At 44.0% G+C, this 57,478-nt stretch carries 57 protein-coding genes, 1 pseudogene and 1 riboswitch (1 of these 59 only partly in view); of the genes and pseudogenes, 30 read left to right on the top strand and 28 right to left on the bottom strand.

The genetic code is table 11. From position 1 onward, the window contains the following. Together HQQ92_RS11970 and HQQ92_RS11965 are read left to right on the top strand one after the other, a co-directional pair. A protein-coding gene (locus HQQ92_RS11970; RefSeq protein ID WP_173245577.1) for an SbcC/MukB-like Walker B domain-containing protein crosses the window boundary here: on the top strand, positions 1-3,036 show its 3' portion. It extends 21 nt beyond the left edge of the window; 3,036 of the gene's 3,057 nt are visible here — the last part of the coding sequence; its start codon lies off the left edge, out of view; the stop codon is at positions 3,034-3,036. A gap of 264 nt (positions 3,037-3,300) precedes the next feature. Beyond that, entirely contained in the window at positions 3,301-4,602 is a 1,302-nt protein-coding gene (locus HQQ92_RS11965; RefSeq protein ID WP_113938827.1) for a peptidoglycan DD-metalloendopeptidase family protein, read from the top strand. Between the two features lie 372 nt (positions 4,603-4,974). Here HQQ92_RS11965 and HQQ92_RS11960 read toward each other — a convergent pair whose 3' ends face one another. From HQQ92_RS11960 to HQQ92_RS11945, 4 genes are all read right to left on the bottom strand, one after another. Continuing rightward, complete coding sequence (locus HQQ92_RS11960; RefSeq protein ID WP_173248655.1) at positions 4,975-5,430, bottom strand: hypothetical protein; 456 nt, start codon at positions 5,428-5,430, stop codon at positions 4,975-4,977. A gap of 90 nt (positions 5,431-5,520) precedes the next feature. Further along, on the bottom strand, positions 5,521-6,045 hold the full coding sequence (locus HQQ92_RS11955) for a M48 family metallopeptidase (protein ID WP_028760423.1): 525 nt from the start codon (positions 6,043-6,045) through the stop codon (positions 5,521-5,523). A 48-nt stretch (positions 6,046-6,093) separates the two neighbouring features. Then, positions 6,094-6,531 carry a DUF3010 family protein gene (locus HQQ92_RS11950; RefSeq protein ID WP_028760422.1) on the bottom strand — a complete coding sequence of 146 codons (438 nt, stop codon included), beginning with the start codon at positions 6,529-6,531 and terminating at the stop codon, positions 6,094-6,096. A 203-nt stretch (positions 6,532-6,734) separates the two neighbouring features. After that, positions 6,735-8,090, bottom strand: coding sequence for a DEAD/DEAH box helicase (locus tag HQQ92_RS11945; protein ID WP_173245574.1), 1,356 nt, complete (start codon positions 8,088-8,090; stop codon positions 6,735-6,737). A gap of 250 nt (positions 8,091-8,340) precedes the next feature. Between HQQ92_RS11945 and rssA the strand changes: the two genes are divergently transcribed. Beyond that, positions 8,341-9,288, top strand: a complete 948-nt coding sequence (gene rssA / locus HQQ92_RS11940; RefSeq protein ID WP_105252908.1) for a patatin-like phospholipase RssA — start codon at positions 8,341-8,343, stop codon at positions 9,286-9,288. Positions 9,289-9,423: 135 nt separating this feature from the next. Here rssA and HQQ92_RS11935 read toward each other — a convergent pair whose 3' ends face one another. Beyond that, complete coding sequence (locus HQQ92_RS11935) at positions 9,424-10,434, bottom strand: NADP-dependent oxidoreductase (RefSeq protein WP_173245571.1); 1,011 nt, start codon at positions 10,432-10,434, stop codon at positions 9,424-9,426. A 146-nt stretch (positions 10,435-10,580) separates the two neighbouring features. Between HQQ92_RS11935 and HQQ92_RS11930 the strand changes: the two genes are divergently transcribed. From HQQ92_RS11930 to HQQ92_RS11900, 7 genes are all read left to right on the top strand, one after another. Beyond that, positions 10,581-11,069 (top strand): MarR family winged helix-turn-helix transcriptional regulator, encoded by a 489-nt coding sequence (locus HQQ92_RS11930; protein WP_173245568.1) that lies wholly within the window; start codon positions 10,581-10,583, stop codon positions 11,067-11,069. A 119-nt stretch (positions 11,070-11,188) separates the two neighbouring features. After that, positions 11,189-11,878, top strand: a complete 690-nt coding sequence (locus tag HQQ92_RS11925) for a hypothetical protein (protein WP_173245565.1) — start codon at positions 11,189-11,191, stop codon at positions 11,876-11,878. A gap of 261 nt (positions 11,879-12,139) precedes the next feature. Continuing rightward, positions 12,140-14,257 carry an anaerobic ribonucleoside-triphosphate reductase gene (gene nrdD, locus HQQ92_RS11920; RefSeq protein ID WP_173245562.1) on the top strand — a complete coding sequence of 706 codons (2,118 nt, stop codon included), beginning with the start codon at positions 12,140-12,142 and terminating at the stop codon, positions 14,255-14,257. 103 nt (positions 14,258-14,360) lie between these two features. Beyond that, complete coding sequence (gene nrdG / locus HQQ92_RS11915) at positions 14,361-14,822, top strand: anaerobic ribonucleoside-triphosphate reductase-activating protein (protein ID WP_173245559.1); 462 nt, start codon at positions 14,361-14,363, stop codon at positions 14,820-14,822. Positions 14,823-14,936: 114 nt separating this feature from the next. Further along, positions 14,937-15,293, top strand: coding sequence for a YibL family ribosome-associated protein (locus HQQ92_RS11910; protein WP_028760414.1), 357 nt, complete (start codon positions 14,937-14,939; stop codon positions 15,291-15,293). 273 nt (positions 15,294-15,566) lie between these two features. Beyond that, positions 15,567-16,181 (top strand): GTP cyclohydrolase II, encoded by a 615-nt coding sequence (gene ribA, locus HQQ92_RS11905; protein ID WP_173245556.1) that lies wholly within the window; start codon positions 15,567-15,569, stop codon positions 16,179-16,181. A gap of 57 nt (positions 16,182-16,238) precedes the next feature. After that, positions 16,239-17,186, top strand: coding sequence for a hypothetical protein (locus HQQ92_RS11900; RefSeq protein WP_173245553.1), 948 nt, complete (start codon positions 16,239-16,241; stop codon positions 17,184-17,186). 52 nt (positions 17,187-17,238) lie between these two features. Here HQQ92_RS11900 and HQQ92_RS11895 read toward each other — a convergent pair whose 3' ends face one another. From HQQ92_RS11895 to HQQ92_RS11875, 5 genes are all read right to left on the bottom strand, one after another. After that, the gene (locus HQQ92_RS11895) at positions 17,239-17,694 is read right to left on the bottom strand and encodes a FlxA-like family protein (protein WP_173245551.1); all 456 of its coding nucleotides are present in this window, start codon (positions 17,692-17,694) and stop codon (positions 17,239-17,241) included. 169 nt (positions 17,695-17,863) lie between these two features. Next, positions 17,864-18,247, bottom strand: coding sequence for a VF530 family DNA-binding protein (locus HQQ92_RS11890; protein WP_173245547.1), 384 nt, complete (start codon positions 18,245-18,247; stop codon positions 17,864-17,866). 182 nt (positions 18,248-18,429) lie between these two features. Beyond that, positions 18,430-19,890: a carbon starvation protein A gene (locus HQQ92_RS11885; protein WP_173245544.1), complete on the bottom strand. Its 1,461-nt coding sequence runs from the start codon at positions 19,888-19,890 to the stop codon at positions 18,430-18,432. Between the two features lie 199 nt (positions 19,891-20,089). Then, positions 20,090-20,800 carry a two-component system response regulator BtsR gene (gene btsR / locus HQQ92_RS11880; RefSeq protein WP_028760409.1) on the bottom strand — a complete coding sequence of 237 codons (711 nt, stop codon included), beginning with the start codon at positions 20,798-20,800 and terminating at the stop codon, positions 20,090-20,092. Next, positions 20,797-22,494 carry a sensor histidine kinase gene (locus HQQ92_RS11875; protein ID WP_028760408.1) on the bottom strand — a complete coding sequence of 566 codons (1,698 nt, stop codon included), beginning with the start codon at positions 22,492-22,494 and terminating at the stop codon, positions 20,797-20,799. The genes btsR and HQQ92_RS11875 overlap by 4 nt, the downstream gene beginning before the upstream one ends. A 128-nt stretch (positions 22,495-22,622) precedes the next feature. Between HQQ92_RS11875 and HQQ92_RS11870 the strand changes: the two genes are divergently transcribed. Then, positions 22,623-22,865, top strand: a complete 243-nt coding sequence (locus HQQ92_RS11870; RefSeq protein WP_028760407.1) for a YecH family metal-binding protein — start codon at positions 22,623-22,625, stop codon at positions 22,863-22,865. On the opposite strand, the pseudogene HQQ92_RS23740 reads toward HQQ92_RS11870, so the two are convergent. The 6 genes and pseudogenes from HQQ92_RS23740 to HQQ92_RS11845 all read right to left on the bottom strand — a co-directional run bounded on the left by HQQ92_RS23740 (position 22,792) and on the right by HQQ92_RS11845 (position 25,937). Further along, positions 22,792-22,991, bottom strand: a pseudogene (locus HQQ92_RS23740) (hypothetical protein). The gene HQQ92_RS11870 and the pseudogene HQQ92_RS23740 sit on opposite strands and share 74 nt — an antisense overlap. 237 nt (positions 22,992-23,228) lie before the next feature. Beyond that, complete coding sequence (locus tag HQQ92_RS11865; protein ID WP_173245541.1) at positions 23,229-23,573, bottom strand: replication protein RepA; 345 nt, start codon at positions 23,571-23,573, stop codon at positions 23,229-23,231. Continuing rightward, the gene (locus tag HQQ92_RS11860) at positions 23,560-24,228 is read right to left on the bottom strand and encodes an AAA family ATPase (protein ID WP_028760405.1); all 669 of its coding nucleotides are present in this window, start codon (positions 24,226-24,228) and stop codon (positions 23,560-23,562) included. Before HQQ92_RS11860 ends, HQQ92_RS11865 begins: the two co-directional genes overlap by 14 nt. A gap of 76 nt (positions 24,229-24,304) precedes the next feature. Then, positions 24,305-24,607: a PilZ domain-containing protein gene (locus tag HQQ92_RS11855; protein ID WP_173245538.1), complete on the bottom strand. Its 303-nt coding sequence runs from the start codon at positions 24,605-24,607 to the stop codon at positions 24,305-24,307. A 158-nt stretch (positions 24,608-24,765) separates the two neighbouring features. Beyond that, positions 24,766-25,170: a phosphate-starvation-inducible protein PsiE gene (locus HQQ92_RS11850; RefSeq protein ID WP_028760403.1), complete on the bottom strand. Its 405-nt coding sequence runs from the start codon at positions 25,168-25,170 to the stop codon at positions 24,766-24,768. A gap of 257 nt (positions 25,171-25,427) precedes the next feature. After that, positions 25,428-25,937, bottom strand: a complete 510-nt coding sequence (locus tag HQQ92_RS11845; protein WP_028760402.1) for a DUF2062 domain-containing protein — start codon at positions 25,935-25,937, stop codon at positions 25,428-25,430. Positions 25,938-25,969: 32 nt separating this feature from the next. Here HQQ92_RS11845 and HQQ92_RS11840 point away from each other — a divergent pair, with 32 nt between their 5' ends. The 4 genes from HQQ92_RS11840 to HQQ92_RS11825 are packed head-to-tail and all read left to right on the top strand — an operon-like array spanning position 25,970 to position 31,315. Then, positions 25,970-28,288, top strand: a complete 2,319-nt coding sequence (locus HQQ92_RS11840; protein ID WP_173245535.1) for a DNA internalization-related competence protein ComEC/Rec2 — start codon at positions 25,970-25,972, stop codon at positions 28,286-28,288. A 32-nt stretch (positions 28,289-28,320) separates the two neighbouring features. Continuing rightward, on the top strand, positions 28,321-30,129 hold the full coding sequence (gene msbA / locus HQQ92_RS11835) for a lipid A export permease/ATP-binding protein MsbA (RefSeq protein WP_105252892.1): 1,809 nt from the start codon (positions 28,321-28,323) through the stop codon (positions 30,127-30,129). Beyond that, entirely contained in the window at positions 30,130-31,125 is a 996-nt protein-coding gene (gene lpxK, locus HQQ92_RS11830; protein ID WP_173245532.1) for a tetraacyldisaccharide 4'-kinase, read from the top strand. It begins immediately after the preceding gene. 10 nt (positions 31,126-31,135) lie between these two features. Then, complete coding sequence (locus tag HQQ92_RS11825; RefSeq protein ID WP_006081200.1) at positions 31,136-31,315, top strand: Trm112 family protein; 180 nt, start codon at positions 31,136-31,138, stop codon at positions 31,313-31,315. Between the two features lie 137 nt (positions 31,316-31,452). On the opposite strand, the gene HQQ92_RS11820 is transcribed toward HQQ92_RS11825, so the two are convergent. Then, entirely contained in the window at positions 31,453-31,914 is a 462-nt protein-coding gene (locus HQQ92_RS11820; RefSeq protein ID WP_028760398.1) for a hypothetical protein, read from the bottom strand. A gap of 131 nt (positions 31,915-32,045) precedes the next feature. On the opposite strand from HQQ92_RS11820, the gene HQQ92_RS11815 reads away from it, so the two are divergent. Continuing rightward, positions 32,046-32,735 carry an energy-coupling factor ABC transporter permease gene (locus HQQ92_RS11815; protein ID WP_173245529.1) on the top strand — a complete coding sequence of 230 codons (690 nt, stop codon included), beginning with the start codon at positions 32,046-32,048 and terminating at the stop codon, positions 32,733-32,735. Positions 32,736-32,882: 147 nt separating this feature from the next. Here HQQ92_RS11815 and HQQ92_RS11810 read toward each other — a convergent pair whose 3' ends face one another. The 3 genes from HQQ92_RS11810 to HQQ92_RS11800 all read right to left on the bottom strand — a co-directional run bounded on the left by HQQ92_RS11810 (position 32,883) and on the right by HQQ92_RS11800 (position 37,558). Further along, the gene (locus HQQ92_RS11810; protein WP_173245526.1) at positions 32,883-33,239 is read right to left on the bottom strand and encodes a glutathione S-transferase N-terminal domain-containing protein; all 357 of its coding nucleotides are present in this window, start codon (positions 33,237-33,239) and stop codon (positions 32,883-32,885) included. 302 nt (positions 33,240-33,541) lie between these two features. After that, the gene (locus tag HQQ92_RS11805; RefSeq protein ID WP_173245523.1) at positions 33,542-36,922 is read right to left on the bottom strand and encodes a DUF748 domain-containing protein; all 3,381 of its coding nucleotides are present in this window, start codon (positions 36,920-36,922) and stop codon (positions 33,542-33,544) included. 255 nt (positions 36,923-37,177) lie between these two features. Next, complete coding sequence (locus HQQ92_RS11800) at positions 37,178-37,558, bottom strand: VOC family protein (protein ID WP_105252888.1); 381 nt, start codon at positions 37,556-37,558, stop codon at positions 37,178-37,180. Between the two features lie 435 nt (positions 37,559-37,993). Between HQQ92_RS11800 and HQQ92_RS11795 the strand changes: the two genes are divergently transcribed. The 3 genes from HQQ92_RS11795 (at position 37,994) to HQQ92_RS11785 (ending at position 39,359) form a co-directional block, all read left to right on the top strand. Then, positions 37,994-38,698, top strand: coding sequence for a DUF445 domain-containing protein (locus HQQ92_RS11795; protein WP_173245520.1), 705 nt, complete (start codon positions 37,994-37,996; stop codon positions 38,696-38,698). Between the two features lie 102 nt (positions 38,699-38,800). Next, a complete protein-coding gene (locus tag HQQ92_RS11790) occupies positions 38,801-39,151 on the top strand; it encodes a VOC family protein (protein WP_105252887.1) in 351 nt (116 codons plus the stop codon). Then, positions 39,126-39,359 carry a DUF1289 domain-containing protein gene (locus tag HQQ92_RS11785; protein WP_028760391.1) on the top strand — a complete coding sequence of 78 codons (234 nt, stop codon included), beginning with the start codon at positions 39,126-39,128 and terminating at the stop codon, positions 39,357-39,359. The genes HQQ92_RS11790 and HQQ92_RS11785 overlap by 26 nt, the downstream gene beginning before the upstream one ends. Before the next feature lie 125 nt (positions 39,360-39,484). Here HQQ92_RS11785 and cdd read toward each other — a convergent pair whose 3' ends face one another. Continuing rightward, complete coding sequence (cdd, locus tag HQQ92_RS11780; protein WP_173245517.1) at positions 39,485-40,375, bottom strand: cytidine deaminase; 891 nt, start codon at positions 40,373-40,375, stop codon at positions 39,485-39,487. Between the two features lie 211 nt (positions 40,376-40,586). After that, positions 40,587-42,005, bottom strand: coding sequence for an exodeoxyribonuclease I (gene sbcB, locus HQQ92_RS11775; protein WP_173245515.1), 1,419 nt, complete (start codon positions 42,003-42,005; stop codon positions 40,587-40,589). 176 nt (positions 42,006-42,181) lie between these two features. Between sbcB and HQQ92_RS11770 the strand changes: the two genes are divergently transcribed. The 4 genes from HQQ92_RS11770 (at position 42,182) to HQQ92_RS11755 (ending at position 44,673) form a co-directional block, all read left to right on the top strand. After that, positions 42,182-43,057, top strand: a complete 876-nt coding sequence (locus HQQ92_RS11770; RefSeq protein WP_173245512.1) for an integrase family protein — start codon at positions 42,182-42,184, stop codon at positions 43,055-43,057. A 172-nt stretch (positions 43,058-43,229) separates the two neighbouring features. Then, a complete protein-coding gene (locus tag HQQ92_RS23735) occupies positions 43,230-43,394 on the top strand; it encodes a hypothetical protein (RefSeq protein ID WP_158683102.1) in 165 nt (54 codons plus the stop codon). Between the two features lie 227 nt (positions 43,395-43,621). Beyond that, a complete protein-coding gene (locus HQQ92_RS11760) occupies positions 43,622-44,236 on the top strand; it encodes a hypothetical protein (RefSeq protein WP_173245509.1) in 615 nt (204 codons plus the stop codon). 197 nt (positions 44,237-44,433) lie between these two features. Beyond that, positions 44,434-44,673: a hypothetical protein gene (locus HQQ92_RS11755; RefSeq protein WP_173245506.1), complete on the top strand. Its 240-nt coding sequence runs from the start codon at positions 44,434-44,436 to the stop codon at positions 44,671-44,673. 70 nt (positions 44,674-44,743) lie between these two features. Here HQQ92_RS11755 and HQQ92_RS11750 read toward each other — a convergent pair whose 3' ends face one another. After that, positions 44,744-44,959 carry an AlpA family transcriptional regulator gene (locus tag HQQ92_RS11750; RefSeq protein WP_173245503.1) on the bottom strand — a complete coding sequence of 72 codons (216 nt, stop codon included), beginning with the start codon at positions 44,957-44,959 and terminating at the stop codon, positions 44,744-44,746. A 306-nt stretch (positions 44,960-45,265) separates the two neighbouring features. Here HQQ92_RS11750 and HQQ92_RS11745 point away from each other — a divergent pair, with 306 nt between their 5' ends. Genes HQQ92_RS11745 through HQQ92_RS11735 form a run of 3 tightly spaced genes read left to right on the top strand, consistent with a single transcriptional unit; the run spans position 45,266 to position 46,079 of the window. After that, positions 45,266-45,460, top strand: coding sequence for a hypothetical protein (locus HQQ92_RS11745; RefSeq protein ID WP_242068345.1), 195 nt, complete (start codon positions 45,266-45,268; stop codon positions 45,458-45,460). 54 nt (positions 45,461-45,514) lie between these two features. Then, positions 45,515-45,730, top strand: a complete 216-nt coding sequence (locus HQQ92_RS11740) for a helix-turn-helix transcriptional regulator (RefSeq protein WP_168823718.1) — start codon at positions 45,515-45,517, stop codon at positions 45,728-45,730. Further along, positions 45,720-46,079, top strand: a complete 360-nt coding sequence (locus HQQ92_RS11735) for a hypothetical protein (protein ID WP_173245500.1) — start codon at positions 45,720-45,722, stop codon at positions 46,077-46,079. Before HQQ92_RS11740 ends, HQQ92_RS11735 begins: the two co-directional genes overlap by 11 nt. A gap of 196 nt (positions 46,080-46,275) precedes the next feature. Here the strand turns inward: HQQ92_RS11735 and HQQ92_RS11730 are convergent, their stop codons facing one another. The 3 genes from HQQ92_RS11730 to HQQ92_RS11720 form a co-directional block, all read right to left on the bottom strand. Then, a complete protein-coding gene (locus HQQ92_RS11730) occupies positions 46,276-47,997 on the bottom strand; it encodes a potassium/proton antiporter (RefSeq protein WP_131524348.1) in 1,722 nt (573 codons plus the stop codon). Positions 47,998-48,239: 242 nt separating this feature from the next. After that, complete coding sequence (locus HQQ92_RS11725) at positions 48,240-48,632, bottom strand: diguanylate cyclase domain-containing protein (protein ID WP_173245497.1); 393 nt, start codon at positions 48,630-48,632, stop codon at positions 48,240-48,242. Positions 48,633-48,724: 92 nt separating this feature from the next. Further along, the gene (locus tag HQQ92_RS11720) at positions 48,725-49,378 is read right to left on the bottom strand and encodes a sodium:calcium antiporter (protein WP_254306325.1); all 654 of its coding nucleotides are present in this window, start codon (positions 49,376-49,378) and stop codon (positions 48,725-48,727) included. After that, positions 49,374-49,561, bottom strand: a riboswitch (yybP-ykoY riboswitch). (Overlaps the previous gene by 5 nt.) Positions 49,562-50,112: 551 nt before the next feature. Here HQQ92_RS11720 and HQQ92_RS11715 point away from each other — a divergent pair. Next, the gene (locus HQQ92_RS11715; protein WP_173245491.1) at positions 50,113-50,853 is read left to right on the top strand and encodes a carbonic anhydrase; all 741 of its coding nucleotides are present in this window, start codon (positions 50,113-50,115) and stop codon (positions 50,851-50,853) included. Between the two features lie 956 nt (positions 50,854-51,809). Then, the gene (locus HQQ92_RS11710) at positions 51,810-52,028 is read left to right on the top strand and encodes an Arm DNA-binding domain-containing protein (RefSeq protein WP_173245488.1); all 219 of its coding nucleotides are present in this window, start codon (positions 51,810-51,812) and stop codon (positions 52,026-52,028) included. A 335-nt stretch (positions 52,029-52,363) separates the two neighbouring features. On the opposite strand, the gene HQQ92_RS11705 is transcribed toward HQQ92_RS11710, so the two are convergent. Next, on the bottom strand, positions 52,364-52,825 hold the full coding sequence (locus HQQ92_RS11705) for a Fur family transcriptional regulator (protein WP_049821724.1): 462 nt from the start codon (positions 52,823-52,825) through the stop codon (positions 52,364-52,366). A gap of 231 nt (positions 52,826-53,056) precedes the next feature. Here HQQ92_RS11705 and HQQ92_RS11700 point away from each other — a divergent pair, with 231 nt between their 5' ends. Continuing rightward, on the top strand, positions 53,057-55,303 hold the full coding sequence (locus HQQ92_RS11700; protein WP_173245485.1) for a TonB-dependent receptor: 2,247 nt from the start codon (positions 53,057-53,059) through the stop codon (positions 55,301-55,303). 173 nt (positions 55,304-55,476) lie between these two features. On the opposite strand, the gene HQQ92_RS11695 is transcribed toward HQQ92_RS11700, so the two are convergent. Next, positions 55,477-56,400, bottom strand: coding sequence for a hypothetical protein (locus HQQ92_RS11695; protein ID WP_173245482.1), 924 nt, complete (start codon positions 56,398-56,400; stop codon positions 55,477-55,479). A gap of 451 nt (positions 56,401-56,851) precedes the next feature. Here HQQ92_RS11695 and HQQ92_RS11690 point away from each other — a divergent pair, with 451 nt between their 5' ends. Further along, positions 56,852-57,259: a DUF1398 family protein gene (locus tag HQQ92_RS11690; RefSeq protein WP_173245479.1), complete on the top strand. Its 408-nt coding sequence runs from the start codon at positions 56,852-56,854 to the stop codon at positions 57,257-57,259. Positions 57,260-57,478 lie beyond the last annotated feature (219 nt).

The raw sequence follows: 57,478 nt of genomic DNA, 5'->3' as shown, positions 1-57,478 counted from the left end.
ATGTCAGCCTTTGGCCCCTTTGCATCGACTCAAGAACTTGATTTTACGGCCTTAGGGACTAATCCGTTGTTTTTGATTAATGGACCCACTGGTGCGGGTAAGACGACCTTGCTCGATGGTATTTGCTTTGCCCTCTATGGCAAAACCACTGGTAATGAGCGTGAAGGCAGCCAGATGCGCTGCGATATGGCCGATGATAGTCTGCTAACAGAAGTCACTTTTAGTTTTCAGTTGGGTAATAGCAGTTATCGTATTCGCCGTGTGCCAGAACAAGACAGGGTTAAAAAAAGCGGTGACGGCTCAACGGTGCAGAAGCCCGAAGCACAGTTATATAAGATAGACGCCGCGGGTAATGAAAGTTTGCTTGTAGCGAGCAAAGTCTCTGAGGCAACCGCTGAGATTGAAGCCTTAACTGGCCTCGATGTGGAGCAGTTTCGCCAAGTGATGGTGTTGCCGCAGGGGAAATTTCGCGAATTGTTAATGGCAGACTCCAAAGCAAGAGAACTGATATTTAGTCAGCTATTTCAAACGCATATATACCGACGTATTGAAGATTCCTTAAAAAGTAAGGCTGCAGATATCCGCGCCTTAGTGAAAGATCAACGCAGCCGCCGTGATGGCATTTTACAAAGTGCGGGTTTAGCATCCGATGACGAGCTTAGCTGTGAATTAGCCAAGCTTACGCCAGAACTTGAAACAGCCCAAAGTGCGAAAGAACATGCATTACAGCAGCAACAATGGGTGATAAAAACCAGCGATGCCGCCCAGCATTTATTGGCCGAATTTGTGCAGTTTGATGCCTTAACTCAAACGGTTGCTGCGCTTGATGCACAGCAAGAAAACATGGCTGCGCAAACCTACAAACTGAATTTGGCTAAACAGGCGCAGCACTTGGCACCCATGCTTGAGGTGTTTGTGGCCCGTGAGCAGGAAGCCAAGGCGGCAAGTCTTTCCCTTGAACATGCGAAAACAGCATTAATCAATGCTAAAAAAGTCTTCGATAATGCAGAGCTTAAGGCCGCTGATTTGCCCGTGTTGGAAGCGTCGTTACTCGAACAGGAACAGGTTAAACAGCAACTGAATGCCTTAGGGCCGCAGCTCAGGGAATTGGATAGGCTTAATAAAACCCTTGAACAAGAGCAAACGCAGCTAATTAGCGCGAAAACACAACTTCAGAATAGCAAACATGAGTTAGCCACCGTAGTCCAAAAACGCCGTGAATTGGAATCCGATCTGCCGCAACTACAGGCCAACAGCGAAACTCGCCTCTCATTGCAACAAGCGCATCAGCAGCAACAGCAGTTATTGTCTACCTATCAGCAATGGCAACAAGTGGCGGCAAGGGTATCGTCGACACAGGCAAAACTTGTTGAGGCTAAAGTCAAAGGGCGACAACTCAGTGCTCAGCATCAGCAAGCACAGGTTGCATATAAAGCCTTATTGTTGACTTGGCACCAAGGGCAGGCCGCTATTTTAGCGCGGCAATTACAGCAAGATGAACCTTGCCCCGTTTGTGGCAGCCAAACACATCCACAGCCAGCACAAAGCCAAGAGCCACTCCCAAGTGATGAAGCGCTGCAATTAGCACTAGAGGTTGAAACGAATGCTCAAGAAATCCTGAGCAAAGCCAGAGCGGAATATCGTGGGCTACAAACGCAGTTAGAAACCTTGCAACAGCAAGCACAAGATCTCGCGGTCCAATTGGGCACTGCGGTTGATATTCCTTTAGACGAACATATACATACCTTGTCGCAATTCGCTTTCTCACTCACTCAAGCGGAGCAAGCCCATCAGCAGTTACAGCTGTTACAGCAAGAGATTGCATTGTTGCACGCACAGGAAACGCATTTACAACAAAAGTTAGAGCAAGGACAAACACACGACAGTGCACTGCAATCTAAAGTGGATCTATTGCAGGGGCAGTTAGCGCACATGCAGCAAAGTGTTCCATCTGCGCTTGCAACGCTTGAGGCCTTAACTGCAGCAATCGCGCAAAATCAGCAAAGTATCAGCCAAATTAAGCAACAGATCACTAGTGTTAGGGATCTTCAACAACAGACTGGCCAATCTTTTGTTGCGGCTAAAGCGGCACTTAATGGTGCTGAAAATGCTGCTGAGGCGGCATTAGCCCAGCAAACGCGTGCACAGCAGCAACTCAATCAGCAATTAGTCGCAGTAGGTTTTGCCGATCAACAGGCCTTATTTGAGGCCATGCTGGATGAAGAACAACAGCGTGCATTAGCCAGCGAGATTGAGGCTTACCAGCAGCGCAGTGCTTTGACCAAGGCACAGTGCGAGCAGTTAGCACTTAAGCTTAAGGATAAAGTGCTACCCGATAGCATTAAGCTGGCTGCTGAGCTTGAGTTCGCGCAGCAAGCATTACACGCTGCCGAGGAGGCATGGCAGTTGCTTCACACTCGCACAGTATTACTGATGCAAACCCAAACCCAGCTGAGTATTGCCGATGCAAAAGCTAAGGTTTTGGAAGATGAATATGCGGTTATCGGCACCCTTGCAGATGTCGCTAATGGAAATACAGGTAATAAGATCAGTCTGCAACGTTTTGTGTTAAGCGTACTGCTTGACGATGTGTTGTTAGAGGCAAGCCACAGGCTACACCTGATGAGCAAAGGGCGTTATCGTTTACTACGTAAGGAAGATAGGGCCAAGGGCAACAAAGCTTCTGGGCTCGAATTAGAAGTAGAAGATGCTTATACCTCCAAAGTGCGTCCTGTGGCCACCTTAAGCGGTGGTGAAAGTTTTATGGCTGCATTATCTATGGCGTTAGGCCTATCTGATGTAGTGCAAGCCTATGCAGGTGGTATTAAACTCGATACTTTATTTATCGATGAAGGCTTTGGCAGTTTAGATCAAGATTCTTTAGAGCTGGCCATTCGGACCCTGATGGATTTGCAATCCTCTGGCCGCATGATAGGGGTGATCTCGCACGTGTCGGAAATGAAAGAGCAGATAAATACCCGCATCGACATCAATAAAACCTCACATGGGAGCGAAATGACGATAGTTTTGCCTTAGTTGCTCATTCTCACAGAGTGTGATAAATAACAAATTGTTTTATAAGTGTTATTTATTGTATCTCCTGTGTGTTTAACATTCGGATAATACACACAAAGTGAGTTGGAAATGCCAACTAGCGCATGTTTTTCATTAATGGTGCAACAAAAGAGTGAAATAGCGTTTGTCATAATCGGTTTTTTGATATAAGTTGGAAAAAATTCGGGCTTCCCTCAAAGGGACTGGTCAAAAATAGAACGCAAAGTTAACGAAAGGTGAAAAGCGTTGCAAACAGGCAAACCCAACTTTATCAACTTATCGCAAACCCGTTTGCAGAACTTATCATCGACCCAAAAGAACATTCTATTAATGGGTAGTTTGTTGATGGGTGCTGCGATGTTGATGCCGAATAATAACCATGTTACGCCAACTGCTCAGCGTATCCCTGTTGTTCTCGATATTGAAAATATTCTCCCTCAAGTTTCTGAACCTGAAGTCCTAGATCAAGCTGCACTCATTAATAATGCTCCCCAGTTTGAGCGAATTATCGTTTCCGGTGATACCTTAAGTGGGTTATTTTCCAAGGCGGGTGTTGATCAGCAGACTATGTATAAGGTTTTAGAAGCTGATTTAAACATTTTGGCACTTGATACCTTGTTACCAGGTAACAGAATGCAATTTTGGCTTGATAGTGAAGGTCAGTTACAAAAATTAGAACTTTATTTTAACGCTGCCCGCCAAGTGGTTTTTACGCGTTATGAAGACGGTAGTTTTAATGTTGAAGAAGTGAACGTTGAAGGTGTTTGGCAAAATCGAATTTTGACTGGCGATATTAAAGGTTCTTTCTACGTTTCAGCCCAAAAAATGGGCTTAGCCGCTGCAGATATTCAGCGAATTGAAGATTTACTCAAAGAAAAATTGAATTTTGCCCGTGATTTACGAGCTGGCGACAAATTCTCAGTTTTGGTAAATGATCAATATGTTGAAGGTGAACCGACGGGAAGTAGCCAAATTTTAGGCGTCAGTATTAAAAGTGGCCGTTCTGAAATTAGTGCATATCAATATTCTGATGGTAGTTATTATGATGCTAAAGGTCAGAGTTTAGTTCGGGCATTCCAACGTTATCCGTTAGCTAAACAACCGCGTATGAGTTCACGTTTTAACAGCCATCGCAAACACCCAATCACAGGGCGTATTTCTCCCCATAATGGAACAGATTTTTCCGTGCCAATCGGGACTAAAGTTATTGCACCTGGTGATGGAATTGTCAGTTTAGTGACGGATCATCAGTTTGCTGGTAAGTATATTGTGATTGAACATGGTGGTAAGTACCGTACCCGTTACCTACATTTGTCTAAGGCGTTAGTGCGTAAAGGTCAACGTGTAACTCGCGGTCAAGTGATTGCTTTATCTGGTAATACAGGTCGTTCGACTGGTCCACATTTGCATTATGAATTCCATATCAATGGTAAACCTGTTGATCCGTTGAAAGCCGATATTCCTATGTCGAGCAAGTTAGCGAATCAAGATTTACGCACATTCACTAATATGGTGAAGAGTCGTGAAGCTATAATGAACTTAGGTTAGCCAAACCTAAGCTAATAGAATTTATAGTATCAAAGTTTTAATAAACAATAGCACTGACTTTCTAGAAGAGTTTATCAATGCCGATGAAATGAAAATTTCATCGGCATTTTTGTTTCCAAAATGCTTATTGTGGCAGACATTTTCCTGCTATCACGAGTACTGTTCAAGTTGTATAAAAGCTTAAAATTTGTTCGATTCGAAGTCGTGGCGATAAAACATAAGGGGATAAAATAGGTAGGATCTTCAGTTAGAAGTGTTATAGCGAGTCATTCAAAAGGTTGTGAAGAGGAAAATTGTGCGGCTGAAGAGCTTATAACGTTTTTTATTAAGGACTGAACAGAGAACCAAATATGCAGTGCTAAATAGTGCCTATCAGCTTGCGTGGCGCCTTTGCATCACTTTTAATGCGCACTTGCACAATTTACCTTTTAATGCGGGACAGCCACCGCAGGGGGATTTTTTAAAGGGGCGTAATGCAAAGCTGTGTTCTGTGGGTAAAGGAGAAAGTCGAGTAATAATAGTCGATGAAAACGTCGCATCATTTGCGGCAATAAACTTAGCTTTTGCGAGTTTTAATTGTTTTTTGAGTGTTGATTTATTGCTAAGGGCAAATTCTTGCTGAGCAATATGCTTAGAGAGTAATTGGGTGAGGTGCTTTCGTTGAGCCTTTTTATTCGTCAAAGATTTATCAGTCAGGGTGTTCAGACGAGATAAGGATGGAATAGCTTTTCCTGAACTTGAAACAGATTTCGCCTGTGTTTTGAGTAACTTTTTAGCTTGCTTTTTACACCACTTGCTTAAGAGTTTGTCGATATTCTGTTTCGTCATTGTCATTACAGTATTCTGCAGCACTAGATACTACAACATTCTAAATGAAAACTATTATCAGTCAAGTTTTGGGCGAAAAATATACGAAGGTCAGGTGTCGACTTTATCTGCAGAATAAGGGGATATGTTAGCGTCGATGCAAGTCAATAATAAGCGCAAATCAAATTCAAACTGGTGATAATCCGGCTCCATGTGGGTACACAAATTATAGAAAGCTTTGTTGTGATCTTTTTCTTTTAAATGGGCTAATTCATGTACGACGACCATACGCAACAAAGGTTCTGGCACACGCTTTAAACGCGAAGAAATGCGAATTTCGTTCTTCGCTTTGATTTTATTGCCTTGAACTCGTGCTACGTAGGAATGCAAGCCAAGTGCATGATGGCTAATATTAATTTTGTCATCAAATATCACTTTTGAGAGCGGGGAGGACTGGCGTAAAAATTGATTTTTAATCGTCTGAGTATAGTCGTACAGCGCTTTATCGCTACGAACGCTATGTATCACAGGATGACGTTTCAGCAATAGCTTGGGTAATGTGCCAGCATCGAGATGTTGCTGTACCTGCTGCTGAATATCAAGGCTGTAACCGTTTAAGTACTTTAATGGATTCATAGAGGATTTAGCTCCGAATGACTTCGGAGCCTGAGTTCATCACATTACTTAGACTTTGCCAAAAATTCGGCGATTTTGATGGGCATAAGCGGCTTCGAAAGCTAACTGCTGTACTTTTTTAAGATCTAAACTATCGAAATCAACTTGGGGTGGATTGCGCTTGTTTTGCTCTTTGATAGTGACAGGAGACAATAGACTGACAGGTAATTCCCCTAATTGAATGGCTGCTTCAAGTTTAAAGCTTGTCGCTGAACCCGCGAGTTTACCTTTTTGCTCACGTTCTATGATGACAACTTCATCAACACGATAATCTTGCATAAGCTTATGAAAAGCGAAGTGAAACTCACGAATAGCTTCTGTGGTAGCAGATTGGGAAACGGTGAAAGACACCTTACGGCATTCTGGCACATTGAAGGTTTCACCTTCATAGCTCAATAAACTGATAATGGCTTCGCCACCTTTTAATTCAACACCACAAACTCTCATGTTACACCTTCAAAATATCGATAATAGCGCTATTGTAGCTGGAAATGACATGAGGATCAGTGTTTACCATGCGCTTTTGATTCGCTTGGCGACAGACTGATAATTTTAGTATGTCAATTTCCAGTATTAGATCATGCCTATGTGATTTGTATCAGAGATAATATCTGATGTTAAATCCACCGGCCTTTATGCATAAATTAGTTTTAAACTTCTTCAGTATCATTATCTTGTAGTAATTGTGCCGCAGCAGGTTTTCTACGCATAGGAGCATCGCCGACATCCACGCCCGTGATGAAACGCTTATCCCGCGACGGAGCTGGTGTGGTTGCTTTGGTTCTTTTGCTCTTACCTTTAGCAAGCTCCGCTTTAGCAACACGTTTTACTGGCGTTTGTTTAGCTTTGCTTTTTAGACCACTAAATTTAGCTTCTAGGCCTGGAATTGTGCTGATCTCAAAGGTTTTTCTGAGGAAGACTTGGACTTTCTTAAAGTTGTCCCAATCTTTTGGCCCGACGAGCGATATCGCATCACCTTTTGCGCCTGCACGACCAGTACGGCCGATACGATGCACGTATTCTTCGGCAAATTTAGGCATGTCGAAGTTAACGACCAAGGACACATTGAGCAAATCCAGGCCGCGAGAGGCGACATCGGTTGTCACTAGTACTTGTTGTTGGCCACGGGCAAATTGGTCCATGATTTGGTTTCGTGCGGCCTGCTTTAAATCACCGCTGAGTGCGGCGGTTGCAAAACCTTGCGTGGTTAATTTAGCGGCTAAGCGCTCAGTATCTGGACGCGTCGCGGTAAAAATAATCACTTGTTTATGGGTTTCATCTTTGAGCAAACGGGCTAATAACGCTTCTTTATGGTCTAAGTGGTCACATAAAAAGATACGTTGATGAATATCGTTATGCTCAGAGTGAGCTGCGCCAATCGCCACGTGCGCTGGATTTTTTAGTAATGTTGTTGCGATATCATTGATTTCATCGTGATCTAACGTGGCCGAAAACATCAGAGTTTGACGACGTTTATGATCGGCTGCATCGTTGATCGCTTTTAGCTGCGGTGCAAAGCCTAAATCCAACATGCGGTCGGCTTCATCGAGGACTAATAACTCTAAGCCATTGAGAAAAAGATGCTTCTGTTCTAAATGATCGGCGATACGGCCTGGAGTCGCGACAATGAAATGCGGTTCTTTCGCTAGAGCTTTGGCTTGGTCATTAAAGTTTTCCCCGCCCAGTACGCTGATGGCCTTGTATTGGGTGTTGGCGACAAGCAGGCGAAGCTGACTATAAACCTGATGCGCTAGTTCGCGGGTCGGTAATAAAATCAAGACTCTAGGATCACGTTTCGACAGTGAGCGGGTAGAAATGACTCTTTGCAATGCGGGTAACAAAAACGCTAAGGTTTTACCTGAGCCCGTTTTTGATGACGCCATTAAATCTTTACCTGCCAATGCGATAGGCAGTGCTTGTTCCTGGATGGCGGTGGGTTCTGTGATCCCCATATGTTTTATGCTTTGAAGCAGACGCTGGTCCAGAGAAAAATCGGTAAATTGCAAAGGTATATCCCCTAAATCTTAGTAAGGGCAGATTATAGCCTTAATCATCCTTGCTCAGCTATCCACATCGGTGATTATCTCTGCTTCATGCACGGATTGATGTAGAAAGAGTGCCATTTATGCTCTGTTGATTGTATTTATTTACATTGGTATTACAACCTCTTAATTGTGTCGTTTTTACCGATTGACAGTGGATATGGCAGGATTTTACGTTATCGTGTACTGCATTGAGTTACAGGAGAAATGATTTATGGCTAACGGAACAACCCCTTCGGTAGGTATTGCCTTGGGTAGTGGGGCGGCGAAAGGTTGGGCACATATAGGTGTATTGAATGGTTTAGCTGCCATGGGTATTAAGCCCGATAAAGTGGCTGGATGTTCGGTAGGGGCTTTAGTGGGGGCCGCTTACGCCCATGATCATTTACCCGAGTTAGAAAAATGGGTGCGCGGTTTTTCTAGTTGGGACGTGCTTGGCTTGATGGATATTCGATGGCGTAAGGGCGGGCTTATCGGCGGAGACAAAGTGTTCGATGTGCTGCATGCACGTATAGGAGATGTGAATATTGAAAATCTCAATCGTCCCTTTGCAGCCGTCGCGACTGACTTATACTCTGGTCAGGAAATTTGGTTTACTGAAGGGGATTTACGGCAAGCGGTACGGGCCTCTTGCTCCATGCCGGGGATTTTAGCCCCTGTCAGACAAGGAGAACGCTGGTTAGTCGATGGTGCTGTGGTGAATCCTGTTCCTGTTTCGGTCAGCCGTGCCATGGGCGTTGATGTAGTGATTGCAGTGGATTTATATGGCTATCATTCTGGGCGTATCCAAGTGTTACCCGTGAATATGACCAGCCAAAGGACTGTCCAAGCTGAAATGGATATGCCAGCGCGACAAGAAACGGGCTTTATGGATTTATTCGCCCGTGGCCGAGATTATGTCAGTAACCTAACCGATAAGTTTTCGCTCGGCACTAAATCGAATCCGGGGATGATTGCTGTGATGTCGCAATCTATGGGTATTTTAGAGCAAAGACATAAGCGGGCGCGGTTGATGGGCGATCCACCAGATATTTGTATTGTGCCAGAGGTGGGAAATATCGGCACTATGGAGTTTCACCGTGCTGATGAGGCGATTGCCGCCGGCGAAGCGGCGGTGGAGAAAGTCGCCCACTTGATTGAAGCTGCGCTCTGGAAAGGCTGATGATGCAAAATGTAGAGTCAAAAGCTTTCATATAGATAGCGTTTGATTGCAAGATAAACAAAAGTCGGTATCACTTTCGCGATACCGACTATTTGCTATCTCATATTGAGATGTTTATACCGCTTTGTTGGTGACTTAGGCTAGTTTTACCAACATTTTACCGCGATTCTTACCTTCAAATAGACCGATAAAAGCATCAGGTGCTTGTTCAAGCCCTTGATAAATTGTTTGTTCTGCTTTGACTTTGCCTTCCGCTAACCATTGAGCCATTTTTGCGGTGAACTCAGGATAATGCGCCCAATGTTCGGATACGATAAAACCTTCTAACTTGAGTTTTCGCATTACAATTAGGGCTAAGTTGTCAGGGCCAGGTGTTGGAGTTGTGTTGTTATATTGCGAAATCATACCGCAAACAGCGATACGTCCATGATCTTTCATATTGCTTAGTGCTGCGGCTAAATGCTCGCCACCGACGTTCTCAAAATACACGTCAACCCCTTCTGGCGCAGCTTTTGTCAACGCTTGGGTAAGATTGCCACAAGTCTTGTAATTGATGACCGCATCAACACCATAACTTTTTAATAATTCAGCTTTTTCATCTGAACCGACAGAGGCTATAACACGGGCTCCTATTAGTTTGCCAATTTGGCAAGCCACACTACCTACTGCGCCAGAGGCGGCGGAAACAAACAATGTCTCACCCGCTTTTAAATCTGTAATGCGAGTCAGTCCTGTCCAAGCTGTCATGCCTGGCATTCCGAGTACGCCGAGGAAATGTGAATTATCAAGCGTAGTTTGTGGTAAAGTTGTCAGTCCTGCGGTATCTGTGACTGCGTGTTCACGCCAACCTAGCATGCTGCTGACTTTAGTACCAACTGGGAACTCGGTGTTTTTTGACGCGATAACTTCACCAATTGCACCGCCTTCTAAGACTTGATTTAAGGCGAAGGGCGGAACATAACTTTTGCGATCAACCATGCGCCCGCGCATGTAAGGGTCAACCGATATCCATAGATTTTTAATCAGCACTTGTCCATCAGTGAGCGGTGCTAACGCTTTATTTACTAAAGTAAAGTTCTGTGCTGTAGGCATGCCTTCTGGGCGACTAGCTAGATGGATTTCACGGGTTTCAGTCATACTCTTCATAAAAACTCACTTTTTGTTTGTGCGCAAACTAATGATGTTAACTCTACGTGGCTTTAAGATTGAATGCAAATAGTTTGCGCGCAAACTAGATGAGGTGGGATAGATCGGATAAGATAGCGTTATGTTTAAATGACAGGCGCTTAAACGTGCAGAATTGCTTACCTCAACCTGAGCTAGACGCTACAATACAGACTCATAGCCAAGCTTCTAGCGAGCCACTCTGTTTATCCGATAATGTTTGTTTCGCGTTATATTCTGCGAGCAATGCATTAGTGCGTGCTTATCGGCCTCTACTCGAGGCATACGAGTTAACTTTCCCTCAATATTTAGTGATGCAAACCCTGTGGCGTCAAAACGGCTGTAGCCAAACCCAGCTATCAATGGCGACTAAACTCGATATGGGAACCTTAACGCCCATCGTCAAGCGGTTAGAGTTGAAGGGGTTGATTACGCGATTAGCCTGCGTTGAAGATGAGCGGAAAAAGCTGATCACTCTGACAAGTCAAGGAGAGGGTATCAGGCACGAAGCTCTTGCCTTGAAGCAAACCTTGCTTGATAAAGTGCAGATGGACGCTGAGGCACTCGATTTACTAAGGCGGCAATGTCTTGCCTTGATCGAAGATATACAGTCCTAGATATAAGTTGGTTTATGCATAGTGATGCTATTAACTCAGGGGTTGCACTGATTAATACTTGATTGGCTTAGTTTTTGCTTTAAAACCGTCATTGAGTCTTAGACGCCGAATTTTTGACGATGAATTCTATTTTAAATGCCTTTAATCTTAATCGCAGCAGTGCCAGTATCGCCGATGCCTATGGTGCCAATAGCCAAAAGACGAGCACGGCTAAAACCGATACTACGACAGAAACGAATAAAACGCAGACGGATGCTACCAAACCCGATAAAGGTAAAACCGATGAGATAGCGCTGTCGCCACGGGCGCAACGCGCACAGAAAATTCAATCGATGGCGAAGGATTTTTTTGCCGATGGTCAATTTGGCGTCGCCGATATTCCCGCATTGGTGTCGCGCTTACAAAAAGATGGCATTTTATCGGATGTGCAACTCGAGCGTTTATCGAAAAACGGTATTACAGTGCCGAGCACAACAACGCCGACTAAACAATCGTTGCAAGATTTTTTAGATGATGAAATCAAGTCATTAGCTAAAAAATCACCTAATAATCCTCTTATCAATACCTTAGTAGATGCTAAGAACGTCTTAACCAATATGGATGATGCTCAGTCGCCGGTGCTAGCCCAGAAGGCCACGAAAGTCCTTAGCCAATTGACGGATTATTTGAATTCTGAACCTCCGCTTACGGATGCTCAAAAGCAGCAGTGGCAGGGGCTAAAATCTATGATGCAACTTGCTTCATCTATGGGGGCACATCAATCTGCATCGGGCCAACTCAGTAGTTATCTTGCGCTTGCTAAACGTTAATTCACATCCATAGTGCGTGATAAACACAAATTGTCACGCATTCAACTAGCTGGGTTTAACCAGCAGGTCAAGGCGCAATTTTCAGATAATTGGGCCTAGCTGCAGTTCTTGTTTGTTCTTTTATTTCATCCTAAAAACTATGATCTGGATCATGGACTCCTTACCGTCATTGTAGCCTAATGCTCTACATATTGTGCTTTATGCTTTTAAAATCACTAGATGTAGTATTAATTTTTAGGCAAGATGGAGAGGAACTGAACAATGCCAGTCGTAATTAAGCGTGATGGTTGCCGCACACCTTTTGATGAAACAAGGATAAGGGATGCAGTGAATGCCGCTGCAAACTCAGTTGGAATAGAGGATGGCGACTATGCAGCGACAGTGGCAGCGTGTATCAGTCAAAGCGTCGCGCCATTAGCTGAAGTTGATATCCACCATCTACAAGATGCGGTTGAGAATTTACTGATGGAAGGGCCGTACAAGTCCCTGGCGCGGGTGTATATCGAATACCGCCACGACAGAGATGTGTGCCGTGAAGCGACCAGTAAACTCAACCTCGAAATCCGTGGTTTAGTTGAGCAAAGCAATGCGGCTTTACTCAATGAAAATGCTAATAAAGATTCAAAAGTCATTCCTACTCAGCGGGACTTACTCGCGGGCATAGTCGCCAAACATTACGCCAAGAGTCATATTTTGCCAAAGGATGTAGTCGCTGCCCATGAAGCGGGCGAGATCCATTACCACGACCTAGATTACTCTCCGTTTTTCCCGATGTTTAACTGCATGTTGATTGATTTAGCTGGCATGTTGACCCACGGCTTTAAAATGGGTAATGCCGAAATTGAAACCCCTAAGTCTATTTCAACAGCGACAGCGGTGACCGCGCAGATCATTGCCCAAGTGGCGAGTCATATCTATGGCGGAACTACTATCAACCGTATCGATGAAGTGTTAGCGCCATTTGTCGCTAAGAGCTACGACAAGCATTACCAAATTGCCCTGAATTGGAAGATTACCGACGCCAAAGCCTTTGCCACGGCGCAAACTGAAAAAGAATGTCACGATGCATTCCAGTCTTTGGAATATGAGGTCAATACCTTACACACTGCCAATGGCCAAACACCGTTCGTGACCTTTGGGTTTGGTTTAGGTACGTCGTGGGAATCACGCTTAATTCAGCAATCTATGCTCAAAGTGCGGATGGCGGGATTGGGTAAAAATCGCAAGACTGCAGTATTCCCTAAGCTAGTGTTTGCGATTCGCGATGGTATTAATCATAAAGCGGGCGATTGCAATTACGATGTAAAACAGATGGCGCTCAAATGCGCAACAATGCGCATGTATCCCGACATCCTCAACTACGAGCAAGTCGAGAAAGTTACCGGTTCATTTAAAACCCCAATGGGCTGCCGTAGCTTTTTAGGCACCTATGAAGAAAATGGCGAGCTTGTGCATGAAGGGCGCAATAATTTGGGAGTGGTCAGTTTAAACCTGCCGCGGATTGCCTTAGAAGCCAATGGCGATGAGACTGAGTTTTATCGCATTTTAGATGACAGATTAGTATTAGCCCGTAAAGCGCTGGATACCCGTATTGAGCGACTGAACGGTGTTAAAGCTCGCGTGGCACCTATCCTCTATATGGAAGGCGCCTGTGGTGTACGTTTACGGGCAGATGATGATGTGGCGCAAATCTTTAAAAATGGCCGCGCGTCGATTTCACTCGGTTACATTGGACTGCATGAAACCATGAATGCACTCTATGGCACCCAAACTCATGTCTTTGATGATGCACAATTAAGGGAAAAAGCCGTTGCTATTGTAGCTTATCTTAAAGCGGCTACCGATGCGTGGAAGGCCGAAACAGGTTATGGCTTTAGTCTGTATAGCACGCCAAGTGAGAGTCTTTGCAGCCGTTTTTGTAAACTGGATGCGAAGCAATTTGGGCTAGTCACAGGGGTGACAGATAAGGGCTATTACACCAATAGTTTTCACCTCGATGTGGAAAAAAGTGTTAACCCTTACGATAAAATTGATTTTGAACAGCCATATCCCGCTATCGCGAACGGCGGCTTTATTTGTTATGGCGAATATCCCAATATGCAGCATAACCTCGAAGCGCTGGAAAACGTCTGGGATTATAGCTACAGCCGCGTGCCTTACTATGGCACTAACACACCAATTGATGAATGCTATGACTGTGGCTTTACCGGCGAATTTAGTTGTACCAGTAAAGGGTTCACTTGCCCTAAGTGTGGCAATCATGAACCTAGTCGGGTTTCTGTGACGCGCCGTGTGTGCGGTTACTTAGGCAGTCCTGATGCGCGGCCTTTTAATTATGGCAAGCAAGAAGAAGTAAAACGCAGGATCAAACACTTGTAACACTATTACCTTATTCTGCCTGTTAGACTTATTCCGTGGCATCAATGGTGCCATGGGATAAGTACCAATGTTAAAAGATGAAATGCACTGTGAGTAACCATCAATGAATTACCATCAGTATTTCCCTAACGATGTGGTCAATGGCCCAGGTACGCGTGCGACCTTATTTGTCTCTGGCTGTGAGCACCAGTGCCGCGGTTGTTACAATCAAAGTACTTGGGATCCCCGTTCTGGGCATGTGTTTGATAGGACGATGGAAGATAGGATTATTGCCGATCTTAATGATCAGCGGATTGTGCGCCGTGGTTTATCGCTTTCGGGCGGCGATCCTTTATTGCCTGTTAATCTCAGTGCCATTTTGACGCTCGTCAAACGAGTCAAGGCTGAGTGTAAGGGGAAGGATATTTGGCTTTGGACAGGTTATGTGCTCGATGAGTTGAGTGATGAACAGCGCGCCGTGTTGGCCTATATTGATGTGCTGGTGGACGGAAAATTTGAACAAAGTCTTGCCGATCCGAGTCTTGTCTTTCGCGGTAGCAGCAATCAGATCATTCGTTTGTTATAAAAGCGGTAACGAGGATCTGTAACTTGCTGCTATAATCTCAGACCTTGACACAGACGCTAGCATAATCAGGCTAAGATTTTACTGTGGCTAACTTAGGTAATTTAAGGTAACAGAATGAATTTAAAGCAAGAACTGCAGCAGCTTAACGATAAATTAGATAAATTTCGTCGTAAACTTGCTGCGGCTGAACAAAGAGGCGATGACGTCATTATTGCCCAGTTCAAACGCGAAATCGCTGCGGTCACTAAGCAAATCGGCAGTGTGAAAGGGCAACAAACCCGCTTATTGAATAAGCAAGGGTCAGATATCAAAGGTTTGCCTTTCCATCGTGCTTTGACAAAAGCGGAACAAGCGGACATGGGCAAACTGAAAAAGTCTGTCAAAGGGCTTGTGGTAATCCACCCTATGACGGCTATCGGCCGTGAAATGGGGCTAACGGAAGTGACTGGATACGCTCCCGCAAAATTTTAATGTGGGATAGGATGTCACTGGCACGGGATCGAGTGTCGATCGCGTGTTTGTGCTCCTTGTATTTAATGCACTGCTTCGTTTTAATCCATTCCTTCGTGCTGCCCATCGAAAAGACATTCATGTTTGGTTTAGTTGATTAAAACACTAAAGTATTTCTGGATTGTTCGAAAACACTTTAGAATAGTGCGCTTAGTTGGCTAAGTGCCTAATCCTCGTTTTGTTTCTAGGGATCTTATTCGTCTCATGGAATGAGAGTTGTCGTTAAGGTTAAGTATGTCGATAAAATATGTCGCGACGTCAAAGTTACCCACTCCTTGGGGCGTGTTTGCCATGCATGGTTTTGAAGATACCGAATCAGGTAAAGAGCATGTTGCGCTCACATTCGGTACACTCAGTGCGGATGAACCTGTGTTGGGCCGTATTCATTCCGAGTGTTTAACCGGCGATGCTTTATTTAGCTTGCGTTGTGACTGTGGTTTTCAGTTACAAGCTGCCATGCAAAATATTGCGGAAACGGGCAGTGGCTTTATCCTCTATTTACGCCAAGAAGGCCGTGGCATTGGTTTGCTGAATAAAATTCGCGCCTATGAGCTGCAAGATAAAGGCGCCAACACGGTTGAAGCCAATGAGCAACTCGGTTTCGAAGCGGATATGCGTAAATACGACATGATCAAGCCTATGCTGGAACAGATAAGGGTGAAGCATGTGCGTTTGATGACCAATAATCCGCGTAAAGTGAAAGCGATGAAGGAGTTTGGCATCGAAGTGGTTGAGCGCGTACCGCTGCAAGTTGGTAAAAATCGTTATAACGAAGCGTACTTAAAAACTAAATCCACTGAGCTTGGACACATGATGTCTGAATATCATTTTATGGATGAAAATAAGTAGTTTTGTCATCATGATGAGTCGACCGATTGAGTTAAAAATGAGGAAGGTTTAAGTCAATTGAGCCATTGTTTCAGTCGGTTGCTATTAAGCTTGTCGCTAATGTGCTTGGCATTACTGAGCGTTATTTCTACCACCTTTGCCGATAGTATTTCCGCTACAAATACATTCATATCTGCATCTCAAGCGGATGATTCCGGCTTTTCTATCAATCATGCATCTAATAGTAATGCTAATGGTAGTAATCTGATAGAAACTAGTGCTAATCCAAATTCTGTTTACGCCTTTGGTAGTTATCTTGGCACTGGCGTTTACCGCGCTGCAAACCAAAATGCGACCGTCGTTAGTATTCCGTTAACTTTTGATTTGAAGAAAGATAGCGGTAGCCAAACTTGGTTACGTTTACCTATCTCCTTTGGCTTTTTTGATTATTTAGCCAAAGATATCACTGAAGGCGAGTTACCGTCGTCGATAGGTACTATGACGGTTACCCCAGGTTTTGAGCATCATTGGCAGGCGAGCGAAAATACTCGAATGGAAGGGTATTTAGATATCGGTTTTGGCACTAACTTCGATAAAAACGATAACGTTGCTATTATCGCCTCAGGGATCAGTAGCTTGTATGACTTTACCTTAGCAGGGCAGGATGCTGTGTGGGTATCGAGATTACGCTTTGCTGGGTACAGCGAGCACTATGGTAGGTTTTCGGATCAATTTGCAGTACTACAAACAGGTGTTGATTTAGGGTTAGCACCACGCTGGCAATGGTGGGATCTGCAGGTGCAACCAAGGATCTTTGCTGTAGGCTATTGGTATTTCAATGAACTTAGATTTATTAGCGAGATAGAGCAAGATACTATTGTTTCTGGCAGCTATGAGGCAGGCTTCTCCCTTGCCTTTTCTAAGCCGTTAGGCGGTGAATTATTGAGTGTTGATCGCATCGGATTCAGTTATCGTCGTGGCGATGGGCTCAATGTTTGGCGTTTAATGTTTAGCTTTCCTATCTAGGTTATCATCCATTACGGGCTGTATTACAAAGACTATTGGTAAGTTATCTTGTCTAAGCTGACTTTTGCGCGTCGCGCATCTTCTTATCAGTTAAGGTCGCTATTTGACTACTTAGCTGCATTATTTGTTCTTGGATTAACTTACGCTGTTGCTCCGCAACCTCAGAGTCATCTCCTTTAAGTTTGGCCAGCATTTTTTGTAGTGCTTTGATCTGCTCTTTTATTTTCTGGATTTGTTGGTCGATTAACGTCATGGGCTCTTCTGACGCATCATTTTCTGTTCCATCTTTTTTGGCTGCAGCATTGTCTCTTAAAGGGGCACCTACATCTGCGGACAATGCGGCGCGGCCGGCTGAAGAAATGGAGACTGTGTCTTGAGTATCCTGCGCATCTGCTGTCGATTCATTAGTCGCCGTTTTTGTTGTGGCAGGAGTTGCTGCGATATATGCGCCCGATACCGGAGTGAAAGTTGAGCCGATTGTGGCACTGTTTATTCCATTAATGCTCATTCCATACTCCATTAGATGCAAACTGTGTTGATACTCAAATCGCTATCGGCCATTAATTGGAAAACTGAAGCTAATTTTTGGCTTATTTGGCAAAAAGCGCGATATTGCTGATGACAATACAGCCCTCAAGTGAGGACTGTTCACGTTTTATGGCTGCAGAGGGCGAAGATTAACTGTTACCCCAAATATGGCTATTTACTTTGTCATCTGTGTTAGGTTTATCGCTTTTAGCTGACTTGTCAGGGGGAGTTTGATTGGTTTTCTTCGTCGCAATTTTTGCCGCAGGCTTCTTAGCGGTTTGACTCGCTTCCGCTTTAGGTGGAGGCAAGGGTAATTTGTTGGCTCTTAAATAAAGATATTCGACTTTATCCCGCGCCCACTCTGTTTTTCTCAAAAAACGTAAACAGGATTTGATGCTGGGATCGTGGGTAAAACAGCGGATATTAATTCTTTCCCCTAATTCTTCCCAGCCGTATTTCTCGACTAAATAAGTGATGATCGTTTCCAGTTTAATGCCGTGGAGCGGGTTATTCGATTGATTCATATTATGCATGTTGCAATGTGCTATGGCGGGAGTATAGCAGTTTTGTATGCCTGATACAGTGTGGAATGGTATCGAGTCAAGCTTGAATACCTTGCTAGCTTAAACCTGTGATAGCTGTTATTGGTGGAGCAGTATGATCAAAACAGGCGCAATAAAGCGCCTGTTTTAGGTTGGTCATTTGGACTGTTTGACTAGTCTTTGACTGGCTCTTTAAGCTCAGTTTCAACCGGTAAATCAATTTCGCCTTTACCTTTGGTTTTCACAATCAAGAGTGCTGTAATCACTAAGGTTGTGACTATGCCCGCTATGGTTGATACCGTCATAGGTAAACCTGCGCCTAAGGTTGACGAGTTCAGTAGGAAGGTGATTACCACAGTGGTCATAAACATCGCTGGAATTGTCGCAATCCAATGTAGTTTGTTATGTCGTAGCAGGTAAGCCGAAGCCGTCCACAGCATTAATACTGCAGTGGCTTGGTTTGCTACACCGAAGTAGCGCCAAATCACACCAAAGTCCACTTGGGTCAATATGCCGCCGATAACAAACAGTGGGAGAGCTAACACTAAGCGCTTTGGTAGTGAGATTTGTGGCATCTTGAAAAATTCAGCCAGAATCAAACGTGCAGAGCGGAAAGCCGTATCGCCTGAGGTAATCGGCAGAATAATCACCCCTAGGATAGCCATAAAGCCACCGATAGCGCCTAACAGACCGGTAGAGGCCTCATAGACGACGTTGGCAGGGTTACCTGACATACCCGCACTCAACCCTTCTACTCCGCCAAAGTAAGACAACGCGATGGCACACCAAAGCAATGCGATTATGCCTTCGCCTATCATGGCGCCAAAGAAGACGAAGCGACCATTCGTCTCGTTTTCAACGCAGCGGGCCATTAACGGTGATTGAGTAGCATGGAAACCCGATACCGCGCCACAGGCAATAGTGATGAATAGGGCAGGCCAAAGTGGCATGTCGTTCGGATTTAAGTTTTGGAAGAAATCGCCCGCTTGTACGTTAGGCAGTAAGGTATGCTCGCTTGATAGCATAATTGCGAAAGCTAAACCAAACGACATGAAGAACAATAAAGCGCCAAAGAAGGGGTACAGACGACCGATAATTTTATCGACAGGTACCACAGTTGCAATCAGGTAATAGACGAAGATTATACCAACGAAGATACTGACATCCCAACCGGTAAGCTTGCCAAGTAAGCCAGCAGGCGCAGAGATAAAGACCACACCGACTAGCAGTAACAGCACAATAGCAAACACGTTCATGAAGTGTTTGGCGCTCTTACCTAAATACTTACCCGCAAGGTTTGGCACGGATTGACCGCCATTGCGCACTGACAACATACCGGAGAAGTAGTCATGTACTGCACCTGCAAAGATACAGCCAACCACAATCCACAACATGGCTGCAGGACCATAGAGTGCACCTAAGATAGGACCAAAGATTGGGCCTACGCCTGCAATGTTTAATAATTGAATTAGATAGACTTTGCCTTTAGACATAGGCACAAAGTCGACGCCATCAGTTTGACTGAAAGCGGGTGTTTGACGATTAGCGTTAATGCCGAAGACTTTCTCGACAAAGGCGCCGTAGATAAAGTAGCCGCCGATCAGTAGACCGACACAGAGTAGGAACCACATCATTTTTGTTATCTCCCCATTTGAGTTCTGGCGAGTGTAAACAAGTTGTTGATATAAAACTTTGTAATCTCAATGAGTGGTCGAAAATGCAGTGTGAGCGGCAATAGGCGAGCTTAAGTGGTTACCATTTTATGTTAACGGTGAGTGTTGTTGGCTATCTTATGGCTAAAAATACATCGCTAAGATGACTTTTGGATTGTGTTTATTGAAAGCCAAATAGCTGTTTAAGGCTTTTAAGATAGCGGCGTGATACGGGGACTTTATCGCCTAAATGAGTGGTGACTTCAGCCCCAGTATCTAACAGCTCAATTTCAGCAATCGCCTTAGGTGAAATTAAATACTGCCGATGGCAGCGCACCAGTGGGGTTTTTTCTTCGAACACTTTCAAGGTCAACTGGGTATGGACTTTGCCTTTCGTGCTGGCCACATGGATGCCGCTTAAGTCACTGAACACATATTCCACATCTTGGATTGCAATGACTTTGAGTTTATTGCCGCTGTAGCAGGGAATATGTTCAAGACTCTTTGGGGTAATGGAGTCCATAGCCTGAGGCGTTAGATTTTTACGCACACGAGTGAGGGTTTTACTGAGTCTGTCGGCATCTATGGGTTTGAGTAAATAATCGAAGGCATGATTGTCGAAGGCTTTGACGGCAAACTCGTCGTATGCGGTGACAAACACGATTTTCGGCATGTCATCGGGGTCGAGCATTGCAATAAGTTCCATGCCCGAAATGCGTGGCATTTGGATATCAAGAAAGATTAACTGAGGTTTTTCTTTGGTTATGCTCTGTAATGCCTCAATAGCATTGGCGCATTGACCGACGATTTGGATGTCGTGTTCTTGCCCTAAAAGGTCAGCTAATTCTTCACGAGCAAACAGCTCATCATCGACAATTAAACAAGTGATCACGTGCGGTTATCCATATTTGATGTTTCAGGGCTTTCTATGGGCAATCTTATGGTGACACGAGTCAATTGATCGGGCTCGCACTCCACTGTCACGCCGTATTGTTCGCCAAAAATATTTTGAATTCGCTTATGCACTAAGTTCATCCCTAGACCTTCTGAGCCCTCAATGGGCTGATACAACCCGGCATTGTCTGTGACTTCTAGCTCCAGCACATCATTTTCGAGCTTGCCAGTCACTTTAATCTGCCCTTGCTCAATCATGTGCGAAGTGCCGTGCTTTACGGCATTCTCAATAATTGGCTGCAGGGTAAAGGCGGGGACTTTACAGTGGTAGAGTGATTCAGGTATCGCGATACTGACTTGTAATTTATCAATAAAACGCGCTTTTTCAATGGTGAGATAGGACGCTATGTGATCTAGCTCATCCCCAAGCGTCACTAAGCCTGTCGTTCGCTTTAAATTGATCCGTAAAAATTGTGATAACTGCTGCAGTAGCTGCTTAGACATATCAGGATCACGTTTGATAATCGCGCTAATGGTATTCAGTGCATTAAATAAAAAGTGCGGATTGACCTGAGCCTGCAGCAATTTAAGTTCGGCTTGAGTTAGTAGATTTTGCTGTTGCTCAAAACGCCCATAAAGAATTTGGTTTGATAATAGGCGGGCAATACCTTCACCTAAAGTACGGTTGATATTCAAAAAAAGTTTATTCTTAGGCTCATAGAGTTTAATCGTGCCAATGACTTCAGTATCACTGCGCAGCGGGATCACTAGACTTGACCCTAGACGGCAATGAGAAGAAATAGAGCATGCATAGGGCGTTTCAACGCCATCGGCGAACATGACCTTATTTTGATTGATGGCTTCTAAGGTGATTTTGGACGAAATCGGTGTACCTGGGAGATGGTGATCGGCGCCTATGCCAATAAAGGCTAACAGTTTTTCCCTGTCCGTGATGGCCACTGCACCCACATTGGTTTCTTCGATGACGATTTGGGCGACGTGACTACTACTTTCTTCGTTAAATCCTTTGGATAGTAATCCGACACTGCGTTCGGCAATTTTTAATGCTTTAGTCGAAAAGCTCGATGAGAGTTTATCAAACATGGTTTTTTGGTCACGGATCATGCTCATAAAGAGTGCCGCTCCCACGGAATTGACTAATAACATGGGCGGCGCGATTTGACGTACTAATTCCCATGCATCATCGAAGGGGCGTGCGACCAAAAGTATGATGCTCATTTGCATCATTTCAGCATAAAAAGTCACTAGGCAAACGAGTAATGGATTGTAGATGAGCTCACTTTTATCTGCGCGTCTTAAGTAGAAGCTTATCATCCCTGCGGATAAGCCTTCTAAGGTGGTAGAGATGGCGCAGGCTATATCAGTAAAGCCGCCCATACTGTAGCGGTGTAGCCCACCAGTCAGCCCCACCAGAAAACCAGTAACCGGTCCTCCTAATAATCCGCCTAAAACTGCGCCCATAGCACGAGTGTTGGCAATCGCTCCCGAGGTTTGCTCACCAAAATAAGTGGCCATGATGCAGAAACTCGAAAAAATCAGATACATAAAAATCTTATGTGGCAGACGAGGAGACGTTTCGGCAAACAGTTTAAACAGCGGTGTTTTACTGACTAAGTAAACGATCACTAAGTACAGCGACATCTGTTGGGTCAGTAATAGGATCAAAGACATAATGGCTCACATTATCGTCACAGATGTCGGCGCAGTCGTCCCCATTTGAAAGTTTGTGCGCGAGATCAGGGTTCGAATTTAACCGTTAGGATATAAAGAACAATAATATTGCATCTTTAGGAGGACATATGTCCAATTCTGTTCACGGTCATGATGTTATGGCGCTGATGGTAGCTCAAGGGGCCGCTATTATAAAGCCTGAATTAATTTCCATGATGGAGCAAAAGTTTGGCTCGGCGGCTCGATACCATACTTGTAGTGCAACTGATTTGAGTGCCGAAGCGTTAATTGAGTTACTTATAGGTAAAGGTAAGTTTTACGAAACGTCCCAAGGTATTCAACTTGTGGCTGGGCGAAAGTGTGAACATTAATACCCATCGTATTAAATATCTGTTCATTCAGCGGGAGCTCAAGGCGCTTTAGACAAGGCGAAGGCTTGAAGGCATAGTGGTGCTCTCTGTCGAAAGTCTTAAACGCAGTATAAAGCGCGATGCCATTAACATCAGCCGCCCTTCGGGAGCCACAGGCATTCCACTCCGGTGTTGCATGACTTAAAAGGGAATGACCATTTCTGCGTCAATGCGTCTTGGATTGATATGCCAGTGAGGCTCTGAACTGACTAACTATTTAATATGATTGGTATAATACACAGTGCCATAGCGTACTCATTTTATTTTGTTGTATTTTATTGATTATTTTTCAGTCACTTAGACGTGTAATCGTTTTGTTGAAGCTCAGGTTTCATCGTGGCGCTTATTTGCAATTTGCTCCTGCTGTGCGGGAGTGAGTAGGGTAAACTCATTGATCAAAATACGCAGTAATCGAGATTTTGCAATATGGGTGGATTTCGATAGGGCGTCAAGCTGAGAAATACTGTTTTCAGTGAGGGTAAAGGTCGCGTGGCGATAAATCTTAGTCGATTTTTTATCTAAGCCCTTAACTATGGTGTGTGTGGTGGGCGCAGCTAATAAACTCGCCTTACCTAAGGCGTAGTTATTGGCATCTTCAATGAAATCATCGACAGAAACCGGCTTGATGATTTGCTTAGGTTTCTTACGTTTAAGATCAGTTAAGCTCATAGCTATTTTCTGGTGGCATTGCGAATAACTCATCCGCTATGGCGCGGATCTCATCAGCTGCTTTTCCATCGGGTTCTATTTCGACGACTGAAGAGCCTCTTTCTTCACTGTCATCATAAATATTTCGGCAAAATGTAACTGAATTTAGCACTCTTAGTCCAAAGGATTGCACCACATCTTTGGCTTCTAAAATGCGTTTAAACTGTGTGGGAAGCGCTGGGCATTGGGTGAGCACTATAGTCGCGATCATTTTAGGATTCACCATCTTACAAGTACTTAGCATGTCTTCCATGTGGGGTAATGTTTTGAGATCGCGTCTTTTGGGTCTGAGGGGGATCACAACATAAGTCGCTACCGACATAGCTGCGCGCATGGCTAAGTTATCTTGGCCACCACAATCTACAATTACGTAGTCAAAACGCTCATTGAGGCTGAGTAAATCATTACGAATTTTGCCGTAAAGTTGGATGCAATTAATACTTGGGAGGCTTGGATCATTATTTCTTGCTTGGATCCAATCTGAAGTCGTGCGCTGGGGATCACAATCGACCATGAGGACGTTTGCCTGAAATTTTTGCTTAATATAAACGGCAAGATTTTGAGCGAGACAACTTTTTCCGCTACCACCTTTTTCACCACCTACCAGCAAGATCATACAGACGCCCCTTAATGAATTGTTCAATTCATTAAGTGTAGAACAGAGCCATTAAAGCTGCGAAATTTAAGTTAAATTAAAGCAGTTGCATAGCAATATGGTAGCTTTGGTCATGGCATCTCGCGCAACGGCAGACTTGTCCTTTAACAGTATTTTGTTGGGTTGAATTGGGATTAAAGGTCACTTCGATGAGTTCGCCCAGTGCAAACGGATTTTTATAATCGAATAAAATGCCGCGTCTTGCTAAGTCGATACATACACCTTCATCAGTTTGCCTCATGCCTTGAGTGTCGATCCAATTCAAGACCACGCGCTCTGCTTCCATGTCGACTCGCAGTGATGTGCGTTTTTCTTCAAAACCAGTAGTATGGTCACCCATAACTCAATTGCCCCGTAAATTATTGATCTCAGTAAAACTAGCATAATTGCTTTTTGGCAGAATACCAATGTGAAAGCTAGGTCTTTGATAATAGTTTTAAAACGAGAACAGCAGGTGCCATTGATTTAGGTTTCAATAGCACCAACTCAGGTATTTGATTAATTGTCGTATTCTTGATTTTTTGGATAAGGCATTTTTAATTGGCCCCAACGAATCACAATCACGGTTGCCGCTAAAATTAGCGTCGATAATGATATTGCTGCGATACGCCAGTCTTCCATGCTCTTCATATCTAAGATTAGGTAACGGGCCAAGGCGACAATCGCAATATAAAGCGGCATACGTACTGGTAACTTACCGGATTCATAGTAGTTAGCCACCATGGCTAATACTTCTAAGAAAATAAATAACAAGAGTAAATCAGCCAGTGCGACCATACGTACAGAGATGATATGCACAATTTCTTGGCCTATTGCGACAACGGTGGCAATGGCAATAATAAATAGGACTAAGTGTTCAACGGCTTTAAGGCTTTTAGAACCATATTGATGATAAAAAGGCATGGATATTCCCTACTTGATGTTTTTATAAATAGTAACAGCAAAAATCTATTTTTAGGGAAAAGCTAGGCGCCGCTGTGTGATTTAATTCACAGATATGTACGATCTTAAATTCGGCGCAAAGTGGAGTTAACGTGCTTGTATGTAGAAGGTGATTCACATGATGAACAAAAGGGAAGCGAGAGCGAATGTGTTAATCCGCTTATGCTGTTATCTCGACTCAATCGTTGTACCAACATAAGCGGTTTGAATATAAGAGATTATTTATTCTTGCGTTTCTGCCACTTAAACATAATTGAATATTTCCACAGATTATTAATCAGCAAATAACCAACAGCGGAAAAAACCACTCCTAGCACGAGACACCCGAGTAAGAATGCCGGACCTATGGTCGCAAGCGATGCTTCAATCCATTGCCAACTTGCTTCGAAGGCAAAATCTTGCGGAGCATGGCCGAGTATTTTAGCACCGAGTAAATACGCACCATAAAACATCACTGGCATAGTTAAGGGATTGGTTATCCATACTAATGCAACTGAAACAGGAATATTAACGTTAAATAGAATGGCAAAAGCCGCTGCAACAACCATCTGAAATGGCATGGGGATCCAAGCGACAAATAACCCTACGGCAAATGCGCCTGGGGCGGATTTTCGATTAAGTGCCCATAGATTGGGATTATGTAACAAGCGTCCGAACATGCGTAAGTGTTTATGCTCACGCAAGGTTTCAGGCTTAGGCATAAATCTTTTAATTAATTTTTTTGGCATATGCTGAAATTGCTGTCTTAACTTAATTCACTATGAATCGATTCATGTTTGGCTTTAGTGCCATCTTATTATCAGCGATGTTATGGCCTTCGCTGCCGCCAGTCAGTTACATACCCTACCTTGTTGTTGGGGCGTTAATCTTACACCGAAAAATCCCTGTCTGTGCAGGAGGGCTCTTTGCGGTAGCATGGCTAACTGGTTTTTGCTTAGGATTATCTAGGCAGGATTTGCCAGTGTTACAACAACCTATACAGGTAAGGGGCGAAATCATATCACTAGTTAGTCGAAACAGCGACTGGCTAAGTTTGGATATATCGCTCATTAAACCAAATTTAATCTTAGGGCCAAACGCAAAATTGCGACTCACGTGGAAAGATCCGCCAGAAGTCGATGTGGGTCAGGTTTGGCTGTTTACCTTGACACCTAAGAGCATTGCTAGCGTGCTAAATCAAGGCGGCTACAACGAACAAAAACAATTAATCAGTCAACATGTGGTCGGTAAAGGGCGAGTGATTGAGGCGCAGTTACTTGCGGTTTCGCCTTCATTGCGTAATGACCTCATAAGCGCATTGACACCTGAATTAGCCTCTTTACCTCAAGGTGACATTTTACTCGCCTTGCTTTTGGGGGATAAGCATTTGATCTCACAAGCTCGTTGGCAAGCACTAAGGCAGACTGGCACTGGCCATTTAGTGGCGATTTCCGGTTTGCACCTCTCCGTTGTCGCGGCATGGGTATACGCTTGCCTTTTGTTTGGATTGAGTCGTTTGGTGTCACATCAGAGTCGACGTAATATGACTTTTGCGTTAGTCGCGGCAGGTATAGGCGCAGCATTTTATGCCTATCTTGCAGGTTTTGGTGTATCGACTCAGCGTGCACTCGTGATGATTTTACTGTTAATGCTACTGAGTTTATTAAAGCGATTTTCTACTGCGTGGGAGCGCTTGCTGTTTGCATTGTTTGTCGTATTGTTACTCGACCCGCTTGCTTGTTTAAGTGCGGGATTTTGGCTGTCGTTTTGTGCTTTAGGGGTGATTTTATATACCTTAGTCATCCAGCCCAAAGAGTTTACGGCTGTGTCGACTCGAAGGACGCGTGTAGGCGCGGGGCTTTTACAATTTTGGGCCATCCAGTGGCGCTTGAGCCTTGGGCTTGGATTACTGCAAGGAGCACTCTTTGGTGGTGTGAGTTTACACAGCTTGTGGATGAATATCCTAGCTGTGCCATGGTTTAGTTTTGTTGTTATCCCATTAGCTATGGCGGGATTTATATGCTGGTGGGTTGGTACTGCGTTTGGGTTCTCTTGGTTAGGACTGCTTCGCCTAAGTGATTGGAGTTTATCACCCTATGCACAGTTGCTAGACATAAGCCAGCAATTGCCAGCCCATTGGTTAGCGCTTTCAGATACGATATTAGCCTTGGGGTTATCTGCGTTCATCGGTGGTGTGTTATGGCGCTATGTGCCTAAAAATAAAAATTATACTGCTTGGTTAAGCCTGCTGAGTTTACTGTTTATTCCCGCTTTGCTTTTCTGTATTACGCTGTGGTCACCCGTTCAAAATAATCGATGGGCTATGCATTTACTGGATGTGGGCCAAGGTTTAGCTGTGGTTATTGAAAAGAATGGTAGAGGGCTGGTCTACGACACAGGTGCCGCCTTTGGTGATGACTTCAGTTATGCGGAGCGGGTGATATTACCTTTCCTAAAAGCCAAAGGCATTCAAGATATTGATTATATTGTTATCAGCCATAGCGATAACGATCATGCAGGTGGTGCCCCTGTTTTGATTGAGGCTTACCCTAAGGCTTTAGTGATCACAGACATGGCTGGCTTTAGTGGCCAAGATTGCCGCCCAAGGCAGATTCAATGGCAAGGGCTGAGCTTGAATTTGCTTTCTCCGCCTCAAGCGTTAGTGGGTAATAATGGTTCCTGTGTTATACGCATTGATGATGACAGGCAGAGTCTACTGCTTACGGGGGATATCGAAAAGCAAATCGAAACTTCGCTATTAAGTCGTGCCTTAAGTGGTGAGTATGAGTTACAAAGTGAAGTGCTCGTTGCGCCCCACCACGGCAGTAAAACCTCGTCAACTGAAGCCTTTATTGATGCTGTGGCCCCCAAGTTAGTCTTGTTTCCTGCTGGTTTTGCTAATCGCTGGGGGTTTCCAAAATCCACAGTGGTTGAACGGTATCAGCAACGGGAGATTATGGGCCTAACTACAGGTATAGAAGGGCAGATTAGTGTGATTTTTCAGCAGTCTGAGCGAGAGGTTAAGACCTATCGTGGTGATTTAGCGCCATTTTGGTACAACTCTCTGTTTAGATTTGGTGACTTGATTAATCCAGAGTAGAATGCCTACTTTGCCATAATTTAGTGTTATCAATGACAACATCTCCTAAAGACGAAATGTGGACAGTTTTCAAACGATTACTGGGCTATATAAAACAGATGAAAGGCATGTTTATGCTTTCAGTTGCGGGATTAATTATTTATGGTCTCGTCGATGCCGCCTTTATCGCTTTCATCGGCCCCTTTATTGATAAGGGTTTCTCCGGCGGCGCACCTGCTGCGGTGACCAACGGCATCGCATTGCCAACCAGTGAAGGTTTCCACGCGAACAACGACGTGCTAATGATGGCGCCGCTTGTGGTTATCGTCATGTTTTCCCTGCGCGGTTTTGCCAACTTTGTCTCGACCTACGGCATTTCATACATGAGTGCGCGTTTGATCATGGACATGCGTCAGCAAGTGTTTGAGCATTATCTGAGCCTGCCTGTCAGTTATATGGATAAGGAAAATACCGGTAACTTGATCTCAAAAGTGACTTTTGATACTGAGCAAATCGCTCGAGCATCGGGAAGTGCTTTGATTTCAATCGTCCGCGATAGTGTGACTGTGTTTGGTATGCTGGTGCTGATGTTCTATAACTCTTGGAAGCTATCCCTCTGTATTCTTGTGATTGGTCCTATCATGGGCATGGTCATTGCGGTGGTTAGTCGTCGTTTCCGTAAGGTCTCTAAGCAAATTCAAACAGCCATGGGCGGGGTGAGTGCGACTACGGAGCAAATGATTAAAGGCCATAAAAACGTATTGGCCTTTGGTGGACAGGAAACAGAAGCAACCCGTTTTGCTAAAGTAAACGATCAAAACCGCCATCAAAATATGAAGTTAGCTGTGGCACAAGCCATTAGTCAGCCTCTGATCATGATTATTGGTTCATTCGCCTTAGCCTTTGTACTTTATGCGGCAAGCTTAGACAGCATGAAAGCCGATCTTACCGCGGGTACCTTCGCGACGATTCTTGGCGCTATGATGGCCATGTTACAGCCAATCAAAAACTTAACCCGAGTGAATGCCGAATTTCAACGGGGTATTGCGGCTTGTACCACAGTGTTTGAATTACTGGATACGCTGCCAGAGTCCGATACGGGAACTTATACTGTCGAGCGTGCTAAGGGTCATCTACGTTTTGATAATGTGTGTTTTACCTATGACAGCCAAGATCGTCGTGCACTTGAGAATGTCGATTTTGAAGTCAAACCCGGGCAAACCTTAGCCTTAGTTGGACGTTCTGGCTCAGGTAAGTCGACTATTGCGAGTTTAGTGACCCGTTTTTATACGGGCCTTGAATCCGGCGATATTCTGCTTGATGACGTCAGCATCTACGATTACTCGCTAAAATCGCTGCGTAATCAAGTGGCACTGGTATCGCAACAGGTGACCTTGTTCAATGACACGATAGCCAATAACATCGCTTACGCCTATCCCGGTGAGGCGACTCGTGAGCAGATCATTGAAGCTGCGACCTTGGCCTATGCGATGGAGTTTATTGATCAGCTGCCCCAAGGCCTTGATACCCAAGTGGGTGAGAATGGCGTGTTATTGTCCGGTGGTCAAAGACAGCGGATTGCGATTGCACGCGCTATGTTGCGTGATGCGCCTGTGTTGATCCTCGATGAAGCGACCTCAGCACTGGATACTGAGTCAGAAAAAGCCATTCAAAAAGGGTTAGATAACCTCAGACAAAACCGCACATCTGTAGTGATCGCCCACAGGTTGTCGACCATCGAGAGTGCCGATCAGATTTTAGTAGTCGATCAGGGGCGTATCGTCGAGCGCGGGACGCACCAATCACTATTGGAATTAGATGGCATGTACGCCAAATTATACCAAATGCAATTTGGTAGTTAGATGCAGGCCTTAGTGAATAAAATCTGGTATCAGGGCCATCCACTGCGATGGCTCTTGTTACCTTTATCGGGCTTATTCGCGGTTATCACTTATGTGCGCCGCGCTTTGTTTCACCTCGGGATGAAATCACAAACTGCAATGCCTGTACCTATCATCGTCGTCGGTAATATTACCGTCGGTGGCAGCGGTAAGACGCCAACTGTGATTTATCTGATTGAATTACTGCGCCAACATGGATTTCACCCCGGTGTGATCAGTCGTGGTTACGGTGTTGATATTCAAGGCGTTAAATCGGTTTGCTTAGGTGCAAGTGCGGCAGAGGTGGGTGATGAACCTGCCATGATAGTGGCGCGTACTCAAGTGCCCATGGTGGTTGGCGCTAAACGGGTCGATGCGGCTAATGCGCTTATTGCTGAGTTTGGTGTCGATGTCATCATCTGTGACGATGGCCTACAGCATTATGCTCTGGCACGCGATATTGAGCTGGTGGTGATTGATGGTCAGCGCGGTTTAGGCAATGGCTTGCTATTGCCAGCAGGTCCATTGCGTGAAGGCGCGTGGCGTCTCGATACCGTGGATTTTATCGTCAGTAATGGCGGCCCAGCGGCAAAAGGGCAGTTCGAAATGCAACTGACACCTACGGCAGTGAAGCCTGTTAAATGTGATGCGACGTCTGGTGAATATACTTTCGATAAGTCTCAGCCGCTCGTTGCGATGGCGGGCATAGGTAATCCAGCGCGTTTCTTTGAATCGTTGCGCGCACAAGGCTATCAACTGGCCTTCTGCCATGGTTTTGATGACCATCAGGCCTACGATAAAACCCAGTTAGGTGATTTAGCCCAAGGCTTGCCACTGTTGATGACAGAAAAAGATGCGGTTAAATGTCGCGATTTTGCACAAGAAAACTGGTGGTATTTGGCGGTCGATGCCAAGCTATCCCCACAATTTGATGAACAGCTGCTCGCACGTCTTCGTGAAGTGGCTGCAGCTAAATAAGGAAACTTCCATGGCATTCGATAAAAAATTGTTAGATATAGTGGCTTGCCCTGTGTGTAAGGGAAAACTTGAGTACGATAAAACGACGCAGCAGTTGATTTGTAAGGCAGATAAACTTGCTTATCCGATCACTGAAGGTATCCCTGTGTTATTGGAAAATCGTGCTGTGCCACTGACCGAATCAGTTTAGTGTGACGTGAATGCGCGTATTGTCTCATACGCGCATGCTTGTTTTTTATTCTGCTTATTATCGTTTTAGCTATTTTTAGCCGATTTAAGTTTTTTGTATTGGTAACTGTGCACGTTTCTTCATTACTTTGAGTTTAGTTAATAGCTCATAAATTTTTGTTTATCAGCATTGGTTGCACCCTCTTGGCACTCACCGCGGATTTCTCCTCGACCAGGCTCGATAATTCGGCTTAATTCAATATAACCTTCGCGGCAATAACCCGTCATTTCAAGGGTTTTGATTAAACCCAAATCAACCTGTCTCCCCCAAATTTCTAATGAGTCCTGTAGATCTTGCATCGCGCGACGTTGCTCACGGGGATCTTGCATATTACGTATGCGTGCCTCGTGTGGAAAAGGGCGCTCTGTATCATTCATTGTCGACTTTTCATCGACCAGCCGCGCTTTGTAGCTGAAGAGTTTAAGGCCATCGCTTTTAATATCCGTCGTTAACTTATCCCGTAATTTTCCGGCGAGTTCACTCGGGTCAATTGGCGCACTGCTGCAGGCGATGAGCGAGAAACAACTTAAGATGGCAAGGCTGAGATATCGAAACGGCATAATCAAATTTAACTCTTAGTTATTAACTGACAGAAGAATACCTTAATATGGCCCTAAAGTTCATGGATTTATGGCATTCTCATTGGCTGAGTACGCGCCGATAGGTGTAATGGATTAAGGATGGGCGAGTAATGTGGGCGTTTTGGTCAAATAAATGGGCGCAAATCGAATGGGATATGAGCCTGACTCAAGGTATATGCCTTATGTTCTTGGCGTTATGGCTCTACGCCATATGGCCAAAAGAAGAGTTAGTGCAGCTCCGGCGGGATAAACATCTCCAATTACGTTTGTTGCTGACGTTGGTGGGGATCAATGCGCTGTGGTCGTTAAATGCCAGTGTTCAAACTGGGTTACATCTGCATTTTCTGGGAATTGTCACTTGTATGCTGATGTTCGGCTGGCGTCTTGCGACTCTAGTGTTGCTGTTGCCGAGCGCTTTTTTTAGTCTTTTTATATTAAAGCAGCCCGCTGATTTTGGTGCTTTTAGTTTGTTCGCTATGGCTGTGCCGCTGTTTCTGTGTTTTATCCTATACAGTCGCAGTTACCATTTATTTCCTAAACATATTTTTGTATTCATCTTCGTCGGTGGTTTTATCAATGCGGGCCTCTCAACTGTGTTTCATCAATTGAGTTGGGCGATGTGGTTGTGGTCTGCGGCGGATTACGATTGGAATGTGTTAGTGGACGACTACCTGATGCTAATCCCTTTGCTGGCATTCCCAGAGGCATTGCTTAATGGCATGGCGGTAACGCTATTGGTGGTGTATCAGCCCCAGTGGTTATTTGATTATTCTGACCGTGAATATTTGTGGCGTAAGTAAATGCGATAAAACAACGCAATAAAAGAACTGCGCCCAAAACCTTGTCATTCCAACGTAAAGCCCTTTGTAAGTGCCCATTGAACAGACGATTGAAAAGGTGACTGGGCGCACTTATTTGTATATTTACGTAGACCGTTGCGCCGTGATTTAGGCGAAGCGTTGGTCTAAGTAGTTAATGATTTCTTTTGATTCATATAACCACTGTACTTGACCGTTTTCTTCAATCCGCAGACAAGGCACTTGCTGTTTGCCGCCTTGAGCGATGAGTTCATCTTTATGCGGTGCTTTTTTAGCGTCGTGGGTCACTATGTTGAGTCCTTGGCGACGCATTGCACGGCGGACTTTTACACAAAATGGGCATGCAGGATATTGATACAGGGCTAATGCTTGAGTTTGAGCATCAATTTTTTGTTGCTCAGCCAGTGGACGTTGGCGCTTATTAGGGCTAAATACGAAATTTAAAAACAGAATAATCCTGCCTAAAATCCAGCGAATGATAAACATGTTATTGACCTTAATGATAATTTTTGTGGAAGAACATTTGTGCGTCATGGCGCCACAGAAAGCGTGCGGCGAGTCTGAGACCCAGTCGTTTAAAAACTGTGATCTCAGTTGTATAAAGGCCGCAGAGTGTAACCTATGGCACCAAGCACGGCCAACATTTTAGAGTGAATTAACAGATAGATGATTTGATTGTAGAAGAATGGTTTTTTGATTGGTTATGACGCTTAGCCATAAGGTAAAAGCCCGCTAAAGTCGAACTTTAGCGGGCTTAGTTTTATATAAGAAGCAGTTAATTGGCTGAGTTATTGAGCATCAATAGTGAGACTCACTTGGGCTGCATTCTGGGTTAAACTCACTCGGCTTTCGAGCAAGAAGATCCGCTCTGGAGCAATTTCTTTCACGTCCACAAGGTAAGCTTTAACGGCTTTTGCTCTTTCTTGGGCCAAATTACCCAACATGCCATCGTTAACATTCTGCGCTTTTACCGACAGATTATATAAAGCGATATGCCAGCGGGTGGTGATTTCGTCATCTGAAAGCTGCGCGTCTTTGGCCTCTGCGATAACAGTGTCTTTGATTTGGGCAGGATCGGCTTTAACTTCTTGTTCATAAAGCTTTACTAGCGCATCGGCAAGCGGCCCTTGGGTCGGGAATTGACTCGGACTTAAATCATCAGGTAACGCACTAAATTCAATATTGGCTAATTTAGCCAATTTACGCTTCATGATGCGCTCAGCAATGGCTTGGCTGTCATTGATGGCATCGACTTCCCCCTCAACGCTGAGCTTGAGCATAGGTCTGTCGAGTAAGGCGCTAGCGAGTTTGTCTAAACTTTTTTGCTCATCTTCACTTAGGCTGAATTTGCCTGCGGCAAAGCTGATCTTATCTAAGGTTTCGTCAGAACCTATGAGTCCTGCTAAGAAAGTGAAGGGCGCTGTGACGGCTTTAGTGATCACATTGGTAATCGCCGTCATTATGATGCTGCCGACACTAAAGCTAGGTGAGTCTAAATCGCCAGAGACTTCCATGCCTAAATCAATCACACCGTTACGGTCCTGCAGCAGGGCAATTGCGAGCGTGATGGGTAAGCTAGTGGCAAGGTCACTGTCACTGGGTTTACCAAGTTTCAGTTGGTCTATGATCAGATGGTTACTGCCCTTGAGCTTGTTCTTATCGAGTTGATAGTTCAGCGATAGTGATAGCTGTCCTTTATCTATGTAGTAACCCGCATAGGTGCCAGAGTAAGGATTGACTGAGGTTAACTCAACGCTCTTAAAGACTAAGTCGAGATCTAAATATGGCATATCTAGCAAAGGGTTAATATCGCCTTTTAGAGTTACAGGCGCATACTTGTCTATCTTACCTTTGATATCAACCGAGGCCTTAGTCCCTGGCGTGGATGACAGGTGAGTGATATTGCCTTCAAGTAACTCAATCCCTGAGGCAAAGTTTGGTGTCAGTGAGTTATCGGCAAAGTAAGCTGAGCCTTGGCTAAAGCTAATTTTTTGAATATCGAGGCTTAACTCAGGCGTTGTCTTGCTTGCCGTTTGCAGCTCGGTTTGCTTAGCACTGGCTGTGGTTGTGTTTTTAGTTGTCTTGCTATTTGCAGCCGGAGCCTCAACGATAAGATCGCTGATATTAGTGGTTCTATCTTTGGCTATCACCACTTTGGCGTAGGGTTGATTAAAGGCTAAGTGATCAATTTTGATTTGATTTTTCTGTTGGTCAAAATCCAGTTGATTGATATTCATCTTTTGCCATTTGACCAGTGGAGCATTACGCAATTTGTCATGAATAGCTAAATCATCGAGCTCAACACTGCCACCGTAAATGGCTTTGCCTTTAGCATCGGCGGTCAGCTTGCCTGCTGAGCTTAATAGACCGCTCTTGAGCTGGATATTCACGTAGGGCGCTAAATAGGGCTGAAATTGGGTTAATGCCAGCTTATCGAGTTGGATATTGGCATCTATGGTTTCGCCCGTCACATCGACTTGGCCTTGAGAGCTCAAAGTACCTTGATCATTGAGACTGAGTTGTAGCTCATATTCAATCGGAGCGGTTAAGGTACTCGTTATGACCTTAGTTGAAAAATTAAGCGGATACACTCGCCATTGCTGCGGTGTGGCCGTTAGCTTTTGTTCCGATAGATTAAGGTCATAGTTTTCAATATTGAGCGCATCGAGTTGCACTAACCAAGTGTCAGTTGACGTCGTTACTGGTGTTTGCTTGATTGGCAGCAGAGGATCTGCCTCAGAAGCGACTTCTGCAGCGGTTTCTTTAGTGGCATCAGTGGTGACATTTGCGGTCGCTTCTGTCTTTTGTTCTGTTTTATCACTCTCGTTAGTTGCGGTTAATTCGCTTTCTGTTGCTTTGTTTGCGCTATCGCTTGCATCATTGGCAGTCTCTGCTATTTGACGTTTTTCTTCCACTTGCGCAACTTGTACGCGTTCTAGCGATTTAGCATCGGTTGGTTTAGCAACCGGCTGCGTAGTCGTTGTGGAGGCGCTTAACGATTTAGGCATGAATAAGCCAACAAGATCGAGCCCGTCTTGGTTCAAAATGGCACTCATTGTTAGGCCATCGCTGTGGAGTTTGTTGATATGCACTTTCTGCTGCTTCAAGTTGGCTGAAATGCCGTCGAGGGCAAACATGGGGAGCTTGACCACTGAGCGATCTTTGTCGTTAACGTTAAGTTTTTCAACAATAAACTGGCCATTGTTGCTGATGACTTGTAACTCGCCATTCTCGGCAAGATCCACTTGATACTGAGTTTTAATACTGAGCTCGCCATCCGTGAGGACGGGATTAAATTGATCGTCGATAAATCGCCATAGTGGTGTCAGTTTCAGTTTGGCGACTTGGATGTCACCCGCAACTTTTAGCGGGAACAATTGGAATTGCCCCTGCAAACTGATTTCACCAGCATGATCATCACTGAGTTGTATCGCATAGTGATTGTGCTTGATAGGCACAATGGGTGAGTCAGACGTTGATTGGGCGTTTGGTGTCGTATTATCAACTTTGTTTACTTTTATGGCTGGTGTTATCGATGCCGATGATGCCGCCATCAAATATTCAGTATCAAGGGAACTGAGTTTTAGATTGATATTGGGGTAGTTCACTTGAGCATGGGTAATTTTGTCATCGAAGTTAAATTGTCCCGCATCCAACACAAATTGGCTGAGCAGGACACGAATGGGTGAGCTGGCTTCTGTGGGGGCTGTTTCTGTGCTCGTGGATGAATGCCCGTTCAGGGTCTGCAGAATATCGTCGAAGTTGAATCCAGCTTTCCCTTTTTTCTCCACGCGAATGATATGTGCGTAGGGCGCTTGTATGTGTATGTTTTCGATAACGGCGGCGCGATTAAAAACAGATCGCCAAAAGTGTATTTCGAATTGGACTTGTGCAATACCAGCAAAAGGTTTGTCGTCTTTTTCTTTAATGGCCAGTTGGTCGATTTCGACTCTGAAATTAAAGGGGTTAATGTGTATATCACCGAGGGTGACGGGACGACCGAGCAGAGTTGAGAGTTTTTCTGGTGCCAGCGTGGTTATCGCATAGGGGAGGATTAAACCTAATGTGCAGACATAGCTAAGGTAGACTGCTGTTAGGTAAATAATCACTCGCAGGTATCTTGGGAGGGCAAAAAAAGAGTGTCTGAATTGCGATAACTGGGTCAGCATTAATATCAAGGCTCCAATGCATAAGACAGGGAAAAACTTCCATAAGTACGGACATTCTAGCGAATAATGCTAATGTTTCCAGAAATTATTTATATTTTTACCAATGAAATCTTGGTATTACACAGACAATAACGTCTTCTGATCTAAGACATTCCTGAGTGGTAACCTATCATCTACATTGATAACTACATGTGTTTCAGCCTATGGCTAATGTTTTGAGTCGTCAATACTCGCTATGTTGGACGCTATTTTTGATCAGCGATTTAAATAACTAATCGCTGCAATAATGGCGCCTTGTGGATCTTTTATCCAACAAAAACGGCCTACTTCGGGTATATCTTCAGGACCAAACAGAATATCCCCGCCAAGTTTTTTTGCGCTGATAGCGACTTGATCGACATCGTTAACGGTAATGTAGCCAGTCCAATGTGAGGGAAGCATTGGGAGCAAACTATCGGTGATCCCCCCAATGCTGACGCCCTGATTTTCAATAATATGATAATTACCGTGGGGCATTTTGACTGTTTTAAAGTGCCAACCAAAAATCTCAGCATAGAAGTGCATAGCTTCTTCGGTATTATGGGTTGTCAATTCATGCCAACTTAACGCCCCTGCAGTGTTAAAAGCCGATTCCATAAGCGCATCCTTTATTCTATTTTGGGTAAATTTTGTGTATTGAGCCGAGGTTAACTGTCAGTGTTCAGTGCCAGCTGTATTCTGAGCCATATTTTTTGTGCGTTATCTTGATTGAGTGTAGTTGAGGCAAGTTGATAATTCACAGACGGTAAATTAAAATTTTTGCGTTTTTTAGGTCGGCAAACATTAAATTAACTTAATGTTCTACAAGGAGATTAACTTTATTTGGTGCTGGCTAATCAGCTTCTTGTGGCTCAGTGGCGCTGCGGCTTAGTTGATGGGCTTCATCTTGCGCCTCGCGCCAAGACTTAGCACTGAAAACAGATTTTAAAACGGGTTTGTTTACTGTGGTTTGAGTGTTAGACCTGACTCCCGTTAACTTGTTAATATAGGCGAGTTTTGCATCTTTTCGATGCCACCTTAGGGGATATGAGATTGAATAAGAGTTTAGTGACGAATTTATTGGCGGCTGCTTTGGTCGTTGTGGGTTACCTGATGAATTCGGCAATTGTCCTGAATGTCGGATTATTTGCTTTATCGGGGGCGATTACCAACTGGGTTGCAGTTTATATGTTGTTTGAGAAAGTCCCCGGACTCTACGGTTCGGGAGTTGTGCCTTCTCGTTTTGAAGAGTTTAAGGCGGGTATTGCTCATTTGATGATGAAACAGTTTTTTACCACTGAAAATATCGACCGATTCCTATCTGAAAAAGAAGGGCTGAGTAAAATAGACTTGGTGCCAGTGATTGAAAAGGTTGATTTAGCGCCTTCTTTTGATGCGTTAATTAGCACAGTCGCCCAATCTTCCTTTGGCGGCATGTTGTCTATGTTTGGTGGCACAGATGCCTTATTGCCGTTAAAAGAGCCGTTTATTGTAAAGATGAAAGCTTCTTTAGTTGAAATGGCACAAAGCGATGCATTTCACGAGTTGCTGAAACAAGAAATTGAACAGCCAAATGTGATGGCCGATCTGCAAACTAAAATTGCTAACATAGTGGAACAAAGATTAAACGAGTTAACACCACAAATGGTGAAACAAATCGTTCAGGACATGATCCAAACGCACTTAGGTTGGTTAGTGATTTGGGGCGGCGTGTTTGGCGGTCTGATTGGACTTGCCGCAGCCTTAATCCAAGGTTAACCTGAGTTAAAGCCGCGAATAGAATGGGAGCTTTGGCTCCCATTTTTACTTACGCATTTTATGTCCATCATTTTGTGTCCTGATTAAATAGCAAGGAAGTCTATGAACCGTCACCACAGTATCAATTATTTGGAAATCCCAAGTCGCGACATTGCGAGCTCTAAGGCCTTTTTTAGCCAGGTTTTTGGATGGACCTATGTCGATTATGGCCCTGAATACAGTTGCTTTATGGATGTCGGCATTACTGGGGGATTCTATCAAGCCGATGTGAATTTCACCCTTGCAAAAGGTTGCCCGCTGATTGTGATCTACAGCCAGAACTTAGAATTGACTCTGACGGCTGTCGTAACTGCTGGTGGCATTATCACAGCTGACATCTTTAGTTTTCCGGGAGGCCGTCGATTCCATTTTGTTGAACCTTGTGGCAATGAATATGCCGTCTGGTCAGAATGATCCTAATGTCACTCCTTGTATTCGAAATTGTTGTTTAGATCAGCAAGATATTTGTTTAGGTTGTTTCAGGCATCTTGATGAAATTTTAGCGTGGCGCGTTATGTCGGAAGTGGAGCGGCAAGCTTGTTTTATTAGGATGGAGGAGCGTAAGGGGGAGTATCTGGCTAAGTTCAATGACGTGGTTAGTAGAAGACAGGATGGAGTATGATTAGCCGTCAGAATTGCTTACGATAATTGATTTTTAAGCTTTAAGTGGATAATCGAACGGCGAAATACGCATTAACGTATTTCGCCGTTGGCATTTTGAAGCACCTTGGCATCTTGAAGCAGACGTTACACTGGATCTACCACTATGTGCTCAAGTTCGATGGCGGCAACGGTATGGAGCGCATCCATAGTCGCGCCAACTAAGCTGATTTTTCCTTGAGATGACTCAATTAAAACCGCACGGCTGATATCGCTAAATTCACGATTGTGGCGCACCAGATTTGATAAGGCCATCTGCATAGGCAGCATAGAAGGATTGAATGCCGCATTTTCTGCGTAGCGACCACAATAGGTTGCGCCATCATGGGTTTCTAATACCACAGCGGCAAAACTTTGGGTGTAAGGTGCATAGCTTAAACCTGCATGATCTAAGCCTTCTATGATCATAGGATCGGCACTATCTAGTGCAAATTCAGTTTGTTGCTTGGCCATTAATGGAGAAGTGACATTTAAGTCTTTTGGCCCAAAAGCATAGGGTAAATAATAGGCCAGAGGATGGCTTTCCTGTGCGGGTAGATGAATGCAGATCTTGCTGCCTTCAACCAGTTCATTCATAAACTGACGACAATGACCGCAAGGACTGGCATTAACTATAATATCAACAATTTGGCTTTCACCACTGAGCCATGCGTGGCTGATAGCGCTTTGTTCTGCATGTACAGAATGAAATAACGCTTCACCGGGTAATTCTAAGTTGGCACCCATGTAGATATCGCCACTTTTACCTTTGGCTATCGCGCCGACATAAAACTCACTGATAGGCGGTTTGGCCAATGCCGCTGCTATCGGCAGTAATGCTAATAACACTTCTGCTTCGGTCATTTTGCTTGCACTTGTTAGCGTAGCAAGTTGCTGCGCATCAATGTGTCCAGCAAAATTCTGGTGCAACATTGGGATAAGTGCATCGGCTAACGGCGTTGGCAGTTGGGTTATGCTACGAATGAATCTATCTTGCATTTCCCTATTCCTTATTTGTTAAGTTCATGGAAGAACATTCTAGTAATTTTGTTACAGCATAAATGCGAGTTAGCTCGCGTTTATACGCTGTCAATGTCAGTGCTATTGAGAGTGATAAACTTATGTTACTCACGTATAGAGTGAGTCTATTGGTGCACACAAATAAGCTTAAGACTATAAAACAAAAGACTTAAGCTTGAATTTACACAACTTAAAGTTCACGCAAATAATGACAAAGGGCAGCAAGTAGCTTTTGCTTAGTCTCATCCGCTTGTGTTTCTTGTAGCAAATTTTCTAATTTAAGTACGTAGTCTTGATCGGCTAAGCGACTTTGACAGAATTCACGCCAGCGCTGCGACTCTGTATCATCGAGTAGTTCAGGGTAATTACGGGCGCGGTAACGAAACAGCATCTCAGGAATACGCGGATCATCAAACTGCAAATCTAACGCCGCTAGATTTTGCGGTAGGGTATGACGGATGATTTCCATTTTTGCTTTATCAGCTTGGCTAAAGAACCCACCAGAATACAGCATCAAATCGGGATCTGTGGTTACTCTGCTGTCATCATGCTCAAATAATAGCGCCAGTTTTTCGCGTAATTCTGGGTGACGTTTTAGGCGTTTATACTGCTCTCTGGCAAATTCTTTATCTATGCCTAAACGAGCGGCATGCTCATCACTAAGGATTTTTGCCGAGGTGATAAAAGGGCACTTATTAAGATGAATTTGTTTTACTGCGATAGGTAATTCATCTTCGGCAAGATCAGCCCTTGGCGTATACATGCGCGTTTTAATTTGCTCGACATCTAGCTCGAATAGCGGCGTTAAATCCATGGCTAAATTAACGCAAATAACGGCATTTTTGTTAGTAGGATGGTGCGCTACGGGTGAGATCAACGTTGCACAACCATTGCGCGCACTAATTTTAGAGCTCACGTGAACCAAAGGCTGCATATTGAGCACATCGATTTGATCGCTAACCGCTTGCTTACGGCGCAGGTCAAAATAGTACTGATATAACTTAGGCTGTTTCTCGCGAATGAGTTTTGCCATGGCGATGGTCGCATACACATCAGACATAGCATCATGGGCTTTCTCATGGCTTAAACCATTCGCTTGGGTCAGATGTTCTAGCTTAAAACTCGGAGAGCCATCTTCCTTTGTCGGCCAGTTAATGCCTTCGGGCCTAAATGCGTAACAAGCGCGCACTAAATCAATGATATCCCAACGAGAGTTGCCATTTTGCCATTCACGGGCATAGGGATCGATAAAGTTCCGATAAAAGCCATAACGGGTCACTTCATCGTCAAAACGCAGTGAGTTATAACCTGCAACACAAGTGTTTGGTTGGCTAAATTGCGCTTGAATTCGTCCCATAAACTCAGTTTCAGGGATGCCTTTTAAATTAGCTAATTGTGGAGTGATCCCTGTGATTAATATTGCTTCCGGAGACGGCAAATAATCAGTGGCTTGCTTACAATAGAATGTCTCAGGCTCGCCGATGATATTGAGATCTAAATCCGTGCGAATGCCAGCAAATTGCGAGGGTCTGTCTTTCGCTGGGTTCGCTCCAAATGTTTCGTAGTCGTGCCAAAAAATCGACCCTGCTTTATCGTCTTTCATCTTCATTTATTTTCGTTCTCTAAAGCATGTAACTTCATGTTATCAGTAGTTAAATTGCTTTAATTGGATTCGTTGTCATTCACATCAATTTAGTATGCAGCTCTTCGATGTGAGTACATAATCTGTATATATTGGGTTCTGCGTCAGATTAGCTAAAATCACATGTACACAGGGTAATTAAAATGTCTTTATCTGACAATTGGTTACGTGCAATAAACGGCAAACCATATTTAGGGAAACCAGAGCTTGCAGACCGCGACGGCTTAAGCGCTCGTATTACCCCTGCAGGGACTATAACATGGCAGTATCGACTTAGGATTGATAATCAACATGGACGCTTAACCCTTGGTCGTTATCCTGATTTGAAACTAGCTGACGCAAGGAAACTGATCTCTGAGTTACGGAACTCAGTGGCAAATAATATAGATCCACGTGTGTTTTGGAAACAGTGCAACACATTTGTGGGCCAGACAACACTGAGGGATTGCTGTGAACAGTTTTTATCGGCGCGAAGTGCAGCACTTAAGCCGGGCACTGTTGCTACGTACCAATCCTGCTTTAGAGCACATCTCTATGATGCCTTTGCTGATCGTAAAGTCGAAAGTATCACACTCGGCGAGTGGATAGATTTTTTCGATAAAAAGGCAATTCATAGTCGAGTCACCGCAGGTGCGATACTCAAACAGTTAAAGACGGTACTTAGCTGGTCCGTTCGCCGGCAAATGATATCGCTTGTTGATGTCCTTCAATTACGAGTCAGTGATGTGGGTTCTGCGCCCGAAGTCGGTTCGCGAGTACTCACCATTCTAGAGTGTGGCAAAATCATCCGTGAGCTTGATAAATGCCGCGCGACCAAAGCCGTAACCAATGCCATCAAGGCATGTTTACTAACAGGGGCGCGGATATCAGAAATATTAAAATCCAAACGGGCTGATTTTGATCTTGAGTCGATGGTCTGGACCTTCCCGATAAATAATAGCAAAACTAATTTGCCAATCCGAAGGCCAATCAGTCCCGCCTTACTCGAACATATTGCAAGAACAGTGGAACCTCTATAACTCACTATGGAGTTTTCCCGCAGCAAACGATCTTAAGCGCCCAGGCAACATCGCTTCAGAAAATAAGCTGATCCGCGAGATCAAACTAAGACTAGAAATCCCTGACTGACGTATTCAGGATTTTAGACGCACATTATCGACCAGAATGTTAGAAGCTGGGGTGTTGCCCCAGGTGACAGAGAAGATGTTAGGCTATCTATTAGGCGGGGTGATGGCGGTGTACAACAAACATGATTGGTTAGATGATCAAGCTGAGGCCTATGAAAAATGGACAAATAAGCTGAGATTGGAAGCTCTGGGTGATAGCAAAATAGTCGTGTTAGAAAGAAGGGGTTAGGCATGTTTGTCGCTGACAGCAGAAAATGGTGAGCTTATTCAGTATGTAAATCAGTTGCGTTGCAGTGCAGCAGAAACACCTCTTTGTAATTAGGTGCATTGGAGCTCAATTCGGCACAAGGTAAACTGTTATCTATTCAATATCAGCTTTATTTATGGTTTAGTCATTTCAACTCAATTAATCATACACTTGGCACAGTGTTCGGATTAACGTTAAGCAAGGACGTCATGGAACTAAAATTTTTAATCACGCGGGAACAATTAATCACAATCGCGGAAAGAATAGATTCAGCACGCATTGCAAACCATGCGCGATTAGCTAAGCGGATGCATGCCTTTATCGTGCGTGCATTACTCCTATGGATCCCGTTATTATCCCCGTTGCTATTGTTTTATTTTTTCGCAGAAAGTCACACCCCAGAGACATATATCGCAATCGCAATATGTGCAATTGCTTACCTTATTGTGTGGCAATTAGTATTAAAAAACATCGCCGAAAATCAAGCTAACAAATTTGCAGGCAAGATAACCACTCTGGATCGAACGATTGAAAACACAACCTTACAGAGCCTTGCGAGCCTAGAAGGGTGCCATACAGTGACCGCCACAGCCTCGACGCTAACGTTTGTGCCCCCTAGCGGTAAATCCATCACCATACCGTGGAAAAAGTTTTGTGCTTTCAAGCAAGACGATGATTTTTATTATCTAACCGTCTGTAAGCTGATGATGTTTAAAGCCACTTATTTAGTCGCCAAAAACGGTGACACAACAGAAACCGCAGGCTATCAAGCAGGTTTAGAGTACATAACGTCTCGGCTGCAGCCCGATAGAATGGGACGGTAAAACATCAAAATATCGCATGAATGATTCAATCAGTTCACTATTGCCACTAACGCGATTGTTGTTGAACATCCAGCGAAGTGAGCCTTTGTTAAAAGTCACATTTGAACTAACCTTAAAAATGATGAACTGATCGCTACAGCCTTCTTTTAGGGGCTGCTAGATGCAGTTTTTCAGCTCATTAAAACGCTATGTTATCAATGACGATGTATAGCTTTGTTAGAAACGTCAGTGGCCTAAGCTGGTTTGGAGCCATAGTCGCGGTGGTATCATTCATCGCGACAGTCGTCGCATGGATATCAACCGATGGTGTCTTGTTAATTGCCCAAATAGTACTGGTCGGCACAGGACTCGCCGCTATCATCGCTGATGCTGTAGCAGTAGGCACTAACTGCGGTAGTAAAGGCTGTAATGTCGAAGGCGATGAGTTTATGGCCTAATAGTCAATCGATAAAGGTCTAAAAATAAAGCCCCAAAAATGGGGCTTTATCTTAAGGCTTAAAAATTAATTCAAGCAGCTACTTGCTGTTTTTCATCCCACTTATCGAGCGACGCTTTTAAGTAATGGCGGCCATTATGGATAGGAGCAGGGAAACCGTCGTTTCTTCGCCACTTCCAAAGCGTTGCTGATGAGCTAATCCGGTAGCGTGTCATGACTTCCTTAGTGGTAAGAAAGAGCGGCACTTGCATTTGCTGATCCACGGTCGGTTGGGTCGAAATCATCATTTACCTTCCTTTGCCAATTCCTCGGCGAGTCGTTTTAAAAATTGTTGGCAGCTGCCGACTTGTTTGCGGGCAGGGTATAACACTGGCGTAAAGCGTCTTTGATGACTGCAGATTGCTTCATGCCGATTTCTCCTTGGTGCTGTTAAACGCCGTGAAGGTGAGAGCAGGGCGCAGTGATAACAGTCGCTGTTTAAAGGCTTCGGCCTTAGCATTGTGCTGCGCAATGTCAGCTTGCTTTTGTGAATAGCCCGCCGCGTTGCAATAAAACGCCTCGCCGATGCAGATCACCGCTTCAATGTCCGTCGTATGAGCGTTTTATTCCCTTACGATGTAGGGCCGGTGAGCATTCGCACTGCGCAATATTGGAGTGAAACGATTCGGTTTAAGGCATTTACCTCCCACACACACTTAATTACACTGGGGTTTGATGATGTGGCGCCCGAGATTATGCGCCAATCGACCACTGAGACGGACGAGCCAATGTTAGTGGGATGGTTATGACAATGACAATAACAAATAGCACAACTGGGTTATGGACTTCACGCAGGAGGATTTATGGCTAGTCGCGCCGCGGATTTACTGAAAGTAGGGCGCCGTTTACGGGGCATGACCCAAGACGAAGTGGCTGAGATTTACGGCATCAGTCGCAGCACTTATCAACGTTGGGAAAATGGCCGCACTAATGCGCCCTATGACGATGTGACATCGATATGCATTGATGTGTTTAAGCTTTCGGTTAAGAAGATAAATGAGGTGGCTAATGGCCTTTAGCGATGAACCCGAGCAGAGGATGAACATTAAGGCGTTACGGTTAGGGTTATATCGCTGGGGCTGTTATTGGGTGTACCAAGAATTGGGCAAGGGTTTTTCAAACCGCTACGCCTGCGACCGTTTAGGCGAAGCCTTGGGCGGTGGCAACTTAAAGCATGAACTCAACGTGCCTGCCCATGTCGCACACTATGACCACCTCGTTGAGCAGTTATCCATTAACTGCAAACGTGCCATCCGCGCCCATTACTTGTGTAAAGAGCAGTGGGCCTTAATGGGATTTGACAGTAAAAAGTCCTACATCTTCTGGCTAAGAAAAGCCGAAATGGCACTGCTAGATAGGATTAATTAGAAGTAGCGCCCTCTTAAGAGGGCTGGCGGGTTAGCCGGTTGTCCACCAAGACTGCTCACCCGTTGACAGGATTTTATCAAAGGTTCGGACAGATACCTATGCGAAATCATTAGCCATCAAATGATGCGCTGAGCTTAGGTGTGATCTCTATATTGACCACAATGAAACTATGCTTTTACAAATTATTGTTTTGGTATCAGTTTTCATTGGCTGAGTTCGGTACGATACCCACTGTCGCAATCCTCGAACCCACCATCTCACGAACATGCAATATTACTTCACCAAAATCTTTACTTGCACCCAAGGTCGGCTCGTCAGTCAAGCTCTGACGTAGCACTTCATCTAATGACAAATTATCATTAGCAGAGAGTTCAATACCGTAGGAGTGCTTTAAATCTGCTACTTTGGTGTAGCCTTTCAACTTCAATTCACCCGTAGGTAATTCATAATGATTGGCTTCTGCAACACCAGAGCAAACCAGATCAACAAACTCACGCACATCGGGTTTCATCACAATAAATAAATGATCGCCAGCATACAGGAAGGTTGATCCCCTAGGTGGAATTACATTGTTTCCTCTGGTTATCATCGCTACTACTGTACCGTCAGGTAAAGCCATTTGGGATAAACGGCGACCAGAAGCGCGTGAGGTATCGCCCAATTGATACTCGACAATGTCAGCATCCACATCGCCTAAAGCAGTAATTTCCAGTGTCGCTGCAGGTGTCGCAGGAGGCGGTTCCGTGAGTCCTAAAGCGCGTGCAACCCAGGGTAATGTTGACCCCTGTATTGTCGCTGAAATTAACACGACGAAAAACACCACGCTAAAAATAAGACTGGCACCAGGCAGACCATAAATCAGCGGATATATAGCCAGAATAATAGGCACCGAACCACGTAACCCAACCCAGGATACTAGGGTAATTTCACGCGCATTAAAGCCAAAAATCTTCAGTACAGGGATTACCGACAAGGGGCGTGCGATTAAGGTCAGGACGATTGCAATCATCAGTCCTTCCTGCCAGACATCCAGCAAAGACGAAGGATTAATCAGCAAGCCTAAAAACACAAACATAACAATCTGGCCTAACCATGCCAAACCATCGTGAAATAAAAAGGTACTGCGCTGAAAAACAAAACGACTATTCCCTATCACCACACCAGCGATAAAAATAGCTAAAAAGCCGCTGCCGCCAAGATTAGCTGCTACGCCAAAGGACAGTAAACCAAATGCCGCGACCATCACAGGATATAATCCAGAGGTCGTCAGATGGATACGATTAATAATACGTACTGATAACCAGCCTGCCGCTAAACCCACTGCGGAGCCGATACCCATTTGCTGGATAAACAGCATCAATAATCCAGTCCCTGGTTCAAGCCCTTTGACCATGACCTCCAATAAGCCAACTGTTAAAAAAATTGCCATAGGATCGTTAGTCGCACTTTCAATTTCTAATGTGGCTTTAAGGCGTGGGTTGATATGAATACCTGCATTACGCAGTAATGAGAAAACGGCGGCGGCATCGGTTGAACCAACAATGGCACCAATCAGTAAACCGTAAAGTAAGGAAACATCTAGAATATAAGCAGCTGCAGCACCAGTGATCATGGCAGTCACCAATACGCCTAAAGTCGCCAACACAGAAGCAGGCTTCCACACTTGCTTAATCGACGCGATGGGTGTTTGCAAACCACCATCAAACAAAATAATGGCTAAAGCTAAAGACCCAAGCGCGTGAGCAATTTGTGCATTATCAAAAACAATACCTCCAGGGCCATCCTCACCAGCTAACATGCCCACCATGAGAAAGAGCACCAGTACGGGTAAACCCAATCTCGCAGACAATTTACTGGATAAAATACCAAGAATAATCAAAATCGCGGCGAGGAGAATAATTTGATCGATCACAAACATAAATAGTTTCTCTTTAATTAATGTAGGGAAATTAAACCATTACAGAGCTTTCAATGACTGCGCCAGCTCTAAAAAGATACTTCACTAAGCCTAATTGTCAGTTAGAAATCGTCAAATGCGTGATGCATTTTGGTCTTGTAGTCAATGATTCCATTTATCCAAATGCTACGCGACCCACTTCACATTTCAATTTTGATAATTTCAAAAAATCAAAATTTACGATTGGCACTCAATAATGGTGTTTACCGTAGCAAGCTGGCCCTGCTGACTTGATTACGTCCATGCTTTTTAGCTAAGTATGATTGCTTATCTGCGGATTCAATAAGCGTTTGCCATTTCAAATGCCGATGAGGTTGAATACTCGCAACGCCAGTTAATGGTGACCGCTTGGAAACTAGAGTAAATGTAAAGCGAGCACTGCGTTGACGATGAGGTATGTTCATCGCGCCTAAATGCTGAGTATCCGGTAATAGACAAATAAATTTCTCACCACCATAGTGCGCAACCAAATCGTTCGGGCGGTGTATCGCTGTGCGTAGTGCTTTTGTGACGAGACATATACATTGATCATCACTACTGATGGTCACAAGGATCGCTGAAAAGTTTAATTCATTTAAATCAATTTTTTGCAACATTTACAAAATTTAACATTACACTCTTGGCGCGTTGGGCAAATTTAGCCAAATAGGAACGCCGTACCACACGGCGTTCTCTGACACTTTGCTCCTTAGAGAGGGAAGTAGAACGCAATCAGCAAGGCAAATACGCCGTACAATGAGCTTACTGCGACCAATGCACGCGCATCGACAACGCCTCGTCGAAATAGCTGCCACAGAAAAATAATAGCCAAAGCAGTAATGACTCCTGCCGCCATCAGTGGGCCATCAAAAAGCCATGGCGTAAAGAAGATACCCAACGCACTGGGAATCGTTGCCTGAATCATCATGGCACCAGAAATATTGGCCAATGCCAAGCGTTCCTTTCCTTGCCGTATCCATATAAGTGTGTTCATCATCTCGGGCAGCTCCGTCGCCACCGGACTCAGCAGCAATGCTACCAAGTGTGGTGACCATTGTAGCGCTGTACCAATGGCCTCAAGTTGACCTACGAATATATGGGATGCAATGCCTATGACTATCAGGGACAACACGGCTTGCAGCGCCGCCCATTTTAACGATGGCTCCGTCACGGAAGGCTGAATTTTGAGAGGTTCAATCTCTTCTTCAGGCGCTGTGTCGCTCTCCTGAATTTCGCGCCAGACATAGATTGCGTAGGCTACGAGAAACAAGACACCCAGCCACGGCTTGATGGCAAAGGCGATTAGGCCAAGTGCCACTTTCACTACAAACACTGCGAGAAAGGCGAGCTGGTCGTGACTCATACGGGCGTGATCGGCACGTACATGACTGCTCGCCCGGCTGGGAAAGCGTATTGCGGCCAAAGGTCTCGCCTGGCTCTCCGCATTCGCAGAGGCTGACCACGCCATGAGGTGTTAGACCTCAATTTTGTTGACGTGGACTCCTTAGTGGGAGGCTAAGGATGACTACTCCCCAATGACAATGGGGCATTTTACCGTTCTTGCAGGTAAATGTCGCCATTAGGTTTTAGTGTGCTCATAATTTCAAGCTCTGTGTATTATATTGATTTTGCGTTGTTATTTTGTTTTTCTGCTCAGAAGTTGAAAATAGTAGGTATGCGGGAAACAACAACTTTGACAGATCTATTTTGTGATCCTTTGATCTTTGCTTTATGAGCCCTTTCTCTTAGCTTTGTTAGACTTATGGTAGTTGAGCTGCGAAATTATAGGCAGCATATGAAGAAATTTTCGATAATCGTATTCATACAAATTTTGGAATATTTCGTTTATCAGGAATGTTACAGGCATCAGTGGAAGAACCTAGGTGTGGCGGCTCGCAATCGAAATCCCTCGGGCTAGCTATCCATTGCTTCTGGCTCACAATAACTGCAAATGAAAAACGCCATACCTGTAACCCTGCCGCCCGTATTTAATCTCGTTGACTGGGTCTCCACTATCATTAGGTTGAAGCTGTGATTTGTTTAACAGTACTATCGCAACAACCTTTGTTAACTCAACAAACTGGACTGCAGAACATTATGAAAAATAACCAACCGGCTCAACCCTCACGCCGGACAATCCTGAAACAAACACTTGCTGTTTCGGCCCTTTCGGTAACTGGGCTGGCGGCTTTATCGGTGCCCTCTATTTCTTTTGCGGCATCCCTCAGTAAAGATGAACGTGATGGCATGACACCTGATGCTGTGATTGAACATTTTAAGCAGGGTAATCTGCGCTTCCGGGAGAATCGCACGGCGAAACATGATTATTTAGCGCAGAAACGCAACAGTATCACGGGTCAGTATCCTGCTGCAGTGATCCTTAGCTGCATTGACTCACGTGCGCCAGCGGAAATTGTGCTGGATGCGGGGATCGGCGAAACGTTCAATTCCCGTGTTGCGGGTAATATCAGTAATCGCGATATATTGGGCAGTATGGAATTCGCCTGTGCTCTTGCTGGTGCGAAATTGGTGCTGGTTATGGGGCATACCCGCTGTGGTGCGATACGTGGCGCTATTGATAATGCAGAACTAGGCAACCTGACGGGCCTGCTGAATGAAATTAAACCTGCTATTGAAAAAACAGAGTACACCGGAGAGCGTAAAGGGAGTAATTACGATTTTGTCGATGCTGTGGCAAGGAAAAATGTTGAACTGGCTATCGAGAATATCCGCAAAAACAGCCCGGTACTGAAACAGCTGGAAGACCAGAATAAAATTAAAATCGTTGGTAGTATGTATCACCTTACTGGCGGTAAGATTGAGTTTTTCGAGGTATAACTGCAACAGAAGTCCGTAGCCCAAAAAGTCAGCCTCGCACTCTACTAAGAGATTATTAAATTTTATCTCTGATGCTAATGTATGTTTTGAGTATACCTAAAGCATACATCCAAATGAGACGGTTTTTCTGTCTCATTTGGATGTTATGTTTTCCTCATCTAAAGCCTAACGAGACATTTTTAATAACAATGGCCTTTTACGGTTATGCTCGGGTTTGAAGCAAAGATCAGGAGCTCGCCTTGCTGACGCAAACTCTGCGCGACAGAACACTATTGTAAACTGAACACTGCATTGAAATTAAGCACTACCAATAAAGCTGACCGTCATCTGTCTATCACTTAATGTGAGCTCAGTAAGATTTTATTGTCACTTAATCTGAGCCGAAGATTGCGCTAATTGCGAGCACAAGGAATTTCGATTGTGAGCCGTTACACCTAGGATTTGTTATCTACTGGCAGAGTTTATGAGCACTGATGGTTGGTCTGAGCTTAATTTAGAATTAGAACACTCTGCTAAAGTAATCAGAAGTATTGAGCCGGAAGTTCTTAAGCACTTGTCATACACACCACTTTTTAATAGATAAACATAATTAGACAACATTTTTTTGCAATTAAAAAATAGTATCGAATTTAGAAGTGATTTTGTTGTTTAGCAGCTGTGATATTGGAAGGTTCTTAAACGAAGTTTGTACATATATTTATTATAAATCAATGGTTAATATTACATGTTTCCGTAGTCGTGCTAAAATATTGACCCTGCTTTATCGTCTTTCATCTTTATTTATTTTCGTTCTATAAAGCATGTAACTTCATGTTATCAATAGTTAAATTGCTTTAATTGGATTCGTTGTCATTCACATCAATTTAGTATGCAGCTCTTCGATGTGAGTACATAATCTGTATATATTGGGTTCTGCGTCAGATTAGCTAAAATCACATGTACACAGGGTAATTAAAATGTCTTTATCTGACAATTGGTTACGTGCAATAAACGGCAAACCATATTTAGAGAAACCAGAGCTTGCTGACCGCAACGGCTTAAGCGTTCGTATTACCCCTGCAGGGACTATAACATGGCAGTATCGATTTAGGATTGATAATCCATCAGGGTGTTTAACCTTTGGTCTCTACCCGGATTTAGGACTTGCTGACGCACGTAAGCTGGTCCCTGTGTGACTAAATTCATGGGTAAATATTATAGAACCCTATGCGTTTTGGAAACCGCTTAACACATTCGAAGGCCGATCAGTTCCGCTTTACTCGAGATATTATAAGAACAGTGGAACTTATATCACTCGCCATGGCGCTTTCCCACGGCAAGCGACCGGGTAATGTTGCTTTCATTAATGAGCTGGTCCGCGATATTAAACCAAGACTGGCATATCCACGATTTTAGACGGACATTATCGACCAGAATGTCGGAGGCTGGGGGATTTATAGCGTTACTGTGAGTATGGGATAAGTTCAGCAACCATGATAAATAGCGTTCCAAATTAGTTAATGTACATAACTTAACTATTATGTTGCTGCTGACATTCATGACACCATCCCGCTAATTCAAGCTGTGGGCTCGATAAGGTAAATTCTGCTTGGCTAACATTCAACTGTAACTGTTCAACAAGAGCAGTGGGCAATGCTATCTCCGTGACTTTTTGACAAGTATTACAAATTAAAAATTGATTGTGAATGTGATGATCGCATACATGATGGCAGGCAATATACTTATTCACCGTTAATAACTTATGCACTAATTGTTCCTGTACTAAGAAATCCAACATGCGATAGATAGACATTATGGGTAAACTCTCGCCCAAACTTTGTTTTAACACATCGGCAATTTCATAGGCAGACAAAGGAACATCATGTTCCTGTAATACGATAAGTACTTTTTTGCGCTTACTGGTAAGATTGATGCCTTTTTCTTCACACTTTTTCACTACTTCACGCAGTAAATCAAGATTTTTTCCCGTCATAGAACTGCCAATTTTTTTGAAATGATCATACTTGCACAGTTTACCTGATCCACCCCTTCTAATGACAATCTTTGTTAGCAATCATCAGTCACCATACCGAGTGCTGTTCTGATTGCCATTTACAATCAGTAACTTAATTTGCTTTCATTCATATTGAACTCGACTGATACATAATGATACGTTATAACGTATCATTTTTTTAGCAGTAATCATATGGAGACGACCCACAAAATGAATTCCCACAAATACCTTCTGTTATTAGGTGTTGGCACTTTAGCTGTTTCAGCAGAACCTATTGAACGTATCAATGTCACTGGGCATGCTTTAGAAAAACCATTAAGCCAAAGAATACAAGCCAGTAAAATCGAACTCAGCGGCGATGAACTAAATAATCGTAAAGCCGATACCTTAGGAGAAACTTTAAGCAAATTACCGGGAGTAGACAGTGGTTTTTTTGGTAGCTCATCGGGTAGGCCACAAATCCGTGGATTTGGTGGAAACAGGGTTAAAATGTTGCTCAATGGAACTCAAGTTGAGGATATGTCGTCGGTGAGTGAGGATCAATACATCCCCATCGAGCCCTTTCTTGCTGACAGTATCTTGGTCATTAAAGGTCCTACAGCTGTTATTGCCTATGGTGGGCAAGCGATGGCAGGTATTGTTGATCTCCAAGATGGTCGTATTCCATTGAGCCCAATCAATGGGTTTAACAGTCGCGCTGAAGTGAAAGCTGGCTTCAATAGTACAAGTACCGCACTGGCAAAACTTACCGCAGGGAATGAATCTTTTAACTTTGCGCTGAATATGATCAACAAAGACCGTGGTGACTATGATATCCCTGGATATTCTAAAGACAGCGATTGTAAAACGTGGTCAAAAGTCGTAGGTGCCGCACAGTTTGCCGATCTATGCCAAATCAAATATGCGCAACCTGTGTGGCAGATGAACAATCAATTAAAACGCTATGAAGATGCTACACCTTTAGAACAACAAATTATCACCGACTACTCAATAGACAGTAATGGCACTGTACTTAACAGCAGCCACCACACATCATCATTCTCGGCAGGCGGAAGCTACACTGGCCAACAACGTCTTTTGGGTTTGGCTTATGGTTATACGGACACTCATCGCGGTATTCCGGGATTTATGCGTCGTGGCAGCAGCGCACCAGTGGATTTTGATCAACGGGGTAATATTCGAATTTTCTCCCGTGGTGATCGCGTAGATATGAAGTATGTCGAAAACTGGGATGACAATTGGATAAACTCATTTAGCCTCGATGGCGCCTATTCGAATCAAGTCGATGATGAGCATATGGCAGAGGTATCCGTCAACCAATTCGAACTTACCTCTTGGGTCATTAGCCCTAAGCTCTATCATAGTTGGACATCAAACTTCGATGGTGTCTTAGGATTACAGTACGACACTAAAGCCTATAAAGGGGAGGGCTATGACAATTACATGCCTGATGTCGATAGTCAAAACTATGCAGCCTATACGCTACAAACCCTGCACTTTGGTCCGGTTACTTTTGAGTTTGGAGGTCGTTATGATGTGATTAAGCACCAAGTAAACGCAGAGGGTTACAAGGTAGGTCGAGGCTCAGGAGCGAATGTTAAAGATAGAAATTTTTATCTCCAAAGCTACTCAGGATCACTGCAATGGGACATATTGCAAAATTGGTCAACACGAGTCAATTACGTTCATGCCGAGCGTGCTCCTGAAATGAATGAGCTTTACGCCAGTAACCCACACTATGCTCTGTTAATTGAAGAACAGGGCAGCTCAAATCTTAAAAAGGAAATTAATCACTCCTTTGAAATAAATACCACCGCTAAAATCGCCGATTTACAGCTAATGGCAAGTTGGTATCAAAATCAATTCAATGATTTTATTTATCTTGGTAGTACAGGCCTTGAGCGTAATGGTACTTATGTTCGTGAATGGCGCCAAGCAGATACAAACAATCAAGGGTTAGAGGTACAAGCTATCTATACCTTCCCGTGGCAAAGGTGGGGAGTTTTTGAGCTCAGCGCATTTACTGACAGAGTGAGAAATACTCCTCGATATCAATACGATGGTAGTTACGATATCTTTAGTATTCGCCCACCTCTCGCTGGTGAGCGGGACGAATACTTTCGCCGCAGGTTAGAAGGCACTTCAATGCCTCGAACACCACAATCCAAAACAGGCACTGCACTAAATTGGCAGTATGATGCGCTTACAGTGTCCATCGATTATGTTCGCTATCATTCACAAGGTGACGTTAGCAGATTTGAGAGGCCCTCTGAATCTTATGCTTTGCTCGGAGCCAATATCACTTTAGATCAAGTCATTTCGAAAGTGCCGACTCAATTCTACCTAAGCTTAGATAATCTTACCGATGTAGATGCGCGCCCACATAACAGTTTCCTAAGGCATTTATCCCCTATGCCAGGTCGCTCAGCGGCTATTGGTGTCAGAGTGCAATTCTAAAAAGTTTCCTTCAAGGCTAATGGCCTTGAAGGTTTTCATTTGATTTCTTGATACCCAAGGCCAAAAATCTAACCTCCTTCAATTCAAGCCGCGACTTGCTGTTTTTTATCCCATTTTCCGAGAGATGTTTTTAAGTCATGACGGACCCAAAGCGTTTATCTGATGAAGCCTATTCAATGATATTTCTTACATAATATGGAAAAGTCATCCATTGGATTGAGTAAGAAATCTTTACCGACAATGGAAGTCATTTCTGATTCAGATATAAAAGGATTGTCAATTTTAAAAACTAATCGTTGATTCAATTTACTTTTTATCAAAAAATCGCAATGGCGTTGATAAAATAACTGGTCAAATTGACCATTATCGATAATTCTCTGGAGGCCAATTTGTATTCGCTGAGCTAAGCGAGGTTTGTTAGGCGAAACATAATAATATGTCGCTAGTGGAATATGTAGCATGATGCTTTCATCAACAACGAGATCTGGATATTGTTGATTAAACTGCTCAACCTCTTGAAATACTTCATTCACTCCGCGGCCAAATGTTATAAACCGTCCTTTTGATAGCATATTAAATAAACTGTCATATTGATTGCTTTCTATAATCTTAAATCCTGCTTGTTGCATGGCAACTTTAGTCGACCATTGGCTACCTGAACCAGTATCAAGAGCAGTTAACTGCGCTAGCGAGGTAATTTGGGCTAACCTAGGTATATTTTCCTTTTTAATAATAAAAATTCTAAATCCCTGAATGCCTTTTCTAATAGGAATTTTTATTGGAATAAGCTGTTTATTCCACTGTAGGTTAGAGGCTTCTGCAATAACATTGATGGTTTCACCCTCTTGTAATGCTCTGAAGATACGATTTCGACTCATTATTAGATCTGAGACTTGCAGTGATGCTTCACCAAAATCGGCTTTGGTTGCATCAATAACTAATTGTAAAAGGTCATAAGTATACTGATATCTGTGATCAAGCTTGGATTCAGACTGATTGATAATGAATTGATCATTAGCATAAGTGACGGGTATGTTTGCCAAGACCCACAGGGAAAGAATACAAAAAATAATGCCCAGTCGCTGTAAATTATCCATCAATAAACTCATTGCTAGAGGTTGAAATTGATTCGGTGTGCTTATTTTAGCAGTAGCCTAGATGGCTTGCGGGATAAAGAAACAGATGATAAGCGTAAATGATACATTTTTTTAGTTTGGGTTTATGTGAGTTGTAAATCAATTTAGACAGCCCAACGGTGTTGGCACTGGGTGCGAGTGGCTCGCTGAATATTTTAAAGTCCTTATGTAGTTTGGCCATAGTGTTTTTAATATGGCTTTACGTTATATATGCATAAACGTGTTTGTAGTCTGGCAACGATTTTGGGGAAGTTTGAAGGTCGTGTTTATTGCGTTAATCATTTATGAGTACGTGCTTTGAGCGTTTAACCCGCGCTGGCGCATGCTCCACGTTTTTACAGTGCTATCACTTTGGCTCTACTGCTGATGTTAAACATATAAATTGACCACTCAAGACCCAGAGAGGACATCAATGAACTCGGATAAAATTTTAGAATCTGCACAAGCAACCTTGTCTGGATTAATACCATTTCCTCAAATTGTCGGCAATCTTATTGCTGAAGGTGTCGAGTATTACTATGTAGACTATGCCTTGAAGTTATTTACTTTCTATAGCGCAGCAGGTTCTACAGTGCAATCACCTTTATCATTTGAGGGACTTCCATTAATTGCTGACAATTTTAATGTGATTGAACTCAGAGCTGCCATCTTGGATAGTCAGCAGCATGGGCAAAAATTTCGGCTTTTCTGCCAGCGCGCTATGAATGCAGGAGTTCAAGGTTATTTCGTGTTTTTGCGAGGTAAACGTGTAACCTATTTTGGCCGTCAAGGTGACCAGCATACCGAATGGTTTTCTGGCGCTAAGCCGAGCGTTGTCTAACAATGCTGACTAGGCTCGCCACTTTCTGGGCAGGGTGCATCGTGAGTTTTACATTGGGTGAATGGTTACGTGAAGTTCATTGTATACGTCACTTACATCTTCCTGTGTGCTTAACGTTATAGATCACTGGAGGCATAAATATGCTACCACGCAATGTCACTACTATTTCTCGAATGCCGATTTACGGCATCATGAAGATTAAGTCATATCTTGCGATGG

This window comes from Shewanella sp. DC2-4, assembly GCF_013248875.1.
Classification (GTDB): Bacteria; Pseudomonadota; Gammaproteobacteria; order Enterobacterales; family Shewanellaceae; genus Shewanella; species Shewanella oncorhynchi.
The sequence above is the reverse complement of the archived record's forward strand: the minus strand, read 5'-3'. Positions and strand labels throughout refer to the sequence as shown.

Bases quoted from the DNA above. Each gene is read 5' to 3' on its own strand.
- HQQ92_RS11770 (WP_173245512.1), top strand. From the start codon at position 42,182: ATGTCTTTATCTGACAATTGGTTACGTGCAATAAACGGCAAACCATAT.
- cdd (WP_173245517.1), bottom strand. From the start codon at position 40,375: ATGCAAGATAGATTCATTCGTAGCATAACCCAACTGCCAACGCCGTTA.
- HQQ92_RS11825 (WP_006081200.1), top strand. From the start codon at position 31,136: ATGGCATTCGATAAAAAATTGTTAGATATAGTGGCTTGCCCTGTGTGT.
- HQQ92_RS11860 (WP_028760405.1), bottom strand. From the start codon at position 24,228: ATGATCTTGCTGGTAGGTGGTGAAAAAGGTGGTAGCGGAAAAAGTTGT.
- HQQ92_RS11715 (WP_173245491.1), top strand. From the start codon at position 50,113: ATGAAAAATAACCAACCGGCTCAACCCTCACGCCGGACAATCCTGAAA.
- HQQ92_RS11955 (WP_028760423.1), bottom strand. From the start codon at position 6,045: ATGAATCCATTAAAGTACTTAAACGGTTACAGCCTTGATATTCAGCAG.
- HQQ92_RS11755 (WP_173245506.1), top strand. From the start codon at position 44,434: ATGACGATGTATAGCTTTGTTAGAAACGTCAGTGGCCTAAGCTGGTTT.
- HQQ92_RS11730 (WP_131524348.1), bottom strand. From the start codon at position 47,997: ATGTTTGTGATCGATCAAATTATTCTCCTCGCCGCGATTTTGATTATT.
- HQQ92_RS11810 (WP_173245526.1), bottom strand. From the start codon at position 33,239: ATGTTTATCATTCGCTGGATTTTAGGCAGGATTATTCTGTTTTTAAAT.
- HQQ92_RS11820 (WP_028760398.1), bottom strand. From the start codon at position 31,914: ATGCCGTTTCGATATCTCAGCCTTGCCATCTTAAGTTGTTTCTCGCTC.
- HQQ92_RS11850 (WP_028760403.1), bottom strand. From the start codon at position 25,170: ATGCCTTTTTATCATCAATATGGTTCTAAAAGCCTTAAAGCCGTTGAA.
- HQQ92_RS11725 (WP_173245497.1), bottom strand. From the start codon at position 48,632: ATGTTGCAAAAAATTGATTTAAATGAATTAAACTTTTCAGCGATCCTT.
- HQQ92_RS11800 (WP_105252888.1), bottom strand. From the start codon at position 37,558: ATGGAATCGGCTTTTAACACTGCAGGGGCGTTAAGTTGGCATGAATTG.
- HQQ92_RS11885 (WP_173245544.1), bottom strand. From the start codon at position 19,890: ATGATGTGGTTCCTACTCTGTGTCGGTCTACTGATCGGCGGCTACTTT.
- HQQ92_RS11960 (WP_173248655.1), bottom strand. From the start codon at position 5,430: ATGACGAAACAGAATATCGACAAACTCTTAAGCAAGTGGTGTAAAAAG.
- HQQ92_RS11705 (WP_049821724.1), bottom strand. From the start codon at position 52,825: ATGACGGGAAAAAATCTTGATTTACTGCGTGAAGTAGTGAAAAAGTGT.
- HQQ92_RS11720 (WP_254306325.1), bottom strand. From the start codon at position 49,378: ATGAGTCACGACCAGCTCGCCTTTCTCGCAGTGTTTGTAGTGAAAGTG.
- lpxK (WP_173245532.1), top strand. From the start codon at position 30,130: ATGCAGGCCTTAGTGAATAAAATCTGGTATCAGGGCCATCCACTGCGA.
- HQQ92_RS11760 (WP_173245509.1), top strand. From the start codon at position 43,622: ATGGAACTAAAATTTTTAATCACGCGGGAACAATTAATCACAATCGCG.
- HQQ92_RS11840 (WP_173245535.1), top strand. From the start codon at position 25,970: ATGAATCGATTCATGTTTGGCTTTAGTGCCATCTTATTATCAGCGATG.
- HQQ92_RS11700 (WP_173245485.1), top strand. From the start codon at position 53,057: ATGAATTCCCACAAATACCTTCTGTTATTAGGTGTTGGCACTTTAGCT.
- HQQ92_RS11735 (WP_173245500.1), top strand. From the start codon at position 45,720: ATGGCCTTTAGCGATGAACCCGAGCAGAGGATGAACATTAAGGCGTTA.
- HQQ92_RS11925 (WP_173245565.1), top strand. From the start codon at position 11,189: ATGAATTCTATTTTAAATGCCTTTAATCTTAATCGCAGCAGTGCCAGT.
- HQQ92_RS11875 (WP_028760408.1), bottom strand. From the start codon at position 22,494: ATGTCTTTGATCCTATTACTGACCCAACAGATGTCGCTGTACTTAGTG.
- nrdG (WP_173245559.1), top strand. From the start codon at position 14,361: ATGAATTACCATCAGTATTTCCCTAACGATGTGGTCAATGGCCCAGGT.
- HQQ92_RS11745 (WP_242068345.1), top strand. From the start codon at position 45,266: ATGAGCGTTTTATTCCCTTACGATGTAGGGCCGGTGAGCATTCGCACT.
- HQQ92_RS11710 (WP_173245488.1), top strand. From the start codon at position 51,810: ATGTCTTTATCTGACAATTGGTTACGTGCAATAAACGGCAAACCATAT.
- HQQ92_RS11890 (WP_173245547.1), bottom strand. From the start codon at position 18,247: ATGCATAATATGAATCAATCGAATAACCCGCTCCACGGCATTAAACTG.
- HQQ92_RS11870 (WP_028760407.1), top strand. From the start codon at position 22,623: ATGTCCAATTCTGTTCACGGTCATGATGTTATGGCGCTGATGGTAGCT.
- HQQ92_RS11865 (WP_173245541.1), bottom strand. From the start codon at position 23,573: ATGAGCTTAACTGATCTTAAACGTAAGAAACCTAAGCAAATCATCAAG.
- HQQ92_RS11695 (WP_173245482.1), bottom strand. From the start codon at position 56,400: ATGGATAATTTACAGCGACTGGGCATTATTTTTTGTATTCTTTCCCTG.
- HQQ92_RS11785 (WP_028760391.1), top strand. From the start codon at position 39,126: ATGAATATGCCGTCTGGTCAGAATGATCCTAATGTCACTCCTTGTATT.
- HQQ92_RS11790 (WP_105252887.1), top strand. From the start codon at position 38,801: ATGAACCGTCACCACAGTATCAATTATTTGGAAATCCCAAGTCGCGAC.
- HQQ92_RS11750 (WP_173245503.1), bottom strand. From the start codon at position 44,959: ATGATGATTTCGACCCAACCGACCGTGGATCAGCAAATGCAAGTGCCG.
- HQQ92_RS11690 (WP_173245479.1), top strand. From the start codon at position 56,852: ATGAACTCGGATAAAATTTTAGAATCTGCACAAGCAACCTTGTCTGGA.
- HQQ92_RS11910 (WP_028760414.1), top strand. From the start codon at position 14,937: ATGAATTTAAAGCAAGAACTGCAGCAGCTTAACGATAAATTAGATAAA.
- ribA (WP_173245556.1), top strand. From the start codon at position 15,567: ATGTCGATAAAATATGTCGCGACGTCAAAGTTACCCACTCCTTGGGGC.
- HQQ92_RS11855 (WP_173245538.1), bottom strand. From the start codon at position 24,607: ATGGGTGACCATACTACTGGTTTTGAAGAAAAACGCACATCACTGCGA.
- nrdD (WP_173245562.1), top strand. From the start codon at position 12,140: ATGCCAGTCGTAATTAAGCGTGATGGTTGCCGCACACCTTTTGATGAA.
- sbcB (WP_173245515.1), bottom strand. From the start codon at position 42,005: ATGAAGATGAAAGACGATAAAGCAGGGTCGATTTTTTGGCACGACTAC.
- rssA (WP_105252908.1), top strand. From the start codon at position 8,341: ATGGCTAACGGAACAACCCCTTCGGTAGGTATTGCCTTGGGTAGTGGG.
- HQQ92_RS11845 (WP_028760402.1), bottom strand. From the start codon at position 25,937: ATGCCAAAAAAATTAATTAAAAGATTTATGCCTAAGCCTGAAACCTTG.
- HQQ92_RS11740 (WP_168823718.1), top strand. From the start codon at position 45,515: ATGGCTAGTCGCGCCGCGGATTTACTGAAAGTAGGGCGCCGTTTACGG.
- HQQ92_RS11950 (WP_028760422.1), bottom strand. From the start codon at position 6,531: ATGAGAGTTTGTGGTGTTGAATTAAAAGGTGGCGAAGCCATTATCAGT.
- HQQ92_RS11805 (WP_173245523.1), bottom strand. From the start codon at position 36,922: ATGCTGACCCAGTTATCGCAATTCAGACACTCTTTTTTTGCCCTCCCA.
- msbA (WP_105252892.1), top strand. From the start codon at position 28,321: ATGACAACATCTCCTAAAGACGAAATGTGGACAGTTTTCAAACGATTA.
- HQQ92_RS11895 (WP_173245551.1), bottom strand. From the start codon at position 17,694: ATGAGCATTAATGGAATAAACAGTGCCACAATCGGCTCAACTTTCACT.
- HQQ92_RS11815 (WP_173245529.1), top strand. From the start codon at position 32,046: ATGTGGGCGTTTTGGTCAAATAAATGGGCGCAAATCGAATGGGATATG.
- HQQ92_RS11935 (WP_173245571.1), bottom strand. From the start codon at position 10,434: ATGAAGAGTATGACTGAAACCCGTGAAATCCATCTAGCTAGTCGCCCA.